General features: G+C 37.9%; 45 protein-coding genes and 3 pseudogenes (1 of these 48 running past the window's edge). 30 read left to right on the top strand and 18 right to left on the bottom strand.

Going from position 1 to position 57,671, the window contains the following annotated elements; genetic code table 11:
- The 5 genes and pseudogenes from FY049_RS20455 to FY049_RS20435 form a co-directional block, all read right to left on the bottom strand.
- On the bottom strand, positions 1–135 hold the beginning of the coding sequence (locus tag FY049_RS20455) for an HlyD family efflux transporter periplasmic adaptor subunit (protein ID WP_335955493.1). 1,053 nt of this gene lie to the left of the window's left edge; 135 of the gene's 1,188 nt are visible here — the first part of the coding sequence; it begins with the start codon at positions 133–135; the stop codon falls past the left edge of the window.
- Positions 132–2,273, bottom strand: a complete 2,142-nt coding sequence (locus tag FY049_RS20450) for a type I secretion system permease/ATPase (RefSeq protein WP_446084237.1) — start codon at positions 2,271–2,273, stop codon at positions 132–134. The genes FY049_RS20455 and FY049_RS20450 overlap by 4 nt, the downstream gene beginning before the upstream one ends.
- Positions 2,270–3,664, bottom strand: a pseudogene (locus tag FY049_RS20445) (TolC family protein); the annotation flags it as partial. The pseudogene FY049_RS20445 and the gene FY049_RS20450, both read right to left, overlap by 4 nt.
- Before the next feature lie 1,172 nt (positions 3,665–4,836).
- Positions 4,837–6,912, bottom strand: a complete 2,076-nt coding sequence (locus FY049_RS20440; protein WP_446084236.1) for a putative bifunctional diguanylate cyclase/phosphodiesterase — start codon at positions 6,910–6,912, stop codon at positions 4,837–4,839.
- A 211-nt stretch (positions 6,913–7,123) separates the two neighbouring features.
- Entirely contained in the window at positions 7,124–9,307 is a 2,184-nt protein-coding gene (locus tag FY049_RS20435) for a carboxy terminal-processing peptidase (protein ID WP_004726561.1), read from the bottom strand.
- A gap of 196 nt (positions 9,308–9,503) precedes the next feature.
- On the opposite strand from FY049_RS20435, the gene nagZ reads away from it, so the two are divergent.
- Together nagZ and FY049_RS20425 are read left to right on the top strand one after the other, a co-directional pair.
- A complete protein-coding gene (nagZ, locus tag FY049_RS20430) occupies positions 9,504–10,523 on the top strand; it encodes a beta-N-acetylhexosaminidase (RefSeq protein ID WP_419262905.1) in 1,020 nt (339 codons plus the stop codon).
- 242 nt (positions 10,524–10,765) lie between these two features.
- Positions 10,766–11,611, top strand: coding sequence for a class I SAM-dependent methyltransferase (locus FY049_RS20425; protein ID WP_004726557.1), 846 nt, complete (start codon positions 10,766–10,768; stop codon positions 11,609–11,611).
- Positions 11,612–11,706: 95 nt separating this feature from the next.
- On the opposite strand, the pseudogene FY049_RS20420 reads toward FY049_RS20425, so the two are convergent.
- Both FY049_RS20420 and FY049_RS20415 read right to left on the bottom strand, forming a co-directional pair.
- Positions 11,707–11,928, bottom strand: a pseudogene (locus tag FY049_RS20420) (alpha/beta fold hydrolase); the annotation flags it as partial.
- A gap of 77 nt (positions 11,929–12,005) precedes the next feature.
- Positions 12,006–13,053, bottom strand: a pseudogene (locus FY049_RS20415) (alpha/beta fold hydrolase); the annotation flags it as partial.
- Between the two features lie 303 nt (positions 13,054–13,356).
- On the opposite strand from FY049_RS20415, the gene FY049_RS20410 reads away from it, so the two are divergent.
- From FY049_RS20410 to pta, 3 genes are all read left to right on the top strand, one after another.
- A complete protein-coding gene (locus FY049_RS20410) occupies positions 13,357–14,622 on the top strand; it encodes a glutamate-5-semialdehyde dehydrogenase (protein WP_056514119.1) in 1,266 nt (421 codons plus the stop codon).
- Positions 14,623–15,038: 416 nt separating this feature from the next.
- On the top strand, positions 15,039–16,256 hold the full coding sequence (locus FY049_RS20405) for an acetate/propionate family kinase (protein WP_446084235.1): 1,218 nt from the start codon (positions 15,039–15,041) through the stop codon (positions 16,254–16,256).
- Positions 16,257–16,532: 276 nt separating this feature from the next.
- Positions 16,533–18,674 carry a phosphate acetyltransferase gene (gene pta, locus FY049_RS20400; RefSeq protein WP_446084234.1) on the top strand — a complete coding sequence of 714 codons (2,142 nt, stop codon included), beginning with the start codon at positions 16,533–16,535 and terminating at the stop codon, positions 18,672–18,674.
- A gap of 143 nt (positions 18,675–18,817) precedes the next feature.
- Here the strand turns inward: pta and FY049_RS20395 are convergent, their stop codons facing one another.
- Positions 18,818–21,004: a TonB-dependent receptor gene (locus FY049_RS20395; RefSeq protein WP_446084233.1), complete on the bottom strand. Its 2,187-nt coding sequence runs from the start codon at positions 21,002–21,004 to the stop codon at positions 18,818–18,820.
- Between the two features lie 279 nt (positions 21,005–21,283).
- The gene (locus FY049_RS20390; protein WP_446084232.1) at positions 21,284–21,895 is read right to left on the bottom strand and encodes a class I SAM-dependent methyltransferase; all 612 of its coding nucleotides are present in this window, start codon (positions 21,893–21,895) and stop codon (positions 21,284–21,286) included.
- 264 nt (positions 21,896–22,159) lie between these two features.
- On the opposite strand from FY049_RS20390, the gene FY049_RS20385 reads away from it, so the two are divergent.
- The 3 genes from FY049_RS20385 (at position 22,160) to FY049_RS20375 (ending at position 24,906) form a co-directional block, all read left to right on the top strand.
- Positions 22,160–23,686 carry a fumarate hydratase gene (locus FY049_RS20385; RefSeq protein ID WP_004726542.1) on the top strand — a complete coding sequence of 509 codons (1,527 nt, stop codon included), beginning with the start codon at positions 22,160–22,162 and terminating at the stop codon, positions 23,684–23,686.
- 83 nt (positions 23,687–23,769) lie between these two features.
- A complete protein-coding gene (locus tag FY049_RS20380; protein WP_096732972.1) occupies positions 23,770–24,315 on the top strand; it encodes a DUF2059 domain-containing protein in 546 nt (181 codons plus the stop codon).
- 57 nt (positions 24,316–24,372) lie between these two features.
- A complete protein-coding gene (locus FY049_RS20375) occupies positions 24,373–24,906 on the top strand; it encodes a DUF2059 domain-containing protein (RefSeq protein ID WP_446084231.1) in 534 nt (177 codons plus the stop codon).
- Between the two features lie 60 nt (positions 24,907–24,966).
- Here the strand turns inward: FY049_RS20375 and FY049_RS20370 are convergent, their stop codons facing one another.
- The 4 genes from FY049_RS20370 to tig form a co-directional block, all read right to left on the bottom strand.
- Positions 24,967–25,716: a DUF2846 domain-containing protein gene (locus tag FY049_RS20370; RefSeq protein ID WP_224964713.1), complete on the bottom strand. Its 750-nt coding sequence runs from the start codon at positions 25,714–25,716 to the stop codon at positions 24,967–24,969.
- A gap of 164 nt (positions 25,717–25,880) precedes the next feature.
- Complete coding sequence (gene clpX / locus FY049_RS20365; RefSeq protein WP_004726534.1) at positions 25,881–27,191, bottom strand: ATP-dependent Clp protease ATP-binding subunit ClpX; 1,311 nt, start codon at positions 27,189–27,191, stop codon at positions 25,881–25,883.
- A 36-nt stretch (positions 27,192–27,227) separates the two neighbouring features.
- Positions 27,228–27,839 carry an ATP-dependent Clp endopeptidase proteolytic subunit ClpP gene (clpP, locus tag FY049_RS20360; RefSeq protein WP_004726532.1) on the bottom strand — a complete coding sequence of 204 codons (612 nt, stop codon included), beginning with the start codon at positions 27,837–27,839 and terminating at the stop codon, positions 27,228–27,230.
- Positions 27,840–28,028: 189 nt separating this feature from the next.
- Positions 28,029–29,360 (bottom strand): trigger factor, encoded by a 1,332-nt coding sequence (gene tig / locus FY049_RS20355; RefSeq protein ID WP_004726530.1) that lies wholly within the window; start codon positions 29,358–29,360, stop codon positions 28,029–28,031.
- 553 nt (positions 29,361–29,913) lie between these two features.
- On the opposite strand from tig, the gene FY049_RS20350 reads away from it, so the two are divergent.
- The 10 genes from FY049_RS20350 (at position 29,914) to rdgB (ending at position 40,654) form a co-directional block, all read left to right on the top strand.
- Positions 29,914–32,253, top strand: coding sequence for a TonB-dependent receptor (locus tag FY049_RS20350; RefSeq protein WP_446084230.1), 2,340 nt, complete (start codon positions 29,914–29,916; stop codon positions 32,251–32,253).
- Between the two features lie 72 nt (positions 32,254–32,325).
- Positions 32,326–33,009, top strand: coding sequence for a Fe2+-dependent dioxygenase (locus tag FY049_RS20345; protein ID WP_446084229.1), 684 nt, complete (start codon positions 32,326–32,328; stop codon positions 33,007–33,009).
- Between the two features lie 62 nt (positions 33,010–33,071).
- Positions 33,072–34,172 carry an alpha-hydroxy acid oxidase gene (locus FY049_RS20340; RefSeq protein WP_004726523.1) on the top strand — a complete coding sequence of 367 codons (1,101 nt, stop codon included), beginning with the start codon at positions 33,072–33,074 and terminating at the stop codon, positions 34,170–34,172.
- A 278-nt stretch (positions 34,173–34,450) separates the two neighbouring features.
- A complete protein-coding gene (gene leuA / locus FY049_RS20335; protein WP_262780873.1) occupies positions 34,451–36,148 on the top strand; it encodes a 2-isopropylmalate synthase in 1,698 nt (565 codons plus the stop codon).
- A gap of 464 nt (positions 36,149–36,612) precedes the next feature.
- Complete coding sequence (metX, locus tag FY049_RS20330) at positions 36,613–37,773, top strand: homoserine O-succinyltransferase MetX (protein ID WP_004726519.1); 1,161 nt, start codon at positions 36,613–36,615, stop codon at positions 37,771–37,773.
- Complete coding sequence (gene metW / locus FY049_RS20325) at positions 37,773–38,366, top strand: methionine biosynthesis protein MetW (protein ID WP_004726517.1); 594 nt, start codon at positions 37,773–37,775, stop codon at positions 38,364–38,366. Before metX ends, metW begins: the two co-directional genes overlap by 1 nt.
- Positions 38,363–38,959 (top strand): tetratricopeptide repeat protein, encoded by a 597-nt coding sequence (locus FY049_RS20320; protein WP_004726515.1) that lies wholly within the window; start codon positions 38,363–38,365, stop codon positions 38,957–38,959. The genes metW and FY049_RS20320 overlap by 4 nt, the downstream gene beginning before the upstream one ends.
- An 84-nt stretch (positions 38,960–39,043) precedes the next feature.
- Positions 39,044–39,421 carry a nuclear transport factor 2 family protein gene (locus FY049_RS20315; RefSeq protein WP_315077898.1) on the top strand — a complete coding sequence of 126 codons (378 nt, stop codon included), beginning with the start codon at positions 39,044–39,046 and terminating at the stop codon, positions 39,419–39,421.
- Between the two features lie 27 nt (positions 39,422–39,448).
- The gene (locus FY049_RS20310; protein WP_353162636.1) at positions 39,449–39,946 is read left to right on the top strand and encodes a hypothetical protein; all 498 of its coding nucleotides are present in this window, start codon (positions 39,449–39,451) and stop codon (positions 39,944–39,946) included.
- 84 nt (positions 39,947–40,030) lie between these two features.
- Entirely contained in the window at positions 40,031–40,654 is a 624-nt protein-coding gene (gene rdgB / locus FY049_RS20305; RefSeq protein ID WP_004726509.1) for an RdgB/HAM1 family non-canonical purine NTP pyrophosphatase, read from the top strand.
- A gap of 125 nt (positions 40,655–40,779) precedes the next feature.
- Here rdgB and FY049_RS20300 read toward each other — a convergent pair whose 3' ends face one another.
- The gene (locus FY049_RS20300) at positions 40,780–41,655 is read right to left on the bottom strand and encodes a permease (RefSeq protein ID WP_446084228.1); all 876 of its coding nucleotides are present in this window, start codon (positions 41,653–41,655) and stop codon (positions 40,780–40,782) included.
- A 174-nt stretch (positions 41,656–41,829) separates the two neighbouring features.
- Between FY049_RS20300 and tatA the strand changes: the two genes are divergently transcribed.
- From tatA to FY049_RS20280, 4 genes are all read left to right on the top strand, one after another.
- Positions 41,830–42,054, top strand: coding sequence for a Sec-independent protein translocase subunit TatA (gene tatA / locus FY049_RS20295; RefSeq protein ID WP_004726505.1), 225 nt, complete (start codon positions 41,830–41,832; stop codon positions 42,052–42,054).
- 17 nt (positions 42,055–42,071) lie between these two features.
- Positions 42,072–42,527 carry a Sec-independent protein translocase protein TatB gene (gene tatB, locus FY049_RS20290; protein WP_004818879.1) on the top strand — a complete coding sequence of 152 codons (456 nt, stop codon included), beginning with the start codon at positions 42,072–42,074 and terminating at the stop codon, positions 42,525–42,527.
- Positions 42,524–43,306 (top strand): twin-arginine translocase subunit TatC, encoded by a 783-nt coding sequence (gene tatC, locus FY049_RS20285; protein ID WP_004726501.1) that lies wholly within the window; start codon positions 42,524–42,526, stop codon positions 43,304–43,306. Before tatB ends, tatC begins: the two co-directional genes overlap by 4 nt.
- Positions 43,307–43,855: 549 nt before the next feature.
- Positions 43,856–46,021, top strand: a complete 2,166-nt coding sequence (locus FY049_RS20280) for a PhoX family protein (RefSeq protein ID WP_446084227.1) — start codon at positions 43,856–43,858, stop codon at positions 46,019–46,021.
- A gap of 52 nt (positions 46,022–46,073) precedes the next feature.
- Here FY049_RS20280 and FY049_RS20275 read toward each other — a convergent pair whose 3' ends face one another.
- On the bottom strand, positions 46,074–46,856 hold the full coding sequence (locus tag FY049_RS20275; protein ID WP_446084226.1) for an NRDE family protein: 783 nt from the start codon (positions 46,854–46,856) through the stop codon (positions 46,074–46,076).
- Between the two features lie 94 nt (positions 46,857–46,950).
- Between FY049_RS20275 and lgt the strand changes: the two genes are divergently transcribed.
- From lgt to FY049_RS20260, 3 genes are all read left to right on the top strand, one after another.
- On the top strand, positions 46,951–47,769 hold the full coding sequence (lgt, locus tag FY049_RS20270; protein ID WP_004726496.1) for a prolipoprotein diacylglyceryl transferase: 819 nt from the start codon (positions 46,951–46,953) through the stop codon (positions 47,767–47,769).
- 86 nt (positions 47,770–47,855) lie between these two features.
- On the top strand, positions 47,856–48,242 hold the full coding sequence (locus tag FY049_RS20265; RefSeq protein ID WP_004726494.1) for a hypothetical protein: 387 nt from the start codon (positions 47,856–47,858) through the stop codon (positions 48,240–48,242).
- Positions 48,242–48,613 (top strand): hypothetical protein, encoded by a 372-nt coding sequence (locus FY049_RS20260; RefSeq protein ID WP_004726492.1) that lies wholly within the window; start codon positions 48,242–48,244, stop codon positions 48,611–48,613. Before FY049_RS20265 ends, FY049_RS20260 begins: the two co-directional genes overlap by 1 nt.
- Before the next feature lie 108 nt (positions 48,614–48,721).
- Here the strand turns inward: FY049_RS20260 and FY049_RS20255 are convergent, their stop codons facing one another.
- Together FY049_RS20255 and FY049_RS20250 are read right to left on the bottom strand one after the other, a co-directional pair.
- A complete protein-coding gene (locus FY049_RS20255) occupies positions 48,722–49,249 on the bottom strand; it encodes a hypothetical protein (protein ID WP_004726489.1) in 528 nt (175 codons plus the stop codon).
- Between the two features lie 407 nt (positions 49,250–49,656).
- The gene (locus FY049_RS20250) at positions 49,657–50,454 is read right to left on the bottom strand and encodes a YwqG family protein (protein ID WP_446084225.1); all 798 of its coding nucleotides are present in this window, start codon (positions 50,452–50,454) and stop codon (positions 49,657–49,659) included.
- 174 nt (positions 50,455–50,628) lie between these two features.
- Between FY049_RS20250 and thyA the strand changes: the two genes are divergently transcribed.
- The 4 genes from thyA to FY049_RS20230 all read left to right on the top strand — a co-directional run bounded on the left by thyA (position 50,629) and on the right by FY049_RS20230 (position 53,673).
- Positions 50,629–51,471, top strand: a complete 843-nt coding sequence (gene thyA / locus FY049_RS20245; RefSeq protein ID WP_004726485.1) for a thymidylate synthase — start codon at positions 50,629–50,631, stop codon at positions 51,469–51,471.
- 79 nt (positions 51,472–51,550) lie between these two features.
- Complete coding sequence (locus FY049_RS20240) at positions 51,551–52,063, top strand: dihydrofolate reductase (RefSeq protein ID WP_004726482.1); 513 nt, start codon at positions 51,551–51,553, stop codon at positions 52,061–52,063.
- 31 nt (positions 52,064–52,094) lie between these two features.
- Complete coding sequence (locus tag FY049_RS20235; protein ID WP_446084224.1) at positions 52,095–53,156, top strand: Lnb N-terminal periplasmic domain-containing protein; 1,062 nt, start codon at positions 52,095–52,097, stop codon at positions 53,154–53,156.
- A 76-nt stretch (positions 53,157–53,232) separates the two neighbouring features.
- Complete coding sequence (locus FY049_RS20230) at positions 53,233–53,673, top strand: META domain-containing protein (protein ID WP_004726478.1); 441 nt, start codon at positions 53,233–53,235, stop codon at positions 53,671–53,673.
- A gap of 347 nt (positions 53,674–54,020) precedes the next feature.
- Here FY049_RS20230 and FY049_RS20225 read toward each other — a convergent pair whose 3' ends face one another.
- Positions 54,021–56,063: an Ig-like domain-containing protein gene (locus FY049_RS20225; RefSeq protein ID WP_446084223.1), complete on the bottom strand. Its 2,043-nt coding sequence runs from the start codon at positions 56,061–56,063 to the stop codon at positions 54,021–54,023.
- A gap of 141 nt (positions 56,064–56,204) precedes the next feature.
- Between FY049_RS20225 and FY049_RS20220 the strand changes: the two genes are divergently transcribed.
- Positions 56,205–57,578 carry a dihydrolipoyl dehydrogenase gene (locus FY049_RS20220; protein WP_446084222.1) on the top strand — a complete coding sequence of 458 codons (1,374 nt, stop codon included), beginning with the start codon at positions 56,205–56,207 and terminating at the stop codon, positions 57,576–57,578.
- Positions 57,579–57,671 lie beyond the last annotated feature (93 nt).

Below are 57,671 nucleotides of genomic sequence, written 5' to 3'. Positions count from 1 at the left end.
TTTAAATACCCATGCCCAAGTACAGAAAACTAGAAAACCAATACCTACAATCCAAATAACTAAGCTGACACTAGGTAAAGGTGGCTCGGTATATGAAACATTCATTGAACGATCTTTTTCTTGTTGCTCGCTCATGAATTATCCCCTTGTTTAATATTGTTTTGTTGAGCAATAGATTGACTTAATATCTGATCTCTTGGCCCATCCATTACAATTTTTCCATCATTAACGACAATAATACGATCAACCAGTTCTAATACAGCTCGGCGATGTGTTGCAACAATGAGCGTCCTATGAGCTAGCCAACCTTTCAAATGATCAATCAGTTGTTTTTCTGCAACATCATCAATGGATGCTGTAGGTTCATCCAGCAATAATATATTAGGTTGACGAATCAATAATCGAGCCAATAAAAATGCTTGTCGTTGACCTCCAGAAAAACCAATCCCTCCTTCCAAAATCAGGTGATCTAATCCTTCCTTCTTTTCTTGAACAAAAGCGAGGGCCCCTGTAACAGTCAAGACATTTAATATGTCCGCATCCGTTGCTAAAGGTGAACCTAATGTCAAATTTTCACGAATTGTGCCATAGAACAAATACGCATTTTGATTGAGTAAACCCATATCACGTCGTACATCAGATGGATCTATTAAAGATAAGTCCAGGCCGTCAAGATGAACTGCACCTTGAGTTGGTTCCTGCATACCTGATAGTAATTGCAGCAAAGTTGACTTCCCCGCACCATTACGACCTAATATTGCGATTTTTTCGCCTGTACGAATTTTCAAATGACGAATCATAAGGCTCGGTTTAGGATCGTCATCTCCATATTGAAACAAAACATTCTTTAATTCATAGTCTCCATTTAAAACAGGTTTGTGAACTAAATGAGAATGCTCTGCTTGATCAATAGGTCGCTTCATCAACTCATCTAAACTTTGTTTCGCTATTTTAGCTTGCTGTAAACGCCCTAGTATTCCTGTAATTTGGGCAATTGGAGCCAGCATTCGTGATGATAAAATTGAACAGGCAACCAGAGCACCAGTTGTCATTTCACCATCGATCACAGCAAAACAGCCAACTAAAACAACCATAGCGTATGTCAGACCCTGAAGTTTTTGTGTCCAGGCCATCAAAGTACCCACAATTTTACGTTGTTTCATCCCAATATCAGCTGAAATTTCATTCATATGGTTCCACTGATTTTGGAAACGAGACTCCGCCCTCAATAACTTGATATCTTCTATCCCTTGGACAACTTCTACTAATATTGCATTACGAATAGCAGATTCACGCATCCCCTCTTGTGCCAGATGTGCCAATTTTTTCTGTACCAAAATAGCAGGTAAAATCATGAGTGGAATAACCAATAACATCACCCAAAATAAATTCCCCCCAATGAAGGCAAAAATGATCAAAAAAAGAAAAAAGAATGGGAAGTCAGCAATCGCGCCAATTGTGGTAGAAGTAATAAGCTCTCTAACACCTTCAAGTTCGCGAATTTGAGATATAAAACTACCTGTCGATTTTGAACGATCTTTATTTTTAATTCTTAGAGCGTGTCCCAGAACGCGATCTGAAATACGCAAATCTGCTCGTTTTCCAATAATATCGGATAAATAAACACGAGATACACGTAATACGAATTCAAAGATCGCAGCAATTAATACCCCACCAGCTAACACCCATAATGTTGAAATAGATTGTGAAGGTACGACACGGTCATAAACCTGCATAGAAAAGACAATGGTTGCCAATGCCAATATGTTTGCAATCAAAGAGGCAAACATTATATCGATATATCGCTTCCAATCTTGTAAAGCAATCGACCAGAACCAATTTTCTTGATATGGCTTAATGTATTCATCAACACGGGCATCCGGAATTGAAGTCTCTGGCCGCAAAATATATGCATGCTTGATTTCATCTTTTAATAAATCTATATGAAAACTTTGTGATAAACCTTGATCACCACTGAATTGAATATTAACATTTCCCAACTTATCTGCTTTATCAACCACCCCCACTTGCCCACCATCAAATGCAACAATAACAGGTAAAAGCCATGGGTTTAAAAGCTCTACTGAAAAATCGGTTTTACGTAAATTTAACCCAACCTGACGGGCAATCAATTGTAAAATATCGTCAAGATTTTGGTTTTGATTCCAATCCAATTGTAAGCGGATTCTTTCTTCTGATGGCTCAATTCGATAATACTTAGCAACACTCAGTATTGCCTTTAACCAAGGTTGATAATTAATTTTTGTTGTCATGGCTGGACTTCGAACCCCTGAATTGAAATATTGTTTAAGCCATAAACCTGTCTCGAACGGCCTGTCGCTGCAATGTACTGAACGATACTGTTATAGATGTCATAACGTGCTGTTTCGAGTTCTGCATTTGCACTATGGATTGCTTGCTCGGCATTAAGTAAATCAACCAATGAACGTGTTCCAAGCTTATATTGTTCTTGGTATAGCTCTCTGGTCCGAACTGTAGTTTCTTGCCTATTTGCTAAAACTTGTATCTGGCGCTGTTTATTTTCAATTTGTTCACGGTTCGTCCTAATCTGATTTAGAACATCTCGGTATACCGAGCTCACTTCTGATTTTGCAGCCTCTTCTGCATAACTCGCCATTTTTACTTGAGAAGAATTAGCCCCACCTTGGTAAAACTGACTAGTCGCTTCAAGCATAATTGAACTATAAAATCCATCATCTCTACCATTATTCGGATTACGACCATTTAAAGCTTGATTTAAAGAGCCTTTAACTGCAAAAGTTGGATAACGACTTAATCGAGTCTGATCTTTTTGAGCTTTTGCAACTTCCACTTTAGCGAGAGCTACAATCATTTTAGGAATGATATTAAATTGAGGTTCGCCATATAGATCCGATTGCATGACTAAATCATCTGGAATGATCCAAAGCTTATTAAAAATATCCACGCCTAAAAGTATTCGTAAATGTTGTTGATACTGGCGTAACAAAGACTGTTGAGCAATTAAACCTGATTGTGCTGACTCTAAATAAGATTGAGCTTGAATTGGATCAGCTTGACTACTGATTCCAGCATTGGTACGTAAATTTGCGATATCTTTAATTCGTTGAATACCAGCTATTTGTTGTTCTGCAATTTTATTCAACCGAAGATAACGCTGAATATTAATAATAGTTAGGGACGTATCTAAAGCGATATCATCTATACTGACTAAAACATTTGCTTGTTCAAGTTGTACCTTGGCTTGTGCTACTGAAACCCCAGACTTTATTTTTCCAAAATCATAAACCATCTGGGTTGCATTTAAACTGAGTAACTGGCGACCTCGCTCTCCAGTTGTTAAATCTCCTGTACTCACTCCTCCCGATAATTGTGGATAATAACCAGCTTTTGCAAAATCAACCCCTGAATTTTGTGCTGATAAGCTAGCAATCGCTTGAGAAATATCGGGATTTTGTTGAATTGAATAATAGATCGCATCAATTAAACCAATAGAATCATTTGATAAGGCATTAGGTATAGTTGAAAAAAAACCGTCATTCCCAATTTTTTGGAATTGACTTTGTTCTAATTGCAAATTTTTTAATTTTTGTAAATTAAAAAATTTATAATCCTGATTAGACTCAGGAGCCAAGAATTGAGAAAGTTTATTCTTTAAATTATTCTCTGGTTTTGTTAATACTATTTCTGCCTTTGTCATCGATACAGTAAAAATGATACAGAGAAATATAAAAAAATTAGTCGTTGATCTGATTATAAATAGAAACTGCTTTTGGTAAAAAAAAACATTACTCATCGAAGCTCTCATCTCTTAAAATAATAAAAAATAAGAAAACAGCCAGTTTATATTCATGAATTTTAAAATCTTAATTCTATTATGAAATTTTTTAGAGAATAATTTAATCTAAGAGCAAAAAAACATACACTTCAAAAAAAAGGAATCAATAATCACCCAAAATATTGTTTTATATAGAATTTTAATTATTAAAAGATGTTTAATACACCAGAATCTTTAATGCACATTTAAAATTTCAAAAACTTATTTATTAAAATATAAAACAATATGGATGTTTTTCAACATACTCTACACTAATAAAATTGGAGCATTTTATTGAAAAAATTAATGATATACGAACACATTTCAAGTCAAAATACATTACAATATAAATTAAGATTTAACTTAAAATAAACCACATCAACAAGTTAAAAATTGCAAAGTCTTTGGGATTATTATTATATTAAAAAGAGACCATATCACTTATTTCCAGATCGATATATTTACTAAACTCCACACACCCTTAACTTACAACATATTTACTAAAAATATAAACTTTAATTTAATCAAACATCAAAAAAAAACACCAACCACAATTATAAAATATAGAAAAATCCCACTAAAGCAGTTCAAACCGAATTAAATAATTATATTTTTCTATACATATTTATAATTAAAAATCACCTAAGTTGATAAAAAACAAAAAAACGATGAATTCAAATAATTGATTTACAAATTAATTTTCAATAAATATATAAACTAATCTAACCTTGATGTAAATTATTAAAAAAGATTAACACTTCTTAGCTAAATCCATATTCTAAATATAAACCAAATATCCAGTTTACATTTTTAAATACCTCTATTATATAAAAATATTTAACAATTATATTTAAATTCGTATAATGATTTAGAAATACTGTAAATAGCTAACTGCTCTGAGCGGAAAGTATCATCTAATTTATTTTAAAACTCATTCAAAAAAATACATGCTACATGCCCATCTTAAACCTCGTTTGAATGACAGTAGCAAGTCTTTAGCTTGCTGAATATTTTTATATTTAAGGTACAGCTTTAACCATACTATAATTGGTTTCCAAACGGTCTACAGGTAGCGGCATTCCTAACAAATAACCTTGTAATTGCTGACAACCTAAGCGTTTAAGAATCTGCGCCTGTTGTTCAGTTTCAACACCTTCTGCCGTCACCACCAAACCCAAACGAATCGCCAAATGAATAATACTTTCTAAAATGATTTGTTCTTTTGAACCTTCACACAAATTACGGATAAATTCTCGATCTATTTTTAATTCATCTACTGGTAAATCTTTTAAATACAAGAAACTCGAATGCCCCGTTCCAAAATCATCAATTGCCAGTCGGATACCTAAATTTCTTAATTTCTCAAAGGTTTGAATGCTGTCATCAATATGATGCATCGCTGTAGATTCAGTAATTTCAATAATTAAATTACCATTCTTGACATGGTATTTTTGAATCAATTTTTCTAAAGTTTCAATCAAATGCTTATGTTCAAATTGCACAGCTGAAAGATTTACTGCGATGGGACCAAAAGCATATTTTTTATCTTCCCATTCTTGAATTTGCTTACATGCTTTTTCTAAAGCCCAATAGCCCATACGAATAATCAGACCGGTTTGCTCAGCGCCATCAATAAACATACTCGGAGCCAATAAGCCTAGGGTTGGATGCTTCCAACGAATTAAAGCTTCTACGCCACAAATTTGGTAGTCGGCTGTGAATTTAGGTTGATAAAATAGAATAAATTGTTGTTCTTCTACTGCTTTATATAAATCGTTAATGAGTTTAGATTGACTTCGGCTTTGGTGTTGTTGGTCTAATGAACTGCTATAAACGCTAAAAGTATTACGCCCCTGCTCTTTAGATTGCATCATAGCGGAGTCAGCGTTAATCAATAAGTCTTGTAAGTTCTGCCCATGGTCTGGAAAAAATACGATACCAATGCTGGCAGAAATATTGATTTCTTTACCTGAAATTTGAAAACCATCTTGTATTTTTTGTAAGAATAATTCGGCAATCTCTTCAGCTTCATTACGATTAGAATCTTCCAGAATCAGAATAAACTCATCTCCACCAATACGGGTGAGTCTTTGCCCATCATTAAGTAAAGGATATAAACGCTGGGCTAGTTTAACCAGAAGCTCATCACCGATATGATGACCAAATGCATCGTTGACTGATTTAAAGCGGTCTAAATCAATATAAATAAAAGCAATTTTAGACTGTATATCCTTATAATCTAGAAATAAAGCATCAGTATATTCGACTAGAAATAATCGGTTTGGAAGTTTAGTCAAATTGTCTTGAAGTGCTAAGTCTTCAAGCTCTTTATTGGCTTGTAATAACTGTAAACTACGTTCTTCTAATCTTCGTTCTAAAATCGCCACACAAAAAGCAGAAACAAGTATTAAACTCGCTACAAAAATAATGGTAAACAATAAAATACCTTGCCCTTCGTGTAATTGACTTCCAAAATGATGGTCATGCACCGATGAGATCGTTGCTGCTGCCATACCGATATAATGCATTCCCACAATACTGAGAGCGATCATGATCGATACAGCAATTTTATAAAGCATCTTATGGTTAAAAGAATTCTTATATTTAAATGCGAGCCAGAAAGACAAGCCAGAACCACTAATTGCAATGATGACAGAGAGCATCACCAAAATAGCATCATAATCAACTTGTTGGTTTGGAATAGTTAACCCCAGCATGCCAATATAATGCATCCCTGAGATTCCCAGTCCCATCAACACGCCACCTAAAATCAACCGTACAATCGGCAAGGTCTCTTGAGTGGTCAACCATATCGCAAAAGTCGAAGCCAATGCGGCAATAATATAGGAAATCACGGTTAATGTTAGATCAAAGGAATAACCTTGTGGTAGATCACAAGCCAACATTCCGACAAAGTGCATTGCCCAAATGGCGAAGCCAAAAACCATGCCACTTAAGCACAAGATAATTTTCTGTAGGCGAGGGGTATGTTGGGTAAATATGAGTTGTTCTAATGAAATAGCTACGTAACAGATGATAACTGCAATACATGCAGAACCTATTACGAGATTACTATCATAACTCATATAACTCATAAAAATTTACTTCCAGTAATGAACCTATTTTTGTTATAAGCAACCTCTATATATACAACGCAAAATTGCGAGAAGGTTCACCTTTTTTTAAAGAACGTTCGTTTTACTTAAAATATCACTATCCTATTGAACGTCAAGTTATTTTTTGAATCGAAATAAAAAAAGCATATCCGAGATATGCTTTTTTATTTTACCTAAATAGAATTTTTAGTTATTTACTTGTTAGATGTGCCAAATCTAACAGAACATTGGCAGCCTCATTCACAAAGGTCTCTTCCTCAGGCAATGACGGACGTTGGTTTACCTTCATTTTTGCTCTCGATTCAGCCAAGGCATCCAAACTTGCTTGGTAACTTTCCCAATTTGAATATGGCTTTAATCCTGTTTCAGTACGACGCTTGTTCTCCGCAGCCAATGTTCTTGCTTCTAGCGCCACCAAATCTGCTTTACGTTTATCAATATCTAAAGAGATTCGTTTCTGATCTTTAGTTTCTTGAGCAATCGCTTTACGCGTCTCTAAATATTGGAACTGTGGATCACCTGCCGCACGAACTTTTGATTTTTCACCAAGCTGTGCTACATACGGTTGAATTGACCCTTCACGTTTAAACGGTGCAGTCGGAATCGTATCCCATTTCAAAGCATTTTTAGCTTTACGCTCACCAAACTCTTCATCATAAATGTCCACCAGTTTGATATCTGGAATCACACCTTTGTTTTGGGTACTGCCACCAGTAACACGGTAGAATTTACGTTGCGTTAAGGTTGCTTGACCATAGGCAAGACTATCCAATTGAACTTGCGCAGTCCCTTTACCCGTGGTCGTACTTCCTAAAATTACAGCACGATCGTAATCTTGTAAGGCAGCAGAGTAAATTTCACTGGCAGAAGCCGATGCTAAGTTAACCAAAACAGCCAAAGGACCTGAATAGGTTTGCGCACCACCATCGGTGTCTTCAAAAACACTCACATTGCCGTTACCATCACGGATTTGAACCACAGGGCCTTCTTTAATCACTTGCCCAATCATTTTGGCAACTTCTTCTAAAGAACCACCTGGGTTATTACGCAAATCAATAATAATCCCTTCTACATTTTGTGCTGCAAGTGACTTCAATGCTTTATTGGTATCTTCTGAAACAGAACGGTATTCAGTCCCTGCACGACGTGCGCGATAGTTCAGATAGAAAGATGGGATTTCTAAAACACCAAACTTATGTTTTTTACCATCACGTGTTAGCTCTACAGTCCGTGAACGCACACCGGCATCTTCTTCTTGAATCACATCACGAGTAATGGTCACAACTCGTGCTTGGCTCATAGAAGCGCCCGCAGCCAACAATTTCACTGACACCTTGGTGCCACGTTTACCACGAATCAATCCAACAATTTCAGAACTTGGCCAACCAATCACGTCGACCATTTTATTGCCATCTTGTGCAACGCCAATAATGCGATCACCAGATTTGACCTGCCCTGTCTTACTTGCAGGCCCACCATCTACAATGGTTTCAATCTTGGTATAGTCTTCATTACCACGCTCAGGACGAATCGAAACACCGATACCTTCAAGTTGTAAAGTGGTTTGACGATTCAATTCCATAGCATCGACTGGTGGGAAATAATTGCTGTGCGGATCGTAGGTCAAGGTCATTGCATTGAGGATACGTTCCAGTACGTCATCACTCTTGGTTCGTCCAATACGCTCTAGTTGGCGGGTATAACGCTTGGTGAGTGTTTGAACAGGTGTAAGATCTTCTGACGCTGCCAAATCTTGACCATTAGCCAATGTTGGATCATCTTTTAATGCTTTTTGTTTGGCTTGATCTTCTTGCTTAGCAATAGTGAGATTGATTAATTGCGACACCAGCATCTTACGCCAATAGTTTTGCAACTCGGCTTTGCTGGCAAAGAACTCAGCTTTCTCACGATCTGCATCAATAAATTCATTTGGCTGATTTAAGTTCTGGGTCTTTTTAAGTTCAGCCAATTCAAATTCATAAAATTCTTTTAAACGTGCACGATAATGCGCATGAATCGCAAATGGTCCAGACAAATCGCCTGCTTTTAATTTTGCGCCGAGTGTTGCACCATATTGTTTTTTATATTGTTCAATTTCTGAAGCTAAAAATAAGGTGTGCTCTGGATCAAGGCTATCAATATACATATCTAAAATACGATTTGATGTATTTGCATCTAAACGCATATTCAAATAATGCTGACGGTCAATCAATGTTGCAAGTTGACGTGTCACTAAGGCTTGATCTTGTGAAGGATGAATCGATTGAGACACGTTTGTAGCATTGGTTTCCGCCATTGCCTGATTGATGGTATGAGTAAAGAATAAACCACCTGTTGCAAGTGCTATAGCGCAAGCGAGAGTTTGAATTTTCATAAATTCTTAATACTTCCTTGGGTTTTCCAATTTCTATATCGTTTTTCAATCTGAACTCAACAGTTTCAATATCTTAAACGACTTTATCTGTTTATGTTGTGTAGTTTTAGCATAATCTGTACTGAGTAAGTGTAGCAAATCATTGCAGAAATCGGGTATTGTTTCCCAGTTTATATAAATACAACCGTGGATTCCTATGATCGGCGCATTGATGCTTGATATTGCAGGCACAGAACTTACTCAAGAAGATATTGAACTATTACAAACTCCGCAAGTCGGTGGCATGATTTTATTTTCAAGAAATATAGAATCACCCGCTCAAGTTCGCGCTTTAACTGATCATATGCGCCAAATTCGTCCCGACATTCTTATTGCCGTTGATCAAGAAGGTGGACGAGTACAACGCCTAAAACAAGGTTTTACTCTACTACCAGCCATGGGGCATTTTGGTGAGCTTTACTTAACTCAACCTGAAAAAGCCTTAACCCTGGCTGAACAATGTGGTTGGCTCATGGCAATTGAAGTGCTTGCAGTGGGGATTGATTTTAGTTTTGCACCTGTTTTAGATCTGAATGACATTAGTGATGTGATTGGCGATCGTGCCTTTGCAAAAAATGTACAAGATATTGTGCCACTTGCCAGCGCATTTATGAAAGGAATGCAACGTGCGGGTATGGCAACCACAGGAAAACACTTTCCTGGACATGGTTCTGTGAAAGCAGATTCTCATGTTGCTGCAGCAATTGATCCACGTGAATACCAAGACATTTATAACAATGATATGCAAAGCTTTATTCAGCTACAAACTCAGCTGGATGCACTGATGCCTGCACATGTGATTTATGAAAAAGTAGATCCAAATCCTGCTGGTTTTTCACCTTACTGGATTCAAACGATTTTACGCCAAGAACTTCAATTTGATGGTGTGCTATTCTCAGATGATTTAAGCATGCAAGCAGCTTGTGTTGCAGGCGGAGCAGATGCACGTATCCGTGCTGCCCTCGAAGCAGGTTGTGATATGGGCTTGGTGTGTAATAACCGTGAATCGGCATGTATCGCATTGGCTGGGATAGAAAACCTGCCTTTGCCAAATCAAGCACGTTTAGAACGTATGCGTGGCAAAATTCCTCAGATCAGTATTGATGAAACATTTGATCTTGGAAATGAATGGCAAGCTGTCAAAAAAGTCATTGAAGAATTTAAAAATTCACTTTAAAACCAATAGAGAGCTATCCATAGGATATTGCGCTAGATGACTCAATTTCCCTGCCCATCTTGATGACAAGCGGGGGCAAATTTTAAGCCTTTAATGATCAAAGAGATTTAAGCTATCCTTCTTTCAACTGGAGGATAGCAAAGGATCAAAAAAAGACGATGAAACAAAATTAAATTTTTAGTCTTGTTTTTAATTGCTTTTCATCATGACCCCATTAGAAAAAATAAAAGTTAAGGATAACTATGTCAGACCAGCAACTTTCCAAGCACCGCCATATTTCATTTACAGCCCATTACACAGGCTATATTTGGTATCAAATGGGCATTTCTCATCCCTTGTTTGCCACATCCAAAGGTAAAACTTTGGCTATGATTGCCCATCCAATAGAAAGTTGGGGAGAAAAATATGTAGGTGGCAGTATGCGTACCACACTCAAGCAACGTCATACCATGTTGGATGAGCGTTTAGCTGAACTGATTGAACAGTCTCCTGACTTACAAGTATTGGAAATAGCCGCTGGACTGTCACCAAGAGGCTGGTGGTTTAGGCAACATTATCCCTTGATTGATTATCGTGAATTAGATTTACCCGATATGGCAAAAACCAAGCAAACGGCGCTTAAGCAAATTGATCACAATAGCCCAGATGTGTTGTCTGTTGACTTATTTACAGAGGATTTTAAAAAAGCCTTTGAAGTATTTGATCCACAACGACCACTTGTCGTGATCAGTGAAGGTTTAATTAACTACTTCACTAAAGAACTGTTACAACAATTGATTCAATCGATTGCCCATTATGGGCAAGACTTTAACAGTCTGCATTATCTCACCGACCTTTACCCTGAACCGGTAAAAAATAAATTGGCAAAAGTGATTTGGAACAGCAGCAAGCTGTTAAAAGTCATGTCACGAAGTGCTTTTACTTTTCACTTTGTCACACCAGAACAAGTCAGAAATTTTATCTACCAAGCTGGTTTTCAAAAAGTTGAAGTGATTCAGCCCCGTGTCTATTTCAATACAGATTCAACTGAATACAATACTGAAGAACATCTAGGTGATTTGGTGTGGATGATTGATGCACAACGCTAAAGCAATCATTTATTGAGATTTAAATACTTCAATTCTAAGAAATAAAAAAAACCAGTCAAAAAAACTGGTTTTTAACAGATCAATATATCAAAAGCTTAAGCCACCGCGCCTTCTTGCGCTATACATAACTGCACTGCTTGAGTCTGGCGTGCAATAAACCGTAATAAGCGATCTGCATTTTCAAAGCTACCATGCTTAAATAGTGCGCGAACACCAGATGCAGAGGTTTCAAAAATCAAACATTCAATCGCAAACTCACCTTCATCATCACTTAAATTTAAAGCCAAATCACGGGTATGTTGATTTACAAAAGCTAAATCTTGTTGATGATCAAAACGCATCAATAAACCAAAGTAATTTAAATCAACCACGTCAACCTGAATCACTTTATTTGAATGGCGATGTGTCAACTGACGATGTGGATCAAGCACTTGAATACGATTTTCCCCACGACGCTCTATATGCTGCATTTGTTCCCGTGTGAAATTGACAATACCATCCAGTCCTTGGATCGACCCACCTTTTAAGTAAGTGGTGAATAAAGTCATGGTTTCTTTACGACGTTGTAATTGTGGAACATGATCGGCATTGGCAATCATTGCAAACTGCATATCTGGGCATTGCAAAGCAAAGTTTGCATTTTCATGAGGTAAGGTAAAACTGTCGTATTGACCACATGCCACCAGTGTATTCACTTGAGGAACCGGTACATGGCTTAACCGCAATAGACGATTACAATTGATTTCATAACGTTCTTGTTCAGTATTTGAAAACTCAGCCATTTGCTTAAAGAACAATCTTTTGGCTGTGGGCGACATGCGTGTTTTATCAAGCTTGGCATGATTGACTAAATACAAAATCACGGCCTGACCAAACTCGCCCATACGTTGCTCTTTCATCAACATCAATGATTCTTCTAACAGCATGCGCCAGCTTTTACGGGTTTCTTGCATCACCCCCATCAAGATCATTTTTTCGACCAGTTCAGGGCGTTGATCAACAAAAAATGAAGCAATCACAGAACCTAAAGAAATCCCCACCACAGCAACCTTTTCAATCGCCACAATATCAAGCCACTGCCCCAACATATGAGAAAGATCAGGTAATTCTAATGTCCCCGCAGATAAACCAGAGTCGATATTGGTGATTTGTTGATTGGCGCCCATAGAGGGCAAATCAATCAAAATGACTGGGCCACTTTCAAAGAACTGCTCAACACAATACTTATATGAGTTAAAGTTTTGGAACGCTCCGCCCACAATCACAATCGGTGTATTGTGAATTGTTCGTGGATCTGCGATCGCCATATACTCAATTTTCCAGCCATCAATCCAAGTTGTTCTTGGCTCCTGCTTAAAACTGTTTTTGTGGTATATGTCGAAAAAACCAAAGCTTGATAAAGATTGGTGTGATTCTGTGTCCATTTGGATAATGGAATTCATATCCTTCCTCCATCCTTGCTTTATTCTTTTAATATGCAAGATTTTGACCCGCATTATTCTTTCAAATTCGTGATACGCATGAATTCTGTATCACATCAATGTCCTTATTGTTTCATTCTTACAGATGTGTGATTTATACGCAATCGCTAAATTGACCGTTTATCCAGTTTAAATGGCAAAAGATTTTGCAAGATATTTAACGCTTCAATGCTGCAAAATAAGTTTATTTCAGTGAAATACTTCCTTGGCTTTACTTAGACTGCTACTATCAAAGGGAAATTTTTAATGATCAAATAAACTGCTATGCAAGACTCAATTGAACAGTATATGCAAACTGTAGGGAAGCAAGCACGCCAAGCCGCTAGTGTTTTGGCAGGCGCAACTACACTTGCAAAAAATAATGCCTTATCTGCGATTTATACTGCTTTGGAAAATAGTCAACCGCAAATCTTGGCCGCCAACCAAATTGACATGAGCAAAGGTCGTGACAATCAATTGGATAGTGCTTTACTTGATCGTTTAGAACTCAACCCCACACGCTTTAAAGGGATGTTACAAGGCTTAAAAGATGTCATCAGCCTTGTCGATCCAATTGGTGAAATCACAGATCTTGCTTACCGTCCAACGGGTATTCAGATTGGTAAAATGCGCGTGCCTTTAGGTGTGGTCGGCATGATTTATGAATCACGCCCAAACGTTACCCTTGAAGCGGCCTCACTTGCGTTAAAATCTGGCAATGCCATCATTTTACGTGGTGGCTCTGAAGCATTGAATTCAAATCAAGCAATTGCTGAAGCCATTCAACATGGTTTAAAAGCAGCGGGCTTACCTGAAACTTGTGTACAAGTGATTAACACCACTGACCGTGCTGCCGTGGGTCAATTGATTACCATGTCTGAATATGTTGATGTCATCGTACCTCGTGGTGGTAAAGGCTTGATTGAACGCATTACCAATGAAGCAACCATTCCTGTGATTAAGCATCTCGATGGAAACTGCCATGTTTTTGTTGAGGCGCAGGCAGATCTACATAAAGCACTTCCTATCGCATTAAACTCAAAAACACATCGTTATGGTGTGTGTAATGCAATGGAAACATTGTTGGTTGATGAAAAAATTGCGGAAGAGTTTTTACCCCGTATCGCTGAGCTTTATGCAGAAAAAAACGTTGAATTACGTGGCTGTATCAATGTTCAAAAAATCTTAGGCAATGCTGTAAAACCAGCCAGTGAAGAAGATTGGTATGAAGAATATCTAGGTCCAATCTTGGCAGTGAAAATTGTGACGGGGATTGAAGAAGCCATTCAACATATTAACAAATATGGCTCACATCATACCGATGCAATCATCACTGAAAACTTTAGCTTAGCGCGTCAATTCTTAACCCGTGTAGATTCAAGTTCAGTCATGGTCAATGCTTCAACGCGTTTTGCTGATGGTTTCGAATATGGTTTAGGTGCTGAAATTGGTATTTCTACGGATAAAATTCATGCCCGTGGTCCAGTCGGTCTTGAAGGTTTAACCTCGCAAAAATGGATTGTTTTAGGTGATGGTCAAATTCGTCATTGATTCCAAGCTTGAATAACTCGACTCAGCATTTATCTCAAACATAAGTGCTGAGTTTTTTATTTTTAATACACAGTAAAAACATCAGTCAATTTAAAATTTTGATAAAAAATATGTGCTTGTCTTTTAAAAAGACGTAAAGATTGCCTTTGGATAGGACAAGATTATTTACAAGAAACTATAGAATGCTGATAGATTAAAACAACAATGAGTGATAATTTTTAACAATCAATTGATAAATATTAATTATTAATCAATATCAGGTCGATAGTCCAAAAGTCTAATCACCTAAAGTCTATCTAGGACAAAAAAACTACACATGGTACAACATGACTGCTGATCTAATTTGCCCTTTATAAACAAGCATAATCAGATCAATCAGGATGACTTTTTTAAATTATAATTTCGGGTATTCAAACGTGTCTACATCAGTATTAGTAATTAACTGCGGATCTTCATCAATCAAATATGCGCTTGTTTCTGAACGTCGTGAAGATCGAATCTTTGGTTTAGCAGAAAACCTAGGCTCTGCTGATGCACGTATTAAAGGAATCACGGCAGGCAATCAACCGCTTGAGCTTTTAATTCCCTATGCAGACCATGAAAAAGCTTTAGAAACCATCTTAGGTCGTTTATCACAGTATAAACCTCAAGCCATTGGACACCGTGTTGTTCATGGCGGTACCTTAACCAAAGCTGAGTTATTGACGCCTGAAATTGTAGAAAAAATTCGTGAAGCAACACCACTTGCACCGCTGCATAACCCAGCTCATTTAGTCGGTATCGATGCGACAATGCGTCTATTCCCTGAATTACCGCAAGTTGCAGTATTTGATACAGCATTCCATCAAACCATGCCTGCACATGCATATCGTTATGCTTTACCAAAGTTCCTGTATACACAACATAATGTTCGTCGTTATGGTTTCCATGGCACCAGTCATGCCTATGTTTCTGAACGTGGTTCTGAACTTGCGGGTAGCTACAAACATGGCGGTTGGTTAACAGCACACTTAGGCAATGGTAGCTCAACTTGTGCCATCTGGAATGGTCAAAGTGTCGATACATCCATGGGACTCACTCCGCTTGAAGGCGTGGTCATGGGTACCCGTAGTGGTGATGTTGATCCAAGTATTCATAGCTTCCTTGCTTCAAATCTAGGCTGGGACATCTATAAAATTGATAAAATGCTGAACAGTGAATCAGGCTTACTGGGCTTATCAGATCTTTCAAATGATATGCGTACCTTGATTGAAGCTTCAGAACAAGGTAATGAAGATGCGACTTTGGCGATTGAAGTATTCTGTTATCGTCTAGCCAAATCACTTGCGGCATTAAGCTGCGGTTTACCGCGTATCGATGGTTTATTCTTTACAGGCGGTATTGGTGAAAATTCTGCCTATATTCGTGAAAAAACGATTGCTTACTTACCACACTTCGGTTTTAACCTCAGCAAAGAACAGAATGATGGTTTAAAACGTGGTACAGAAGGTCGAATTGATGCTGGAACAGGTCCTCAAATTTGGGTCATACCAACCGATGAAGAAGGTCGTATTGCTAAAGAAACTGTTCATGTTGTAGAACACGAGGTACAACAGGCCGTAAAAAAGCCTGAATCTGATATTGCGACAGCTTAAGCTGTCGTAAGTCTTGTACGAGCTTTGGGTATACATGTTGAAATAGCAGTATACTCAAGCTCGTTATCAAAAATGATCTTGAGCAGATTTTTGATATAAAGCTGTTTTGTAATCGTTTAAGCTGGCATAAATATATAAACCAGTCTTGTAGATGAATATCGTTTTGCGATCACTGTATACACCACTAAAAAGATGTTGAGTGAAACAGATGATTGGAGATATTCATCTTCAATTTACCCATGAATTCACATATTTTTACTGATTAAAGAATCGTCTATGAAAACAATTTTATTGGTTCCAACTGGGGAAGGCGTAGGCTTAACGTCTGCGTGTTTAGGTTTAGTCTATGCATTGGAATGCCAAGGCGTTAAAGCAGGCTTTGTAAAACCATTTTCACAAGAATTAATCGCTGAACCAGACCGCACCACTGCGCTTTACCGTCATATCTCAAAATTAGATACGGTTGAACCGATAGCTTATGCAAAAATCACACAACAGCTCAATGATGGTGAAAAAGATGAACTCCTTGAAGAAGCAGTCAGCTTACAACGCCAAATTGCAAAGTCCCATGACATTGTGATTGTAGAGGGCTTAGTCCCTACTGCACGTGATGCTTTTGCCAGTGATTTAAATGCTTCTTTGGCGCAAGCTTTGGATGCAAAAGTTGTCTTTGTCAGCAATGCCAATATCGAAAAACCAGAACAAACTGCTGAAAAAGTTGAAGCACAAGTACGCAATTTTGGTGGTGCATCATCATCGCGTAACGCAGGCGTATTGTTTATGCGTACCCGTGGTCTACCTGCTGAATCTGCACAAATTCCGGTGACCATTGATCCAAGCTTACGTTTAGTTGCAGATACTGAAAAATTTAAAACCGAAATTCAAAAAACTCATGCACACATTGGTTCAGCAGCGTTTCCAATTATTGGCTTAGTTCCATTCAGTGACACCTTGAGTGTGCCACGCATCTCAGACTTAGCAAAACAAATTCAAGCCACGTGGATTAATCAGGGCAAAGCCAACACACGCCGTGTATTGCACAGCAGCTTAATTGCGTCAAATATTGAACATGAACTACAAAAATTCGTTGCAGGCGAACTGATTATCAGTGCTTCTGATCGTATTGATGTGTTATTGGCGAGTAGTTTAGCCACCAGCAATGGCATTCCACTCGCAGGTTTAGTTTTAACTGAACATCACGAGCCAAATCCATTGGTTTTAGAGTTCTGCCAGTCTGCAATTAAAAATGGTCTACCGATTTTACATACACCACTCAGTACCTTTGAAACAGCACAGCAACTTGCCAATTTAAGCAATGAAATTCCTGTGGATGATACTGAACGTGCCGATCAAGTAACCCGCTTCGTTTCAAGCCATATTGATCCAGAATGGTTGACTCAGATGTTAAATGGTGACTATAAACCCCGTTTATCCCCTTCTGCATTCCGTCATGAATTGGTGCAAAAATCAATTGCTGCAAAAAAACGTATTGTACTGCCTGAAGGCGATGAGCCGCGTACCATTCAAGCCGCAGCAATTTGTCAATCCCGTGGTATTGCACAATGTGTATTGTTAGCAAAACCTGAAGCGGTACTTGAAGTCGCTAAAGCGCGTAATATTGAACTTCCTGTGGATTTAGAGATTATTGATCCAGATCTGATCCGTGAAAACTACGTGACGCATATGGTTGAATTACGCAAAGGTAAACTCAACGAATTACAAGCACGTGAGCAACTGCAAGATACTGTGGTACTCGGTTCGATGATGCTGGCACTTGATCAAGTCGATGGACTGGTTTCTGGTGCTGTGCACACCACCGCCAATACGGTGCGTCCTGCATTCCAGCTGATCAAAACTTCACCAGAATACTCTTTAGTCTCTTCAATCTTCTTTATGCTGTTGCCAGACGAAGTTTATGTATACGGTGATTGTGCAATCAACCCAGATCCAGATGCTGAGCAATTGGCTGAGATTGCAATTCAATCTGCTGATTCGGCAAAAGCATTTGGTATTGACCCACGTATTGCCATGATTTCCTATTCAACAGGTACTTCAGGGGCAGGTGCGGAAGTTGAAAAAGTTGCAAAAGCCACAGAAATTGCAAAACAACGTCGTCCAGATTTACTGATTGATGGTCCTTTACAATATGATGCTGCATCTGTTGAAAGTGTTGGCCGCTCTAAAGCACCAGACTCTCAAGTGGCTGGGCGTGCCAATGTATTTATTTTCCCAGATCTCAATACAGGCAATACCACCTATAAAGCAGTTCAGCGCTCTGCCAATGTCGTCAGTGTTGGTCCAATGCTGCAAGGGTTAAATAAACCTGTAAATGACTTGTCTCGTGGTGCATTGGTAGATGATATTGTCTTTACCATTGCATTAACGGCGATTCAGTCAGAACAACAAGCTACGCATTAAATCTGATCTACTAGACATAAAAAACCACCCAAATCAATTGGGTGGTTTTTTATAATATGCTGACTAAAAGTTATACTGATATCCCCATCGATTTAATTGCTATCATGGCAATCAGACAGCTTTATTTTCAATGAAATTAAAGCTTAGAAGAAATAGTTCACGCGGAATAAATAATTACGCGGAGTACCAGGCATAGCGTTTGAACGCCAATATTCTTTATCTGTTAAATTATTCACAGCAATCGTCGCGCCCCATTTATCGTCTTTATAACCAATTGCAGCATCTACACGAGTCCAATCTGGCATTTTGGTGGTATTTTCATCAGAAGTATAATAATCCCCCATATAGGTTGCACCGACCTCGCCATAAATTTTTTCGGTAGGAAGATAACGTACAAACAAATTGCCTGTATGCTTGGAAACATTGCGTAAATTATTATCAACTAATTCAGGTCTTACATCATGTTTAGTAATTTTGGCATCAGTATAACCATAGCCACCTCGAACATAAATATTATTCAGTGCCTGACCAATAAAACTAAACTCTAATCCTTTAGATTCATTTTCCCCAACAACAACATAAGGCGAGTTATTATCATCTGGATCTTTACGCGCGCGGATATTATGTTTTTTAATATTGAATACAGATAATTGTGTGTTTAGCTTAGAATCCAGCCAATCACTTTTTATACCCACTTCATATTGATCAAGATATTGCGGCTCATAATTAAATGCACTTAGATCATCGGTTGCATTTATAACATTGACGCCCATATTGCCGCCAAAGGGTGAAAAACTTCGACTATAAGATGCATATAGACTTTGTTCAGGGACGGGTTGCCATACAAAACCTACATTTGGGCTAAATGTCTCATCTTTAACTTCGCGTGATTGTCGGTATGAGGTTGAACTCTCTAACTTATTTGTAGTTTTTGACTCATAGTAATCATATCGCCCACCTAACATCATTTTAAACTGATCATTAAAGCTAATGAGATCCTGAAGGAAAAGCGCATAATTTGTTCCTTCATTATAATTATGCGAGGTAGTAATATGCCCTGTACCACGGTTACTAAAACGATCACCTGTTAATGGATTAATAAATCCATAAATCAATGAGCCATCCTTGTTTTTATTTGATAGTAAGGGTTCTCTCTGCTCATAAGACCAGTCTGTACCAACTAGAACATTATGTTTAATCGCCCCAGTATTAAATTCACCGGTTATATCCCAAGTATTGGTTGTGGTTTTATTGGTTGTCTGTTGCCAATAATAAATTTGATTGATATAACCTTTATAACATCCTTTATTTGTATTCGTTGGCTTCACGTCAGCAGTACACATAGAGCCTAAATAAAAATGATCAAAATTTTGTTCCGACTCACGATGACTTAAACCCCAGTGAAATTTCCAATTTGGTGCAAATTCATATTTAACATCTGTACGCATTGTTTGAAGAATATCTTCTACATAATCACCTGGTTGAGCAAACCCCATCTTAATTGAAGTTCCAGCAGGCAAATTATCATAAGAAGGACCACGATCAGGAACCCGATTTATATTGTCGTAAGTAAATTCCGTTGTCCAAAGTAGCTTTTCATCATCACTACGATAAGTCACACTTGGAGAAATCATTTCCTCATTGGCGCCGATTTCAGAACGGAAACTATTGGTATCGGACTTTTCACCAACCAAACGGACAGCCCAGTTATCATTGAGTACTTTATTAATATCAAGTGTTCCCCCAATATTGCTATAAGAACCCGCGTATGCTCCAACTGAACTTCCCGAATCAAAATTTGCATATTTGGTGACCATGTTGATCACACCACCACCGCCACTACGGCCATATAATACAGATGCTGGGCCTTTTAAAATTTCAATCCGTTCAACATTGGCGGTACTGCGACGTATCTGTCCACTTTCACGCACACCATCACGATAGATATCACCAGAATCCGCACTAAAACCACGCAGCATAATGCCATCACCACGCATATCGTAGCTGGTTGAAACGCCTGGTGTGCCTTGTAACATGACACTTAGATCATTTGCGCCATAAAGCTTATATTTAGCAACATCAATTGTATCAATCGTTTGTGGTATATCTTTTTTATCTAAACCATTTCTCGTAACATTGGCTTGTTTATAGTCCACATATGTTTTTATTGGATCACCATCATTCATTGCTTCAATTACAATCGTGGGAAGCGTTGCCGTATTTTTTTTCTGTTCTTCACTACTATCTGTATTTGCAAGTGTTAGAGAGGAAACGAAAAGTCCTCCCGTCGACAGCATCATTAAAGTTAAGCTTTTTTTAACAAAAGGCATGATTGCACCGAAAACATAATGAGAATAGTTATCATTATAATACAATTTCTCACCAAAAATTACAATAACATGCTAATTTAACTACAAAATGATAATTGTTTAAAAAATAACCGTGAAAAGTACATTAAAATGGATAGGGTTATTTTTTCTTATTTAGAAATCAAATTAAAAAATAACTTTAATACTCATAATTTAAATATATGAGTCTCTCATTTTGAGAATCTTAAATTTTTTAGATATCGTTTTATTTGTTGCTTAATTTACATTCATCTAGATATTTTATATTCGCTTGGCTAACCAAACAGTATGCCCTGTACAATCACGATCTTCAGCAATCATCTCTATCACTTCAAAATTATACTTTTTCAATAATTCATGATATTCAGCGGATGATAAGCTGGCATGATACAGCGCATCGCCAAACATCTCTCCAACCACTTCACCCTGTGATGGTCCACTGGTAAACATTAAAGCAGCGCCAGCTTTTGTATATTGATTAAAAATTTCAAACATATCTCGCTGATCTTGTTGCGTAAGATGAAAAAAGCTATCCCAAGCGAGTATTGCATCAAACTTGCGATCTAAATTTACTGTTCGCATATCAGCTAAAATCCAAGTGTGCTCAGGAAAATTCTGTTTTGCCATTTCAATCATCACATCAGAACTATCAACACCTGTCACAGTATTCGCTTGCTCAATCAAATAAGCAGCAATTGGTTTTGCAGAGCCACAGCCCAAATCCAGAATATGGGAGTGAGCTGGAATTAAAGTTAAAAAGCGATCCAACCACGCTTTTTCATAAAGAAACTTCCCGCGTAATTCAGTCCATGCACGAGCATGCTTTTTATAAATTTCAATAATATTTTCCGCAAGATGCGTATAGTTTTCCATGTTGTTATTATTCAGCCCAAACTTTTGACTCAACAGAGTATAGCGCTTTTCACGCTGTAAAATCTGAAAATTTATTTCAATACTGCTTTATCATCATTTATATAAAAAGTAGAAAAGTTGACTTGATCAACCAAAATATAAGCTGAGTTTCTCAAATAAAATCATAAAACTTTAGGCTGAAATTAGATCTAAGCCACCACAAAACAAGCAATATCACGTATAATTTAGCCCGCTAGCTAACAGCCCGCTCAAGAGATTTTTGATATGACAACTATTATCAAACAAGATGACTTGATCACATCGGTCAAGGACGCGCTTCAGTTCATTTCGTACTATCATCCACAAGACTTTATCCAAGCGATGAGCCGTGCTTATGATCGTGAAGAGAACCAAGCTGCAAAGGATGCAATTGCACAAATCTTAATTAACTCACGTATGTGTGCAGAAGGTCATCGTCCAATCTGTCAAGATACTGGTATTGTTAACGTATTTGTTGACGTGGGCTTAGATGTTAAATTTGATTTAACCATGAGCTTAGATGATGCGATCAATGAAGGTGTACGCCAAGGTTATTTAGAAAACAGCAACGTACTCCGCGCTTCAGTTTTAGCAGATCCTGCTTTTGGTCGTAAAAATACCAAAGACAATACACCTGCTGTAATTCACTACAAACTCGTTCCAGGCAATAAAGTCGATATTACTGTTGCAGCGAAAGGTGGTGGTTCAGAGAATAAATCTAAACTGGCTATGCTTAACCCTTCTGACTCGATCGTAGATTGGGTACTTAAAACTGTACCAACGATGGGTGCCGGTTGGTGCCCTCCTGGTATGCTCGGTATTGGTATTGGTGGTACTGCTGAAAAAGCCATGATGCTTGCAAAAGAATCACTCATGGAAGAAATCAATATGGACGAATTACTTCGCCGTGGTCCACAGAACCAAATCGAAGAATTGCGTATTGAAATCTTTGAAAAAGTGAATGCATTGGGTATCGGTGCACAAGGTCTTGGTGGTTTAACCACAGTGCTTGATATTAAGATCAAAGACTACCCTTGTCATGCTGCTGGTAAACCAGTCGGTATGATTCCAAACTGTGCTGCAACTCGTCACGCTCACTTCCAGTTAGACGGTTCAGGGATTGCACATATTCAAGCGCCTTTACTTTCAGATTACCCTGAAGTGACTTGGGATACGTCAACGTCTAAACGTGTTGACTTAGACAATATCACACAGGAAGAAATGAACTCATGGCAACCAGGTGATACATTATTATTGAACGGTACCATTTATACAGGTCGTGATGCTGCGCATAAACGCATGGTTGACATGTTAAATAAAGGCGAACAGTTACCTGTAGATCTCAAAGGTAAATTCATTTACTACGTGGGACCTGTAGATCCTGTAGGCGATGAAGTTGTAGGCCCTGCTGGTCCAACAACAGCAACGCGTATGGATAAGTTCACACGTCAAGTCCTTGAAGCAACTGGCTTGTTCGGTATGATCGGTAAGGCGGATCGTGGACCTGCTGCTGTTGAAGCGATCAAAGACAATAAAGCGACTTATTTGATGGCTGTTGGTGGTGCTGCTTATTTAGTATCTAAAGCTATTCGTGAAGCAGAAGTTGTTGCATTTGCTGACTTAGGTATGGAAGCTATTTATAAATTTAAAGTACAAGATATGCCTGTATCAGTTGCAGTTGATGTCAATGGTACTTCTATTCATGCGACTGCACCTAAAATCTGGCAAGCCAAAATTGGTAAAATCCCAGTGGTTGATGCTGTTGCACAATAATCTGATCTCAAGCTTAGATTAAGCTTGAAGATTAAATAGAAAGCACTCTATGATTAGAGTGCTTTTTTACTTTGAGTAAGATAATGAAAATAAAACAGGTGTTCTCACCAATACTTATCGCATGTTTATTTTTTGGGGTTCAGAGCTCTGTTTTTGCTAGCCCTGCGACAGATAAAAGCGTCGACAAATTGATGCAACTCTCCAATATCTCAGAGATTTTCAAACAAAGTACCCGTGATATGCAGCCCTACTTTGATGATCAAGCGGAAGCACTTGTTCGTCAAGTGACGGGGGCTCAAACATTGAATATCGATCAGCAAAATGCAGCACTACAAATTAGTGCGCTGTATAGTGATATTCAACAGCAGCTGGTGACTGACCCAGAATATCTCAACATGTTTAAATCATTATTTAAAAAGACCTTTACTGAAGAAGAAGTTCAAGCCAATATCGCTTTTTTAAGTACACCGATTGGACAATCCATCAATCAAAAGATGAACACGCTTATGACAGAAGTCATGCAAGAAACCGCAAAGTTTTCTCAAGAAAAAATGCTAAAAGTAGAAAATCAAAAAGCCCTGAAAGAAAAAATGGAAACGATTTTAAAGCCAATTCTTCAAGTTGAATAAGCTTTTACTCAACCATTTTATGATGTGAATTACAACCAGAACTTATATAGGTATTTTATGAAATTACTCCAACACTTACTATTTGCAAGCGCATGTATCAGCACAAATTTTGCTTTTGCAGCGCCCGCTTCAGATCAACAAGTTCAACAATTATTGAAAGTCATGAATATTGATGAACTGCTACAAGAAACCATACAACAGATTCGTCCTCAGCTGGATCAACAAGCTTACCAGATCATTCAAATGACAGTAAAAAAAGATCAGCTCAACCCACAAGAACAAATTGTCGCCAATGAGCTTGCTGACAAAATGTATGAGCAAAGTAAAAAAACTGTTGCGTGGGATCAAATCAAACCAATTTATCTTAAGATTTATAAAGACATATACAGTGCTGAAGAAGTTCAAGCTCAAATTAATTTTTATTCAAGTGCAATTGGACAGTCGATTTTGAAAAAAACACCTCAAGTTGCCCAAGAAACCATGAAAGTCATGAATAGCCAACTGATAAAAAGTGTACAAACTGCATCTGAAGACTTTAAAGAAGTGACTAAAAAATTAGATGCTTTAAAAAAGGCTGCAAATACTCAATAAAACAAATAAGAAAAGAGAGCCTCGCTCTCTTTTCTATATCAAACATCATCTAGCGATAGATTACCAAGTCATTGGGTTCCAAAATTTAAACTGCTGCCCCAAGTGCACATCATCACTCACTTTGTACGGTTCACCTTTGATTTTTTCTTTAGGTTTGATCACTCGTCCATCCGCAGTCACTTCTGCCACGAAATTAAGGCCAGGAGTCTTTAGCTGAGTCATTGCAATTTCTTTTAAGCCTTGTCGCGTAGGCATTTGCATTAAAGGCCCTACACGTAATAACCCTGCTTCACCATTGGGTCCACCGCGAAATTTTTCTTCTTCATATTTGACAAAATATTGCCCGCCAGCTTCTACTGAGAAGTAAGCAACTTTGGGTTTCTGGAAATGAAAAACCGTTAATGGCCGACTGAGACTCAATTTATAGTCACCCTCAGCCAGTTCAATCCAGTAATAATGATTACTGATCAAGCTTGGAATTTTCTTACCATTCAGAAAAAAATTGTTTGGAATAATTTCTTGTCTATTCCAACGACTGTCTGGTCGATAAAAATAGACGATCGCAGCTTGAGGATTCTGAGGCTTAACCAGCTTAAAGTATTGCCCCGGCTTTTGATTGACCCAAGACCCGGTAGAGAATGATGTAACCTTATATTGTTCAAGCTTTTCATGAACCAACGAATCTTCTTTTTTGAAATCGATTGGATCTAAAGTTGAAACAACTTTTGCAGGTTGCTGTTCAACAGATTGATGACTTTGACAAGCTGCCAACCCACAACTGATCAAAACGACTAGACCGATGTAACGCATGATTTTCCCTCACCGCGTATTTTTTATTTTCGTTTTTAATAAACCCTATTGTCTACAGCCAGCTTAACATTTCAATGACCATTTAAAAATAAAAAACGTGCAAATAGTCAAGCTAGTTGCACGTTTCAGATGAATTGCACTGAGGATGAATCAGAATCAGACTTTTAAGCTGATTTTGAATCTAATACCTTCAAATCTACTTTTTCAACTTCAGTATTTTCATGCTTTGGCTGACGTTCAGACTTGAACTCTGGTGCAGCTTTATCATTAATCACCGCTTCATTGATAATCACAGTACCAATGTCGGAACGACTTGGTAAGTCATACATGGTTTCAAGCAATACATTTTCTAAAATAGAACGCAGACCACGCGCACCTGTATTACGCTCTAACGCTTTTTTCGCGATCGCACGTAAAGCAGAGTCTTCAAAAAGAAGGTCTACATTTTCCATCTCAAAGAGATATTGATACTGACGAGTTAATGCATTTTTTGGTTCAGTTAAAATCTGCATCAAGGCTTCTTGATCAAGCTCTTCAAGGGTTGCAATCACAGGTAAACGACCAATGAACTCTGGAATTAAACCAAATTTTACCAAATCTGCGGCTTCAACTTGACGGAATAATTCAGATACTTTTTTGCTATCGTCTTTATTCTTTACGTCTGCGGTGAAACCAATGCCACCTTTTTCTTGACGTTGTTGAACAACTTTTTCAAGACCAGAGAACGCACCACCACAGATAAACAAGATATTTGCAGTATCAACTTGAATAAACTCTTGCTGTGGATGTTTACGTCCACCTTGAGGCGGAATTGACGCAACAGTACCTTCAATCATTTTCAACAATGCTTGTTGCACGCCCTCACCAGACACATCACGTGTAATCGAAGGGTTTTCAGATTTACGGGTAATCTTGTCAATTTCATCAATATAGATAATACCCTTTTGTGCTTTTTCTACATCGTAATCTGCTTTTTGCAAAAGTTTCTGAATAATGTTTTCAACATCTTCACCAACATAACCAGCTTCGGTCAATGTAGTTGCATCAGCCATTGCAAAAGGTACATCAAGCAAACGCGCAAGTGTCTGTGCAAGCAATGTTTTACCTGAACCTGTCGGTCCAATCAGCAAAATATTACTTTTAGCAATTTCAACCGCATCTTTAGGCTTGTGACCTGTTTGAGATACTTTTAAACGTTTGTAATGGTTATACACTGCTACTGAAAGTGTTTTCTTTGCAGTGTCTTGACCAATTACATATTGGTCCAAAGCCGCACGAATTTCATGTGGTTTTGGCAATGGACGTGTTGCCCAATCGCCTGTTTCCACCTGTTGACTCGTTTGCACTAAGTCTAAGCACACATCCACGCATTCATTACAAATATATGCGTCCTCGCCTGCAATCAGCTTACCGACTTCAGACTGCGTTTTACCGCAAAATGAACAATGCTTTTGTCCTTGAGGAAGATCGGACATTTTCACTCCAAATTCTTAAATCTTATCTATAAATGTTTAGTCTTGAGGTCGTTTACTTAATACCTGATCCACTAAACCATATTCTTTTGCTTGCTGTGCAGTCATAAAATTATCACGATCTGTATCTTTAGCGACAGTTTCGTAATCTTGACCACTATGTTCAGCCATTAAACGATTTAAACGTTCTTTGATGAATAAAATTTCACGTGCGTGAATTTCAATATCCGATGCTTGACCACGGAAACCACCCAATGGTTGGTGAATCATTACACGTGCATTTTCCAAGCAATAACGCTTACCTTTTGCACCAGCATTTAATAAGAAAGCCCCCATAGATGCAGCTTGCCCCATACAATAGGTCACTACATCAGGCTTAATAAATTGCATCGTATCGTAAATTGCCATACCCGCAGTCACTGAACCACCAGGTGAATTGATATATAAATGGATATCTTTATCTGGATTTTCAGCTTCTAAAAACAGCATTTGCGCGACAATAAGATTCGCCATGTTGTCTTCAACTTCACCAGTTAAAAAAATCACACGTTCACGTAAAAGACGTGAAAAAATATCGAAAGAACGCTCACCACGTGAAGATTGTTCTACGACTACTGGCACCAAAGCGCTTTCAATTGATGGAACATACATACGTTATTTATTCCTGAATTCTTGTTACTTCACTCATGTTCACAATATGAGGGATAATTGCTGAAAATGCAAAATATTCCCAACTTAATATCAGATATTTTTTGCATAAGTATTGTGAATGGAATGATTAAATCCATGTTTAAGCTCATAAAAAAAGGCGCCAAAGCGCCTTTTTTTAGATCAAACAACTTAGCCTTGTTGGCGCGCTTGTTGCTCTTTTAACAAATCTTGATAGCTAACAACTTCATCAGTTACTTTAGCAGCAGCTAAGATATGATCAACAACTTGATCTTCTAACACTACGCCTTCGATTTGAGCACGTTGTTGCTTATCAGTTTTGAAATATTCAATCACTTCAGTAGGATCTTCATAAGAAGAAGCCATATCTTCGATATAAGCATCAACACGTGATTGGTCTACCTCAAGTTTAGCATCAGCCAATACTTTGCTTACCAATACACCAAGTTTAACTGCTTTTTCAGCTTGTTCTTTGAACAATTCATCTGGAAGCATGCTGCTATCAAATGCTTTAGCACCTTGAGCACCAAACTGTTGAGTAAATTGTTGAATCATTTGTTGACGTTGACGGTCAATTTCTTGAGCCAACATAGATTCAGGAACTTCTACGTCATTTGCAGCAACAAGTGCATCAAAAGTTGCACCTTTCACTTGGTTACGTAGACCATTTTTTACTTCACGTTCCATGTTTTTGCGAACGTCAGCTTTTAATTTCTCAACGCCTTCTTCTTCAGTTAAACCGAAGATTTTAAGGAATTCAGCATCAATTTCAGGAAGTTTTTGTTTTTCAACAAGTTTAACTGTGATTTTGAATTGAGCCGCTTTACCTGCTAAGTTTTCAGCTTGGTAGTCTTCAGGGAAAGTTACATCAATCACTTTCTCTTCGCCTTTCTTCATACCAACGATACCGTCTTCGAAGCCAGGGATCATACGACCAGAACCTAAAACAAGTTTAAAGTCTTCAGCAGCACCGCCTTCAAACTTCTCACCATCTACAGTACCTTCAAAATCGAAAGTTACTTGCATGTCTTTTTTAGCCATGCCTTTAGTTTCAGTCCATTCAGCGCGTTGCTTTTGAAGGTTTTCAAGCATTGCATCAACGTCTTTATCTGTTACTTCAGATGATTTACGTGATACTTCAAGACCTTCAAATTTAGCTTCAACTTCAGGATAAACTTCAACTGTAGCTTGATAAACTAAAGCATCATCTTTGTTTTCAACTTTGTCGATGTTTGGCATACCAACAGCGTTGATTTTTTCTTGTTGAATTGCTTCAAATACTGTGTCACGAATGATGTCGTTTACAACTTCTTGGTAAATACCAGCGCCGTATTCACGACGTACAACGTTTACTGGCACTTTACCTTGACGGAAGCCGTTGATCTTCACAGTTTTGGCAGTGCGTTTCAAGCGAGCTTCAAACTGCTCGTTAATACGGCTCGTCGGTACAGATACATTTAAACGACGGGCAACGCCCGAAACCGCTTCAGAAGTTACTTGCATGGCTTCCTCGATAGAATTTAATAATTACAGTTTTTCAAAAAGTGCCACATTATATGACAACATTTGAATATATACAAAACACCTGTGTAAATCATTTTATTTCGGTCACGGATTTCCCCATTATGTCGCTTTTTTAAACAAATCCCCTTCTTTGTAGTCAAAAGCCAGAAATCCGCATATTTTGAGAAATTTACCAAATTCAAATGCTTTTTTGATCTGACTCATTATCTTGCTTTGATTTAATTTAGAAATATCTATATGCAAATCTAAAGGATACAAATATAAGATTTTACCAACAATTAAAAAACTTTAAATTTCAGCAATATAAACAAGATCGTTTAATCATCTTTCTCATAGTTTTCTTTAATTATATTTAATAAATTAAACAGTTTTTCCGTATGAATAATCATTTATAGTCATTGTGAATGAAAATAATTATCATTAGAATTCGCAGCAATGATTACATAGTTTAACACTTTCTCCATTATTGCGTCATGAAGTTTCCTGAGCAGTATTTGGGTAAGTTTAATACAACCTGCGATGGACGCAAAAAATGGCTCAAAAATATTCTGTAAAAAACAAAAAAGTTAAAACAGTTGCACTTGCAATTGCTTTACCCAACCTAGCTTTTGCAGCAACTGAAGATACAACAATACAGCTCCCAACGATTCAAGCTCGAGCAGAACAAAATACTGCATATTTAGCAGCAAAAACATCTTCAACTAAACGTACAGAAACCATTTTAGATACAGCTAAAACCGTTCAGGTCATCACGGAAAAAGCACTCAAAGATCAAGGCTTACTTTCACTACAACAAGCCCTTGCAACAACTCCAGGCATTAGTTTTGGTGCTGGCGAAGGTGGTGGTGGTTATGGCGATAAAATCAACCTACGGGGTTATGATGCAACCTATAACACAACTGTAGATGGCTTACGTGATGCAGCATTAACCAACCGTTCTGATTTATTCAACTATGAAGCTGTTGAAATCATCAAAGGTGCGAATTCTGTTGAAAATGGTGTAGGACAAATCAGTGGTGGTGTCAATTTAGTATCTAAAACGCCTAAGAATCGTGACAGCAATGAAGTTACTTTAGGTTTTGGTTCAGATAGCTATAAACGCTTTACAGGTGATTTTAATAAAGTTGTAGATGAAGATTTAGCATTTCGTTTAAATGTAATGGGGCATCAAAACACCTATGCGGGTCGTGATGAAGAAATGAAACGTTGGGGAATTGCGCCATCGGTTACTTTTGGAATCAGTGATACCACCAAGGCAACTTTATCTTACTTATATCAAAAAGATGAAAATGATCCACAGTACGGCGTTCCTTATTATAATGGCAAACCTGTCAAAGGGATTTCAGATAAAAATAACTATGGCTATAGCAACTTAGATCAACAAGATATTGAAAATCAGGTTGTCACATTTAAAGTAGAAAGCGAGATCAGTCCCAACGCAAAACTGAACTCCATTACTCGTTATAGTGATATTCAACAAAAAGCAACTGTTTCTGCACCACAAGGAACATTTTGTTTAGCAGATGGCACATCACCAACAGCACTGACCAATACCAACCAAACTGGATATAAAAATTGTAATGTAACTTCTGGTACAACCACGCTTACTGTTCCAAAGGGTTCATATTATATTTCTGGTCCACGTGGTTATTATCGTGATACCCATAATAAGCAATTTGCCAATGACACCAACATCAATGTGCAATTCAAAACTGGGGTTATCGATCATGCTCTTGTTGCTGGGGTGGGCTTTAGCCGTGAAGACTATGAGATTACCACAGCTGGCTATTTATATAATTCAAATGGTTCATCAGCAGGCAGTTCTATTACTAACCCGCTTTACATGGATGTGTACAATCCAGATAACTTTTGGCATGGTCCAACAAATTTCCGTAAAACAGGTGTTGCTGAAGGCTACTTAAATGTTTATTCAGCGTATTTGTTTGATACTTTAAAGTTTGGTGAACAATGGTTACTTAACCTTGGTGTGCGTAATGATTATACTGACGGTCAATATCGTTCAGATACTATTTCAACAACTAATGCAGCGGTAACTCGTGGTCAAAACTATAAACAGTCTGATAATTTAATTTCCTATAATGCTGGTTTGACATTTAAACCAACACCAGCAACCAGTCTTTATTTGTCTTATGCTAATGCTCAAAAGCCGGTACAAAATACTGCAAGTGGTGGCTGTTCTCAAACTATTACCAACAATGCAATCACAGCAAATTCTTGCAGTACAGATCCTGAAAATGCAGTTGCCTATGAAGTGGGGGCAAAGTGGCAAGCAAATCCTAACTTCTTGGTTTCTGCTGCAGTATTCCGCAATGAACAAGATAAAGTCCGTGTAACCAATGATATACCTGGACAACCAGATGCCAAATTAGATGGTAAAAACTATGTACAAGGTGTTGAACTTGGTTTAGCGGGTGAAATTACGCCAAAATGGAACATCACCGCTAGTGCTGCTTATATGGAAGGAGAATACGACCAAACTAAAGTCAATGGTTCACCGAATATTGACTTCCAAAAAGGTGACAAGTTGGTCAATGTGCCTAAAGTTTCAGGCAGCTTATGGACAACGTATCAATTCAATGATCAGTGGCAAGCTGGCTATGGCTTAACCTATCAAGGTGAAATGTATTTAAGCACACGTTCAGCGACGAATAATCTTGTGCCGCAGGTCAAGTCTGAAGATTATGTGATTCACAATGCTTCTGTAACCTACAGCTACAACAAAGATTTAAGTTTCCAATTATTAGGGCAAAACTTAAGTGATGAGAAGTACTATACCCATATCCGTAACAATGGTTGGGCAATGCCTGGTGAGGGTCGCAAAGGCGTATTCAACATCAACTATAAGTTCTAAGATTTAATCAATCTATGTTAAAATTCAGCGTCTGATTCATCAGGCGCTGTTTCTTTTTTGGGGAAGAAAATCATGATTTTACATATTCCAAATTTACTTAGTCTGGATGAACTAAATCATTGTCGTCAGACACTTTCTCAAGCAGAGTGGACAGATGGAAAAGTAACAACAGGCTATCAATCTGCACATTTAAAAAATAATTTACAACTAGCTCAAGATTCTCAACAAGCATTAGAACTTGGACAAATCATTCAACACGCTGCCAACGCAAATCCGTTGTTCTTTAGTTCGGCTCTTCCAAAAACATTTTTACCTCCGCTGTTTAATTGTTATCAACACGGCGGAAATTTTGGGATGCATGTTGATAATGCTATCCGTCGCCATCCTCAACTCAATCAGTATTTAAGAACTGATGTGTCTTGTACTGTTTTTCTCACCAATCCCGATGAATACGATGGCGGCGAACTGGTGATCGAAGATACTTTTGGCACACAAGAAGTAAAACTTCCAGCTGGTGATGCAATTGTCTATCCATCAACCAGCTTGCATCAGGTCAACCCAGTCACTGAAGGTGCACGTATTGCCTCGTTCTTTTGGGTACAAAGCTTTGTTTCATCCGATGCGCAACGACGAATTCTATTTGACTTAGATCAAAATATTCAAAAGCTGACCATCGAGCTGTCTGCTACACATGAGCAAGTGATTAGTCTTACAGGGATCTATCACAACCTTCTACGTGAATGGAGTGATTTATAAGTTTTAGTTCGCAAGTCATTATTGTAATGAAAGTGTTTTGTATAAATTTGGACAATCAATAAATGAGTAAAAAAATCCAAGCACCACTCACTCAAATTCCAGCATATTTACAGACAATTGCGGATTACGAGAAACAAGCAGAACAGCATCTGCCTGAAAACACTTGGCACTACTTGCAAGGTGGGGCGATGGATGAGCAAAGTGTTCAAGAAAACTTACAACAATTTAAAAATATTCAACTGATTCCAAGACTGCTCAATGACTTAACTCAAGGCTCGACAGAATGTGAAATTTTAGGGCAAAAATTTCCTCATCCAATTTTTCTTGCACCGATTGGACATCAACAATTGTTCCACCCAGAGGGCGAAGCTGCGGCTGCACTGGCAGCCGAAGTTTTAGGAAGTAATATTGTACTGAGCACTTTCACCAATACCGATATGCGAAGTTTAAAACAAGAAAACCCGCTGAAATGGTTCCAACTGTATTGGCAAGGTGATCGTGAAAAATCATTGGCCTTAGTTCGACTCGCAGAACAACAAAATTTTAAAGCACTTGTGATTACAGTAGATTCACCGCATACAGGGATTCGTGATCGTGAACGTCGGGTGAATTTTCAATTGCCAGAAGGCATGCAACACCCCCATACACCTACCCACATTCCCCTGCCCGAAATTTCTGAGCATCAACATCCTGTATTCAACGGTTTAATGCAAATTGCACCCAAATGGGCAGATATCGAATTTATAATTGCCCATAGCCATTTGCCTGTAATTTTAAAGGGTGTGCTACATCCACTCGATGCAAAAAAAGCAGTCGAAATCGGAGTAAAAGGCTTAATCGTTTCTAATCATGGTGGGCGAGTACTCAATAGCAGTATTTCCCCACTGACCGCCTTAGCAAAAATTAAGGCCGTTGTTCCTCATGATTTTCCTTTACTTTTGGATGGTGGAATCCGCCGTGGTACAGATATATTTAAAGCATTGGCTTTAGGCGCATCTGCGGTGCTGATTGGTCGTCCTGCGATCTACGGACTCTCGGTTGCTGGTGCTTTAGGTGTCGCCCATGTGATTAAAATTTTAAAGGAAGAATTTGAAATTACCATGGCATTAATGGGAACTGCTACCGTAAAAGAAATCAATCAAGAATATATTTTTCAAGATTAAGTCATTCAAAGGAAATTTTTCTCTCAACTGATATTTTTTATGCAAATTAAGGAAATTATTTCCAAGATAATTGTTTTAGAATTAATCTCAAGTTAAACCATTTGTAAGTTATCAGTGTTTAGATTTATCTCGTGCTACCCACGTATAAGTTTATGAAAATTTACTGTGTTTTCATCTTAAAAACACTTGTAAATTGAACAGATAGACACAATCTATATTTGTAGTAAGTTGCCTTTACCCAAGAGACGAGCAACAACAACTACACAAGGAGTTCCCTCATGATGTTGGCTGATCCAAGTAAAAAATATCGTCGCATGTACCAACGTGTAGACTTGCCTGACCGTCAATGGCCAAATAACGAAATCAATAAAGCGCCAATTTGGATGAGTACCGACCTTCGTGATGGTAACCAAGCGATTTTCGAGCCAATGAATATTGAACAAAAATTCAAAATGTTCGAAATGTTGGTCAAAATTGGCTTTAAACATATTGAAATTGGCTTTCCTTCAGCATCACAAATTGATTTTGATTTCACCCGTAAGTTGATTGAAGAAGGTCATATTCCAGATGACGTTTATATCGAAGTCTTGGTGCAAGCGCGTGATCATTTAATTGCACGTACTTTTGAGGCTTTACAAGGTGCGAAACGTGCCATTGTGCATATCTATAACTCGAACTCACCCACTTTCCGTAAAAAAGTATTGAATGTTGATGTCAATGGTGCAAAACAATTGGCCATCAATGCAGCGAGCAAAGTAAAAGAATATGCAGCGAAACAGCCTGAAACTGAATTTATTTTTCAGTACAGCCCAGAATGTTTTACAGCAACAGAATTAGAGGTTGCTAAAGATGTCTGTGATGCAGTGACTGAAATTTGGGAAGCATCGCCTGACAATAAAGTCATTTTAAACTTACCTGCAACTGTTGAGGTTTCAGGTCCGCATGTCTATGCCGACCAAATCGAATGGATGCATCGTAATTTGCAACGTCGTGATGGTGTGATTATTTCAGTACATTGTCACAATGACCGTGGTTGTGGTATTGCAGCATCTGAGTTAGCGATCATGGCTGGTGCTGATCGTGTTGAAGGTTGTGTATTTGGGAATGGTGAACGTACTGGTAACGTGGACGTTGCTGCAATTGCATTAAACATGTACACACAAGGTGTGGCATGTGAGTTAGATTTCTCAAACATTAATGAGATTATTGCCACAATAGAAGAATGTACTGGCTTGCCTGTACACCCACGCCACCCATATGCCGGTGATTTGGTCTTTACTGCTTTCTCTGGTTCTCACCAAGATGCAATTAAAAAAGGCTTTGAGTTCCAAAAAGACGAAGAAATTTGGGATATGCCTTATTTACCAATCGACCCTAAAGACTTAGGTCGTGATTATGATGCAGTGATCCGTGTCAACTCACAGTCGGGTAAAGGCGGTATTGCCTACTTATTAGAGTCAAACTATAACGTGGTTTTACCTCGTCGCTTACAGATTGAATTCTCACAAATTGTTCAGCAAGTTGCAGATGAAGAAGGCGTTGAAGTCTCAGCTCAACAAATTTGGACCTTGTTTAAAGACACCTATGTTGCTGCAAAAGATGCACATTATTCAGCGAAAAACTATAGATTGTCAGATGAAAATGGTAGCCAAGTAATTGAACTTGATGTGGTCATCAATGGTGAAACTCAGCGCTTACGTGGTGAAGGGAATGGTCCAATTTCTGCGATTTTAAATGCGCTTCAATTACCAATTGATGTCTTAAACTACGAAGAACGCAGTATCAGTTCAGGCGCACATGCAAAAGCGTTGGCATTGATCGAACTTCAAGTTCAAGGTACTGGTAAATCTGCATTCGGTGCTGGTGTGCATGACAATATCGTCACCTCTTCAATTGAAGCAATCATTGCGGCAACCAATCGTTTAATTGACCAAGGTGTTTTAAGTACTGAACAAGTGATCGCTGCTGCTGTATAAGCGATATCAATTAAAAGACTTTAGAAAGGATGCCCCCTAGTGGTATCCTTTCTTTTATTTATTGATGTTATCAAGCAATCTCTTCAAACAGCTTTATATCTTTTAAAAATAATTTAAAGATAAAAAGAGACGTGGAAATTTCATCCATGATTGTTTGAGATCAGACTGGTGTTGGTGAGTAGTGAACATGCTTGGTGATGAGAAGCAAAGTTTGACAAGATCGCTCTCTTATAAAGCTTAAGCTTTTCATTTTTTCGAAAGAAGAATACGTTGCGCCTCAGCAAAGTCAAAACATTCATTGTGACTCTACTAAACATCATCACTCATCCTGAAGTGAACTTTAATGATAAAAGCTATTGTGAAAACCATGGAATATCATTAATTTATTAGCCATACAGATGACTTAGATATCTCTAATATCCGTAATTTATCGACCTTCTAAAATTTTAAGGTGAACATTTCCAGTGTCTTTTCCAGCTGATTCAGTGGGGCTCGTTACTCCACAAAAGTTTGAATTTGAAGAACCGTTAGAGCTTGAGTGTGGTCGAGTATTGCCACGCTATGAAATCATGGTGGAAACCTATGGTGAGCTCAATGCAGATAAATCAAATGGAATTTTGATTTGCCATGCACTTTCAGGACATCATCATGCGGCTGGCTATCACCATGAAGACGATAAAAAAACCGGCTGGTGGGATGCATGTATTGGGCCAGGTAAAGCCATTGATACCTCGAAGTTTTTTGTGGTCGCACTCAACAATATCGGGGGGTGTAGTGGCTCAACAGGACCCACTTCACCTAACCCTGAAAATGAAAATCGCCCATACGGTCCCGACTTTCCATTAGTGACTGTACGTGATTGGGTTAAAACTCAAGCCCTCCTCTCTGACCGCTTAGGGATAGATGTTTGGTATTCAATCATTGGTGGTTCTTTAGGTGGCATGCAGGCTTTACAATGGTCTGTGGACTATCCTGACCGTTTACAAAAATGTGTCATCATCGCCAGCGCACCAAAGCTTTCCGCACAAAATATTGCATTTAACGAAGTGGCACGTCAGTCTATTTTATCTGATCCAGATTTTCACAATGGTCGCTATTTAGAACTCGATAGTTATCCAAAACGTGGCTTAATTTTGGCACGTATGGTGGGTCATATTACCTACCTTTCTGAAGAAGCCATGAAACAAAAATTTGGCCGTGATTTAAAATCAGGCAAGTTTATGTATGGTTTCGATGTTGAGTTCCAAGTTGAAAGCTATCTGCGTTATCAAGGCGAACAATTCAGTCGTAACTTTGATGCCAATACTTATCTGATCATGACCAAAGCCTTGGATTATTTCGATCCATCACGTGAATATGAACAGTCACTGACGAAAGCATTATCTAATACCAAATGCCGCTTTTTAGTGGTGTCATTTACAACAGACTGGCGTTTTAGCCCAGAACGTTCGCAAGAGATTGTCAACGCCTTGATTACCAATCAAAAGCCTGTGAGTTATTTGGATATTGATGCTGAACAGGGTCATGACTCATTCCTATTCCCTATCCCCTTGTACGTCAAATCCTTACGTGCATTTTTAGGTGGTATTGAACACCTTAATTCAACACCTAAGGAGGCTTTGTAATGCGTATTGACCAACAGCTTGCAGAAAAATGGATCAATGCTGGTGCAAGTGTGCTCGATTTAGGTTGTGGTGATGGCGAATTATTGTCACAAATGAGCAAAAAACAGCAAATTCATGCTTACGGGCTAGAAATCGATCAAGAAAAGATTGCAATTGCCGTCAGCAAAGGGTTAAATATTATACAACAAGACTTAAACCTCGGTTTGGGACGCTTTGCCGACCAGTCTTTTGACTATGTGGTTATGGCACAAGCTTTGCAAGCTGTAGATGCACCTGATGTGCTTCTGCGCGATATGGTGCGTGTGGGGAAACAAGCAATTATTACGTTTCCTAACTTTGCGTATTGGAAAACACGGTCTTTCCTTGCACTGAAAGGCAAGATGCCTGTTTCTGATGCCTTACCGTATATGTGGTACAATACACCTAATATCCACTTATGCACCTTTCGTGATTTTGAAGCATTATGTGCTGAAAATCAGATTCAAATTATTGATCGACTCGCTGTAAATGGGAACCAACAAGGTAGCTTTTTAAGTAAAGCCATACCGAATTTGTTCGGCGAAGTCGCTATTTATCGAGTGAGCGCTCTATGAAGAAATTATTATTAGGCAGTACGTTATTTTTTGGGCTAGTGAGTATTCAAGCCCATGCGGACTATGTACCGCAGCAACAACAATCTGTATCAGCAATGGCAGCACAATATGCACATATGAATGTGACAGATTTGCAAAAAGCAGCCAAAGCTGGCCAACCTGCTGCACAATTTTATTTAGCAACACATTTCCAGGCTGGTACTGGCGGTGTATCTAAAGACCTTAAACAAGCATTTACATGGTTTAAAGCTGCGGCTGACCAAGGTATTTCTGCGGCTCAGTTGAATGTTGGTCGTATGTATGCTGATGGTTTAGGCGTTTCTAAAAGCGAAACATCTGCGCGTCAATACTTTGAAAAAGCAGCAAGCCACGGCGATAACCGTGCAAGCTTTAATCTTGCGGTGATGGAAGAGCAAAAGAAAAACTACATGGGCGCTTATCAGTGGTATGAGCTTTCTACACGTGATGGTATGTTAGACAATAAAGTGATTAACATGTCGCAAACCAAAAAAACTGCTTTGGCTGCTAACTTAACTCAAGACCAAATTCGTACTGCAACACAACGTGCAGATCAATGGATTCAAGCTCAATAATTTGATTTTCATCGATCATAAAAGCACCTTCGGGTGCTTTTTTTACTGCTATCCATTTAAGTATTTCAACTGGGATTGTTGACAATGCAAGACCTATTCAAACAATTAATTCAATATGAATGCGGGTTGCATCATCGTGATCGTCAAAACTTTCAAATACTTGATCAACGGTTACATCCAGATTTTAAAGAAATTACCAAATCAGGGTGGGTTGTGCATAAAGCCCAAATGATTGAAGCACTTTTAAACGATACAGATACCGACATCATTCAAGCACAGGATTTTCAAGTTCAGTCGTTATCTGATCATAGCGTTTTACTGACCTATCAAAGCCATCAAATCAATGTGGCAACTCAAGCTCAATACAATGTGGCTTTACGCAGTTCAATTTGGGTTATGAATGATCACAGTATATGGCAAATGATTTTCCATCAAGGCACCACTTGTGCATTTGAGAAGTAAATCGAGTTCTTCTATGTATGGAAAAATATGCAAAAGAAAAAATATTATGCTTCACGCAAACAAATGATTCCTTTGGCGATTTTTGCTGGAATTTTGGCCTGCCCCTTTTGGGCTGCGACCGTGCTTTTAATCTTGGAAATGTTTGAATGGAAGAATGGCTTAAAAAGTCTCTTTTCGCTATTTCTTGTTACGCCATTGGGTCTCATTGCTTATTTTTTCAGTAATAAAGCTATTCAGATGTTTAGCAATCAACGTCCTATTTTGACCCTCTCCCAAGACATGATTAGAAGCATTGATTTTAAAGGTCGAGTGATAATTAAAAAACACATTAAAATACCAGAGATCTATGAAGTTGAGCTCAAAAAAACCTTACTTGATCGACAATACTATTTACTTTTTATCATGAAAGATAACAGCAAACAGAAACTCAATGTTGGACTAGGTTTTATGAAAAATGAGGATGTTCTCGATTTAAAACAACAGTTAGACAAACGCATTAGCGCAAAAGCAAAACATATCCAGTAAAGCGTAAAGGACGAGAGAATTTAGCCGCATTTTATGACACAGATTAAGTTAAAATAACTCAATTTTAAATTTTGAGTCTGCATCATGTCATCAAAAGATTGGTTATCACAAGGAACACTGGTACTCGCAAGCAATAACAAAGGCAAAATTGCTGAATTTGAAAAATTGTTTGCTGAATTGGCTTTACCCGTTGAAGTGATTCCTCAAGGTCGACTGAATATCGAAGACGCGATTGAAGATGGCTTAAGCTTTATTGAAAATGCAATTATCAAAGCACGTCATGCGAGCCGTATTTCAGGTAAACCTGCGATTGCAGATGATTCTGGGATTTGCGTTCCCGTATTAGGTGGAGCACCTGGAATTTACTCTGCACGTTATGCAGGTGAACATGGCGATGATGCAGCCAATAATACAAAATTGCTGGAAAACCTTAAGCCTTTACGCCAAGACGATCAAGCGATTGAAGCAATGTTCGTATGTGTATTGGCATTGGTTGAACATGCAGATGACCCTTTACCACAAATCTACCAAGGGATCTGGCAAGGTGAAGTACTAGAGCAAGCTCGAGGTGAAAATGGCTTCGGTTATGACCCACTGTTCTGGTTACCTGAGCTAAATATTTCAAGCGCAGAAATGAGTAAAGCAGAAAAGAACAAAATTAGCCATCGTGGTCAGGCGATGCAATTGTTTAAAGCAAGCTTGAAATAAGCAGTTAAAACCAGCTGTTTAAAATCATACGATTTTGTTAGATTCCTCCTCGCCTTTGAGCAAAGGAGGAATATGATGAATATCGCTAAAGCTTATCTAAAACGAAGCAAAATAAACCGATAAAACTATAAAAAATGAATCAACACACCATATAGGACGCATACCACACAACTGACTATCGTTCCCGAAGCAATATATTTTGCTGAAACCCCAGTACCTTGATAGTGGGTTTCCAATGCGACAATATTGGCAGCTGGCGGTAAACAAAACAGTAAAAACATCACCCCAATATATTGATGGATCTGTGGAACAGGCAAAAAGAAATAAGCCAGACTGCACAATACAACACCACAAACTAACTTTAATATTGCAAGCTTACTACTGGACAGTAAATCCTCGATATGGACTTTGGTTTTTCTTAACCACATCCCCAATACACACATACCGGTAAAACTCATACTCCATTTAGCCAGAGTATAAATCCAATTAATCCAATCATTTGTCTGAAACTGTTGCACATCAAAACAATGTAAAAGCCCTGCAATGATCAAGGCAATCACAGGTGGCGATTGCAGTACTTTTTTGATAAGCAAATGTTTGGATTGCGGGGCTGAACTTACCGAAGTCACAGCCCAAGAGTTTCCAAAAATTGAAACCCCGATATAGAGCGGTATCATCACCATACTATTGTCTGGACCAAATATAGCCAAGGCAATCGGAAAGCCGAGCCATGCCATATTGGTATAGCTAAAACACAATGAAGCTAAACGATCTTTAAACAGCGTGAGATAAATAAAGAAAAGCGTACAACATGAGAAAAAAGCAAATAAAATTAAAGCAATACTGCCCGATTTATAAAATACCATATTGTAAATAATCACAATCGGGATAAATAAGCGAGCCAACAGCAAAGACATGAGTGATTTTAAGTTTACTGAAAATTTGCTATTCGCCAGTATCAGCCCACAGATAAATGATAAAACTGGAAATAACAAAGCCACAATACTACACCTTATTCTCAAATCATGAACATACTAGCATTTTCCAAATATAGATGACGTTTAACATATCAAAATAATTTATAAATATTGTCTGTCTTTAAATTGAAATATTAGTGTCACTTTTTTGTCATGGATAACTGTTGTTATAGCTGTTAATAAATAGGAGTTAAAACTATGGCTGGATTATCGATTTGGCATGTACTTATTTTTGCAATCGTTGTGATTCTACTATTTGGTACATCAAAGCTAAAAAACTTAGGTAAAGATGTTGGTGGTGCCGTAAAAGATTTTAAGAAATCGATTAAAGAAGAAGAGGCAACAACTGCTTCACTGACTGAAACGCGTACACTAGAACATCAAACTAGCAATACTGATGTGAACTCTACAGTAAAACACTAATCGGTGAGGCGTAGATCATGTTAGATGTTGGATTTTCAGAACTGTTAGTGTTTGGGATCATTGCTCTCTTGGTATTGGGACCAGATAAACTTCCTGAAGCTGCGCGTTTTGCTGCCAAATGGTATAGCAAATTTAAACGTGCAATTAGTAGTGTCCAAAATGACATCGACCGTGAATTACGTCTTTCTGAATTTAGAGAACAAATGCAACAAGAGATGCAAAAAATTCAAGAACTTGAACAAAAAATGCAGGCTCAAATGCAAGAGTTACAACAACAAAAAATTGCTGTAGAACAAGAAAGTCATCTCGCAATAACAGACAATAAAAAAATTCACACGACTTATCATAAACTTGATATTACGGTCCCCGCTATTTATATGTCAAAGACTTGGTTAGATAAACAAAACTGTACTGTAACTCGACCACAAATTGTTCTTGTTAAAGAAGTACCGCAATTGAAGGTGGCTGTATGAGCGACTCATTAGCACCACAAGTACATGATGCCTCGTCTACCGAGACGCCGGCTTTAGATGCAATGCCGATTACTCAACACCTGATGGTATTACGTAAGCATTTATTTAAAATTGTTGGCGCACTCATCGCTATATTTTTTTGTTTATTGCCATTTGCCAATAAGACCTATATTGCATTATCAGAACCACTCAGAAAACAATTACCTGCAACCTCAACCATGATTGCAACTGATGTTACAGCAACATTCATGGCGCCGTTTAAGTTAAACTTCTTTATTGCGCTTATGTTGGCGATGCCCTTTATCATCTATCAACTTTGGGCTTTTATTAAACCTGCATTATACGAAAAAGAAAAAAATCTAGCATTTCCGTTGTTGTTTGGGAGTATTGTGCTGTTTTATTCAGGGATCGCTTTTGCTTATTTTATTGCATTGCCATCCATCCTGCATTTCTTTATCAGTGTTTCACCAGAAACCGTCGCGCCAATGACGGACATCAATAGTTATTTAAGCTTCTGCCTAAAATTATTCTTGGTCTTTGGCGTAACCTTTGAAATCCCGATCATTACTTTAGTGTTAATTTTAGTTGGTTTCGTCACCACTAAAACATTGGCTGAAAAGCGCCGCTTTATCGTGGTGGGATGTTTCTTCGTATCTATGTTTATTACCCCACCAGATGCAATTTCAATGATCATGCTCGCAATTCCAATGTGGATGCTATTTGAGCTGGGTTTATTGCTGGGTAAAGTAATTGAAAAACGTAAAACTGTAGATGCTTAAGTATCAAAAATAAAAAGCTTTTTAATATTTAAATGACTTCTTTTGAGGTCATTTTTATTTTTAAGCGTGTTAAATTCTTTTTAGAAACAACTATAAAAAATAAGTCTATCGCTTAATCTTCAGCCCTTTTATTCGAGTACATTAGATCTATTTCATAAGTCAAAAATGATCATGTTGAGTGAGCTCCATCTCTTAGGATGAGGGGGATTTTATGTCGATCTATGCTTTTAATAAGCGTTTATAAAAGAAGTCTATTATTAAAATCTCTTTATGAAACATCTCTATTTTAAAACAACTACAAGTTAATCCTATTGATTCAATTCACCAAGCACATATCATGCTCAATCAGTCATATCTCAATGTTTATAGAAATTGAACAGCACAGTAATTATCTAAATACAAATATGACAATCCTATTACTTTCTTAAAATAAGATTAAATTTAACCAATATTAAATATAAGAGTAAGAGATCTTACACATTTGTTCTGTATGTTTTTAAGCTGAATCAAAATCACATTTAATCAAGACTTAAAGCCAAAGGGAATCGTATGACAGACCTCACGCCATATCATGAAAATCAAGAGTTAGATAACAATACTTCGAATAACACACATTTCCGTGACATTTTAGAACAACGGATTTCTCGTCGTAGTTTAATTACAAAAACAGCAAGTGGTGCAGCTGCTCTCGCTTTAGCATCGAGCCTAGTCGGCTGTAATGATGACGATGACAATAACTCAACCCCAACAACGATCGTCAAAAAACCAGAAAAATTCACCTTTAACCCTGTTGCAAAAAACCTCAATGACATCGTCACTGTTCCTGCTGGTTATGAAGCAAATGTGCTTTATGCTTTAGGTGACCCATTAACGCAAACGATCCCTGACTGGGATGATAACAATGTTCCTTCAGGGGTCAGCTTTACAGCGCGTTCAGGCGACTGTCATGATGGTATGAGCTATTTCGGCTTAAATTCCAATAGCTCTAAATATGATGCGAAAGCCTCAAACCGTGGCTTATTGGTCATGAACCATGAATACATTAATCAAACCTTCTTACACCCTAAAGGTGCAACAAAAGTAAATGGTCGTCGTCCAGAAGATGAAGTGATTCGTGAAGTCAATGCACACGGTGTTTCCGTCATTGAATTAAAAAAAGATGCAACCACACAAAAAGTAGAGATTGTTAAAAGCTCTCCATTTAATCGCCGTATTACAGCGTCAACGGTCATGGACTTTGCAGGTACAGTTGCGGGTTCAGACTTGGTGAAAACCAAATACTCAAGCTCAGCAAAGCAAACACGTGGCACACATAATAACTGTGGTAATGGTTATACGCCTTGGGGGACTTACCTCACCACAGAAGAAAACTTTATTGGATACTTTGTGCGTAATAAAGGTGACGATGCAAAACGTAGTGCGGCTGAAATCATCGCACTGAATCGCTATGGTTTAAAAGATGGTGCCAGCTCACGTTATGGCTGGGAAACTGCGATTGGGGCAATCGAAAACCAAGATTTATATGACCGCTGGAACTCTTCAATTGTCGCTGACTCCGCGGACAAAGATTATCGCAACGGTGCAAATACCTTTGGCTGGATTGTTGAAATCGATCCATTCGATAGTCGTTCAAACCCAGTTAAACGTACATCTTTAGGTCGCTTTGCACATGAAGACTGTCGTTCAAGCCGTTTAATCGAAGGGGAAAATCTGGCCTTCTATATGGGCGATGACTCACGTGGCGAATATATCTACAAATTTGTATCTGATGCGAAGTGGGATGCAAAAGATGTCAATGGTGGCTATCGCGCTGGTGATAAATATATGAACAGTGGCAAGCTATATGTTGCACAATTCAATAATGATGGTACAGGTAAATGGATTGAATTGGCATACGGTAAAAACGGTTTAAATGATAGCAATACCGTCTATCCTTTTAAATCTCAAGCCGATGTCACTACTTTTGCACGTTTAGCCGGTGATTCGGTCAAAGCCACCAAAATGGATCGTCCAGAATGGGTTGCGGTGAACCCTGAGAATGGTGAAGTCTATGTCACCTTAACCAATAACTCGAACCGTGGTACAGCACATGCATTAGATGCCGCAAATCCACGAAACTATAGCGACCCAGAAGGCGGTAAAGGCAATGTAAATGGTCACATTATCCGCTTCCATGAAAAAGATAATAAAACCACAGCTGAAAGCTTTACTTGGGATATCTACCTCTTTGGTGCCGAAGCAAAAATGGCCAGTAACATCAACTTATCTGGGTTAAATGATAACAATGATTTATCTTCGCCAGATGGTATGTGGTTCGATCCACGTGGTGTACTTTGGATTCAAACGGATGATGGTGCTTATACAGATACCACCAACTGTATGATGCTTGCTGCACTGCCTGGTAAAGTCGGTGATGGCGCAAAAGCAATATCATCTGCTGGGCAAGAAACGATCGTGGGTAAACAAGTCACTGATGAAAACCTGCGTCGCTTCCTAACAGGCCCAAAACAATGTGAAATCACGGGTGTCACCATGACACCCGACTACAAAGCCATTTTTATCAATGTTCAGCATCCTGGTGAAGACTCACCTAGCTTTGATAAGCCATCAAGTAACTGGCCTGCCTCACAAAAAGATCCAAGCAATAAGACCGCTCGCCCGCGCTCTGCAACTGTCGTCATTACTCGTAAAGATGGCGGTGTAATTGCTGGCTAATCAACTAAATTTATTCTTTTAAAGCCATAGTGATGAAAGTTGCTATGGCTTTTTATTTTTCAATAGCGCGCTTAATCTCGACTAACTCACCCATATGTTCACCTTGTTGTGTTTTTTCGATCCAATCAATCTGCGTACTGCTTATTCTTAAAAAGTTGGAACAGCGTGTCCCATAAATTGGACTTTGAATAAATGTTGAAGACAACAACGCTTCCATCTCAGGATTAATTCCAGTATTGGGCAGTAAATCAGGAATAATTTTTCGTTCATCTTCTAAAATATCCCAAACAGCGAATTGTAGATCTTGTTCAGGGATAGCAGGAACTTGCAGCATGGGTAAAAATTCTTGGGTAAAGCGTTTACGTAAATGCTTAGTTTTTTCCCAATCGTCTGACATCAAGCCGTTTGAAACGACAAATACACCTTGGGATAATACTTGTGGGGCTTCACCACGATTACTCATATAAACAGCTTGCTGTCGATCACCCACAAATAAGTTAAAACCCGCATAATCTCTTTGCTGCTTTTCCAGTGCTTGTGCAAAACGAATCGGTGTTTGATCTGACTCTAAAAAGGCTTGAATCAAATAGCCTCGTGTCGTCGGATAAGTTTGTTTATCAGCACCATCACGATAATTGGTAATCACTGCCCAATGTCCCTGTGGTGTGACCCCCATCCATGTCCCGCCGGATTGCAAATCTTGCCCTGCAATAATCGGACTGTTGGACCATGACTGTAATTGAGTGCTTGGACGATGGTAGAATTCGTCACGATTTGAAATTAAACAAACAGGTAAATCATCCAAAACTTGCCAAGCCAATGCCACAATACACATAAAATACATTCCATGAAGTTTACACATTGAATGTACAACATTTTTAATATGTTTCAGCTAAAATCTGTGCAAAATAGAAAATCAAGGATTAGGAATGCTCACCTACCCGAATATTGACCCAATTGCGATATCACTGGGTCCACTCAACGTCCATTGGTATGGACTGATGTATCTCTTGGCATTTTTATGTGCTTGGGGACTTGCTACTTATCGCGCGAAACAACGTGCTGACTGGAACTCTGAAATGGTTTCAGATCTGGTGTTCTTTGGCGCACTTGGAGTTGTGCTCGGTGGTCGTGTAGGCTATGTTTTATTTTACGAGTTTGGCAAATTTTTAGCAGATCCTATCTGGCTATTTAAAGTCTGGACTGGTGGTATGAGTTTCCATGGGGGCTTCCTTGGTGTAATGATCGCCATGCTTTTGTGGTGTCATAAATATAAGAAAACTTGGTTTGAAACCCTGGACTTCATTGCGCCCTGTGTACCGACGGGCTTGATGTTTGGTCGAATTGGTAACTTCATCGGTGGTGAATTATATGGTCGTCAAGTTTCTGACCCTAACTTTGCGCTAGGTATGATCTTCCCGACTGATCCACTACATTTGGTTCGTCATCCATCTCAGCTCTATCAAGCGCTGTGTGAAGGACTGCTGCTGTTCCTTATTCTATGGTTCTATAGTGCTAAACCACGCCCACGTTATGCCGTATCTGCAATCTTTCTAATGGGTTATGGCTGTGCTCGATTCTTTATGGAATTCTTCCGTGAACCTGATGCTGATCAAGGTTATATCCTGTTTGGCTGGATGACCAAAGGTCAAATCCTTTCATTCCCAATGATTCTGATTGGATTGTGGTTGATTTGGTACGCTTACCAAAAGAAAATTTTTGACTGGGGTCCACAAAAAAATACTTAAGCCTTATGGGCTAAGTTTAAAAAGGTGAAGCTAAGCTTCACCTTTTTTATGCTAAATTATCATTATCCAATTTAAACGAAATCACTATGCTTGAATTTTGGTTTGATCCTAAAGTCGCGGTTGCAAAGAAGCTCATTTTTCTTATTTTATTGGCACTAGTCAGTATTGGACTATATTGGTACCAGCCTTTAACCCTTGATAATATTTTACTTTTTGCAGGTACAGGTATTATTTTTCTGATTTGTCGTTACTGTAAGGTTCATTTTGCAGCCCAACGCCCAACAGGATTTCTTTATCGTTTATTGACCTGGATTCCACTGGCTTTAGTTTTGGCATTGGTTTTTAAAAACATGAACAATGGTGAAATTTTAATCCCAGGCGCTCAAGGTATTGGCTTTATGGCCCTAGCGGTTTGTATTTTTTCACCACTCTCCCTACTCAATAAAAACTCATCTGAACAAGCGTCTAAATAATGTTAGATTTTTGGTATTCAGCGCGCTGTAGCCGTGAAATGAAAGTGATCATCTCAATCTTAACCTGTGTGATAATTTATTATTGCGCCACGATTGAGAAGTTAAGTCCAACGTTTACCGTGATATGTTTAGCAATTGGAATCTCTACGCATTTATTAAGAATGCTGGGGCTAAAAATTGCTCAACATAATGTCTATGCTCAAGGTTTTAAAATTTTATTTTCAATCTACCCATTGCTTGCACTTATGCTTTTAATGGCTTTTTTACCCGCACAACATAAAATATTGACCTCGATTCAAGCGGTTGGCTTTGCTGCATTGGGTCTATTTATCATGTCAATTTATCAAAATCGCGCAAAACGTTTTGACTAAAAGTGGTGTAGTAAAAAAGCATAGTAATAAAAAAGGAAGCCTTTCATTCCAAAAGCTTCCTTTTTTATCTTTTAATCCGTAATGGATTAAATGATTTTGACTGTATAACTAAGCAGCTAAACGATAATATTCATAGGTTACATTTGGGTCTTTATACACATCGTAACTACGTTGTCTAAAATCAGAAACCCATTGAGAACCTGTAAATCCGGCAATATGGCCATAACGATGGCGACTGGTACTGTTGATGATATAAATATCACCTTCTTGAGGATTATCAAAGTCAGGACGGATTTGCTTATAACCAATCTCAGTTAAAGTCGAACCCCAATCTGAAGCCGCAACAGGATGATCAGAAAAACGTGCACCAGCTGATTCAAGCGCTATACGCACATATCTTGCACAACGATGTGCAGTAGTACTACGTGACATACTGACAAGTTTTTCAGTAAATTTACTAATATCGATTAAGCTTTCTTTCTTAAATGCTTCAGTTTGATTTTTAAAAGTTTCAAATGCTTTATTTTTTAAGTATTCATCTGGTCGAAAATTATTATTTTGATTTTCCGATCGAATCTGAATATGAACCGTGGGATTCACGTATTCATTCATATTAACATTGTGGTCGTAAATCATGCATTGTCCTCAAACTGCCCTTTTGAATTGATTCAAACCACCTTGTTTAAACCAATAACAACTTTTCACAAGCCATGAATAGTAATCAGCAATTCTTAAAATGTAGACTTAAAACATGTAAAAAAATATGTAAGTGTTAATAAATCTCATTTGTAACGCCTCAAGCTACTGAAACTGCTGACATTACACAATTCATCATTTAGGTTTGTTTGTTTAAAATTTAATCAATAAAAGTTTACTCGGCCGTATCATTAATATATTTTCTTAATTTAATCAACACATTAAACTGTCAATTCAGTCACACTTTTGTTTTATAAATGCAGCAAAATCGTATGCTAAAGAAAGATTTTTTTAATAAAAAGCTGACGTTATCAACATCAGCTTTTTAGAAATTATGCTGTCGGTGCTTAATAACAATCCCAGTTATACACCACTTTAGAGAAATCTCTTTTTTCAAGATCATCAGGATGAATAAAGAAGTTCCCTACACCTGAGTCGCCCCACATGATCTCAATACCTTCAGCTTCACCTGTATCAATCTGCAGCAGCAAAATATAATCTTGAATAGATTCATTGTATTCACGTGGATCAGATTGAGTAAAAAATGGATATCCGCCTAAACGATGTCCGCTTGCTGAAAAAACTTCACTGTATTCATCACAAAACTCTTCTTCATCGTCTCTTTCATAAGGGTCTGTGACTTTTTGGGCAAAATCAAAATTGTTCATATCAATATAGCTTTCAGCCTTCTCAAACTGAATTGCAGATTGCCCTGCGATAGGACTATAAATATCGTCATCATCAAAACTTGGAAAATCGCTTTGTAAAAGTGCAAGATCTTGCTCAATCTTGTCATAAAAAACCACGCGAAAACCATCTTGCTTTTTTTGATCATCAAAATTGAGACCATATAAATCATCATGCGGATTGATAAAAAACTGTAAAATTCCAGACTTTGGATAATGTTGATTTTCTGGCAATTCTGCAAAATTGATCTGCGCCAATAATTGTAAGTCATCCCCCTCCGCGCTCTGCGGATATTGCTTTCCTACAGGTAAATAAGGATTTCCACCCACGTTGCTTTGCCAAATCTGTAAATCTTCAGCAGGCAGTAATGTTATTTCTATACTGTCTTTTTTTGTCGCAATAATTTGCGTTTTATAAGGCTGTAAACATGCTGGGAGCTCATTCAAATTTATACTCATTTTCAAATACTCTTAGTTTTAGATGTTAGATGGATGCAAAACAGAAAATAATCTAGCTTAAAAAGAAAGTGAGATTAGTATAAACTCTGAAGCTATTCAGAAACATTACGAATGGGTAATCATGCGACATAATCTGTCATTTGTGTCGTATAAACTCCCCAAATTGGAAACTATATGAAAGCGTATTTAGACCTTCTACAACATATCCTAGACGATGGCGGTGACAAAGGTGATCGTACTGGTACAGGTACTCGTTCTGTATTTGGTCATCAAATGCGTTTTGACTTGTCAAAAGGGTTTCCGCTACTGACCACTAAAAAAGTTCATTTCCGCTCCATTGTGATTGAACTGCTGTGGTTCCTAAAAGGCGACACCAACGTTCAATATTTAAAAGACAATAAAGTTTCGATCTGGGATGAATGGTCTACCGCTGAACAAACTGCCCGTTTTGGACGTCCTGAGGGTGAATTGGGCCCAGTCTATGGTCATCAATGGCGTAACTTTGGCGCAACGCAAAAAGACAATGGTTTGTTTGAAAATGATGGTTTTGACCAAATCAGTTGGTTGGTCAATGAAATCAAGACCAATCCAAACTCACGTCGTTTGATTGTGTCTGGCTGGAATCCAAATGAAGCAGGTAAAGTTGCCTTACCGCCATGCCACACTTTATTCCAATTTTTTGTGCAGGATGGAAAGTTGTCTTGCCAACTTTATCAACGTAGTGCAGATGTTTTCTTAGGGGTGCCATTTAATATTGCCAGCTATGCTCTACTGACTCATATGGTTGCTCAAGTTTGTGGTTTAGGCGTAGGTGATTTTGTCTGGACTGGCGGTGATACACATTTATATGTTAACCATTTTGAACAAGCAAAACTTCAGTTAACACGTGACCCCTTACCATTGTGTCAACTCAAGTTAAATCCTGAAATTAAGGATATTTTTGACTTTAAATTTGAAGATATTGAAATTACAGGTTATGAGTCACATCCTGCAATTAAAGCACCTGTAGCTGTTTAAATATTTTAATTCAGTCTTTCCTTATTCCCTCCTTGCAATAGGAGGGAAAATTTTCCAATGGATAATAAGCGAATTCATTATGACATTTAAAAACTTTGAAATTGTGCATGTCGTTGCAATGGATCAACAACGCTGCATTGGTAAAGCGAATGATCTTCCATGGCATATTTCAGCAGATCTTAAACACTTCAAAGAAATCACCCAAGGTGGTGTTGTCGTGATGGGACGTAAAACGCTTGAATCGATGGGACGTGCATTACCTAAACGTGTTAATTGGGTGATTACCCGTGATCAAGACTGGAACTTTGCTGGTGTTAAAACGGCCCATAGTATAGATGCTGCTTTGGAGCAAGCCATTCCTGATGTATTGGCATCAGAAAAACCTGCCAGTATCTTTATCATTGGTGGTGGTGAAATTTTTAAACAAACTATGCACATTGCCGATCGTTTAGAGCTCACCCACATTGAGCTCGATGTACAAGGTGATGCGTATTATCCAGAAATTCCAGCGGAATTTAAAAAAGTTGCGAGTGAGTCACATGTTGATGACAAAACAGCTATTGCTTTTGAGTTTGCAACATACCGAAAATAGCACTGAACTTTATGAACAAAAATAGTGGCTTATGGATAGTTTAAAAACAAGATCAATACTGCATACACTTGGAATGGGAATAATCCATTCCTTGTTTAGCTTATTTGTGGTATTGAGCAGCCTGTGGTTTTGTTTCGCGATTTGGATTCAACACCCCTTAGGAAAAGTTTTCAGCTATATCATCATCCCTATTTGGATTATTTTTGCACTGAGTATTCTTGGAATCTATTTTACTAAAAATATATTTAGCCGAAAAACTGACAGTCTGATCTATATCATCGCCTTTATTGTCAGCTTAATCTGGTACTTTAATATTCCTGCACAGCAAAATCGTCAATGGAGTCCAGAAGTTTCCAGAATTTTTACTTATGAGCAGCAAGGTAATCTTGTCACGATTCATAATGTCCGCAACTTTAATTGGCACTCCCCTGATCAATATGACGAACGCTGGGAAACCAGAAGCTACAACTTAGATGAGATTACAGGCGTCAATATCATCACCTCTTATTGGATGGGACCACAGATTGCCCATACCTTGGTCAGCTTTGATTTTTTAAATCAACGTCCACTCGTTTTTTCCATTGAAATTCGGAAAGAAAAAAATGAAAACTTTTCTGCAATTGGTGGTTTTTTTAGACAGTTCGAGCTAAGCCTAATCGCTGCAGATGAAAAAGATATTGTTTATACTCGAAGTAATATTCGAGGTGAACAGGTTTATTTTTTCCCGATTCAATTACCAAAAGCAGAGACCAAAGCATTATTTGAAGAATATCTTTTGAAATCTTCCGCTTTAGCAGAACATCCAAAATGGTACAACACCCTAACCAGTAACTGTACAACTTTGGTTTTTGATATGGTTCAGGCGATTTCCCCTGAAAAATTACCAACAGATTATCGTTTATTGGCTTCAGGTTATTTACCCAATTATCTTTATGATTTGGGTGCATTAAATCATCAATGGTCAATCAAAGAATGGTATAAAAAAACACATATCAATCCAAGAACGGCTGAATATGCTCAGTTTAAATATCAAAATAGCGATAACTTTTCTAAAGTGATTCGTTTTGGTTTACCTGAAGGCCACGCTCAATAATGTATAGCTTTAGTCAGCTCGTCTTTATGGTTTAACTCAATTTTGTTTATATAATGATAAAATTAGGAGAATACGCATGTTTAAATCCATAATCGCAACCACATTCATCACAGCAACGCTCTTGTTTTCTGGATGTGCATCTACACCAAGTGCCGACCAACAAAGCCAAAATCTAAGTTCGTTGCAAAACAAAAATTGGACACTCACGCATATTGGTGCAACAGAATATAAAGCAACGTCAAATGCTCACAACGTACCAAGTATTCAATTTGGTTCAGATTTACGGGTAAGTGGCGCAGATGGCTGTAATCGCATTATGGGTGCCTATGCGATCAAAGGGCAACACTTGACCTTAGGGCAACTCGGCTCAACTCGTATGTATTGTCAAGACACTATGAAACTCGCGGCTGACTATACTGAAGCACTCAATAAGGTGAAAGGTTATCAAGTGTATGACAAAACGTTAAAGTTAGTCGATCAATATGGCAATCGTGTTTTGCAATTTACAACGCCATAACATCACCGAATCACTTATTTGTATACTCCTGTTTAAAAGCTTAAAATTTTAGGCTTTTAAACACCTCCAATTATAAAATCCAATACCAACAATGAAATTGAATAAAAATTTTTAACTCAATCAATGAAAGACAATAATTTTACTACACACGCCGTCTTATCATTAGGATTAGAATAACAACAACTTAAAATTTGGATATTTCTATGAAAGTTATTGGCCTTATATTGATCTCATGTCTACTTCTATCTGCATGTAGTTCAATGAATGTAAGACCTACGGTTGGGGTAAGTATGGGAACATCTGTTAAATAAAAAACAGCGCCGAAGCGCTGTTTTTTATTGGTAAAATTATTTGTAATTCGAACAAGTAGAAATATCTGTTCCATATGGGCTAATACGGTCTGGTCGCCATTTACCGTTCACATTATCAACATCATCTTCTGCAACTGCTGGCATAAATGACAATGCAGTTTTATTATCTTTTGTTGACACAACTGTGGAAGCCGTTAAATTAACTCGCAACCAATTTGAATAATTACGATTATATCGAACTTTAAATGCAAATTTACCTTGTGAATCAGTTACAAAACTACCTTTTGTATTCAATATAGAGCCATCAGCAGCTAGAATAGAAATAGGATTTGGGAATTCTGTACTTGGGCACTGAACATAAGTCACTACACGTCTAGGAACCTTGTTTTCATAAATAGTATAATCACGCGACCAATCTAGATAACTATACCAATCCCAAATTCCAGTGCCATCTTGACCATAAGTATAGTCACGTACCCACTTGAACTCACCTTTATAGAAACTCTCTAAATCTAAAGAAATGCTAATTTTTTGATTTGGAATTGGATTTCCAGCGGTATCAACAACTGTCGCAGAAAACTCTTTGTAATAATTTGTCTCATCGCCAGCAATTTTTAAAATTTGCTGATTATGAGCAACTGTAATAAATGCTGATTGCATAGAAACAGTTAACAATAAATTCTCAGAATAAACAGGTGCTGGAGCAGTAGCTGTATCAGTAAATGCTTGTATCTCAACACCACCACCTAATGTTTGAGCCGATCCTGCCGTATAAATTACTGTTGCACGACCAGCAGAATCCGTCACAGCTGAAGGTTGAGAAATTTTTCCACTAAGTGATGTATCTTTTAACGTTTTAAAGTTAACTTTTACATTTGGGATAGGCGTACCATTTTGATCCTTCACCAGTGCAATAACTTTCGTATTAGCTCCAGGCGCTAAAACACTTACTTCAGATTGAATTGAAATTGTTTTAGGAACACCAGCACTCACTTGCTGAGAAATATAAATTACATTATTTCCAAATTGTGCGGAAATAGTTGCGATTGCAGCAATAGCTCCATTTAAAACAGTTGTCGCATTACCAACCCATTGCCCATTTTCTTGACGAATATTAGTAATCGTAGCCGTTGAAGTCACAGCACCATTTGTCGTTTCAAAATTAACGATCTTACCAACTAGCTCAGCCTGAGTAGGTGCTGAAACTTTAACCGTAATATTTTTATTAACACCCACCCCAACAGGATTACTATCTGAAACTATTTGAATTACATTATTTGCTACATTCGCGATTAAAGTAATACCACCAGAAGATAATAAATTTGAAACTGCTTGATTGTTTCCTTCTACAGCAATTTTACCAATTAATTCCAACTTTTGATTAGGTGAGTTTTTAACAGTAGCATATGGAATTTTAAAAACTGCATTACCCGTATTATCTGTAGAGACCGCAGAAAACACCTCTTCACCAGAGGAGTTTACAAGTGAAGCTTTTGCTCCTACTAATGCTTTTCCTGCAGCATCAACAGCAGATACAGTAACTGTTCCCGTTTGCCCCTCTTCAAGTAAATTAACATCAGAAGATATTGCAACAACAGTACCATTTACAGGTATTGTAAGCTCTTGCTTAACTTTTCCAGAAGTGATGATAAGTGTGATTGTACGGTTCATTTTGAAGTTTAAATTTGAACTTGCTGACAAGGCTACACTTGTAGTAGCAATACCCTTATCATCACTTACCATATTTGCTGTTGTGCCTAAACTTGCTCCAGAATTTACTGCATCAACTATTTCAATTTTGACATTAGCTTTTGGAATAATGCCGCCATTTTTATCAAGTGTTCTAATTGTTAGTGTTAAGCTATCATCGGTTCCAGCATTTAAACTTGCTTTACTTTGCCCAACCGATAAAACTTCAGCAGAAACTTGGGGTGTCTCAGTACCAGTTCCATTATTGCCATTATTGCCCTGATTATTTCCATTATTGAAATAACCATCACTACCGCCCCCTCCGCAGCTCGCTAACAAAATCGAAATTGCAATAGCACTTAGCTTTCCAGTAAATTTTCTAGTGTCCATAATTTTACTCAACGTAAGAATCCCCAAAATTGTTGTAGATTATTTTGAGTGCTATGTAACCATAGATATTTATATGTGTAAATATGCTATTTCAAAATGTTTTTTAATGTAATTACTATTATTTAAAATCAGGTTTATATCATGTACGACATCATCATCATCGGCGCAGGAACAGCGGGTATTAGCGCATATAAAGAAGCAATCAAATATACCTCTAACTTACTGATTATCAATAAAGGTCCATGGGATACAACCTGTGTCCGTGTTGGCTGTATGCCAAGTAAAGTTCTCATTTCAACTGCAAATCGAATGTATGACATTCAAAATGCCAATGAAGTCGCTTTAGAGGTAAAAGCAGAGATTGATACACTTCAAGTTATGCAACATGTCAGAGATTTACGTGATCGCTTTGCTCGGGCGATGCTTAAAGATGTAGAAAGTTGGGAGGCTGCACATAAACTTGATGGCGAAGCTAAATTTGTAAATGCAAATACGGTTGAAGTCGATGGAAAACATTATCAATCTAAATCATTTATTCTTGCTGTAGGCTCAACACCGACCTATAACCAGGATTGGAAAAATAAAATAAGCAATAAATTGATCACTTCGGATGAAGTATTTGAACTTGAGACTTTGCCTAAGTCAATTGCCGTGATCGGTAGTGGTGTGATTGCAATTGAATTAGCTCAAGCAATGCATCGCTTAGGCGTGAATACGACTGTTTTTGCAAGAAGCAAAAAAGTAGGAGTGCTTAGTAGCCCTAATTTACAAGAAATCGCTCAAGCAGAATTATCCAAAGAGCTTAATATTAAATTTGAAGTTTTACCTGATTCAATTCAAAATCTTGAAAATGGGGTTGAAATATCATTTATCGAAAATAATGAATCTAAATCCATACAGGTTGACTATATTTTAAATGCGACTGGTCGTGCTACAAACTTATCAACTTTGTCCCTCGAAAACATTGATCAGGCATTCTCAGATTTAAAACAATTACCGGTTCATCACACCACTAAACAATTGGCTGATTTCCCAATATTTATTATTGGTGATGCTTTTACTCAAACACCTTTACAACATGAGGCTGCAAATGAAGGAAGAAATGTCATTTCAAGTTGTTTAAATTTTCCCAATATTCAGCATTTAAATAACTTATCCCCCTTAGGTATTGTGTTCTGTAGTCCAGAAATGGGGATTGCTGGGCAAAACTTTGCCACGCTGTCAAAATCAGACACAGCATTTGTTATAGGTTTTGCGTCTTATGAAAAACAAGGTCGTGCATTGGTTTTAGGTAAAAATAAAGGTGCTGTTGAAGTTTATGTAGATCAGCAAAACAGAAAACTCTTAGGGGCTGAACTTTTTATTGAATCTGCTGAACATATGACCCACTTACTCTCTTGGATCATTGCAGAACAGCTAACAATTGATGAGATATTAGCAAAACCTTTTTATCATCCAACCTTGGAAGAAGGCTTAAGAACTGCATTAAAACATGCCCGAAGACAACTTAAATAACGTTTTTACCTATCAAATTAAGCTCTATTATAAAGAATAGAGCTTTTTAATAATCCATTTTATACTTCGTTCTTCCAGATATCCAAATACCGC

The organism is Acinetobacter sp. 1125_18A, from assembly GCF_052824985.1.
This window is presented reverse-complemented; position numbering and strand designations above follow the sequence as displayed.

Excerpts from the sequence above, each read along its gene's own strand:
- FY049_RS20425 (WP_004726557.1), top strand. The coding sequence starts at position 10,766 with ATGTCAGACCAGCAACTTTCCAAGCACCGCCATATTTCATTTACAGCC.
- FY049_RS20220 (WP_446084222.1), top strand. The coding sequence starts at position 56,205 with ATGTACGACATCATCATCATCGGCGCAGGAACAGCGGGTATTAGCGCA.
- pta (WP_446084234.1), top strand. The coding sequence starts at position 16,533 with ATGAAAACAATTTTATTGGTTCCAACTGGGGAAGGCGTAGGCTTAACG.
- FY049_RS20350 (WP_446084230.1), top strand. The coding sequence starts at position 29,914 with ATGGCTCAAAAATATTCTGTAAAAAACAAAAAAGTTAAAACAGTTGCA.
- FY049_RS20250 (WP_446084225.1), bottom strand. The coding sequence starts at position 50,454 with ATGAGTATAAATTTGAATGAGCTCCCAGCATGTTTACAGCCTTATAAA.
- lgt (WP_004726496.1), top strand. The coding sequence starts at position 46,951 with ATGCTCACCTACCCGAATATTGACCCAATTGCGATATCACTGGGTCCA.
- rdgB (WP_004726509.1), top strand. The coding sequence starts at position 40,031 with ATGTCATCAAAAGATTGGTTATCACAAGGAACACTGGTACTCGCAAGC.
- FY049_RS20230 (WP_004726478.1), top strand. The coding sequence starts at position 53,233 with ATGTTTAAATCCATAATCGCAACCACATTCATCACAGCAACGCTCTTG.
- tatB (WP_004818879.1), top strand. The coding sequence starts at position 42,072 with ATGTTAGATGTTGGATTTTCAGAACTGTTAGTGTTTGGGATCATTGCT.
- metW (WP_004726517.1), top strand. The coding sequence starts at position 37,773 with ATGCGTATTGACCAACAGCTTGCAGAAAAATGGATCAATGCTGGTGCA.
- FY049_RS20450 (WP_446084237.1), bottom strand. The coding sequence starts at position 2,273 with ATGACAACAAAAATTAATTATCAACCTTGGTTAAAGGCAATACTGAGT.
- FY049_RS20225 (WP_446084223.1), bottom strand. The coding sequence starts at position 56,063 with ATGGACACTAGAAAATTTACTGGAAAGCTAAGTGCTATTGCAATTTCG.
- clpP (WP_004726532.1), bottom strand. The coding sequence starts at position 27,839 with ATGTATGTTCCATCAATTGAAAGCGCTTTGGTGCCAGTAGTCGTAGAA.
- FY049_RS20320 (WP_004726515.1), top strand. The coding sequence starts at position 38,363 with ATGAAGAAATTATTATTAGGCAGTACGTTATTTTTTGGGCTAGTGAGT.
- FY049_RS20390 (WP_446084232.1), bottom strand. The coding sequence starts at position 21,895 with ATGGAAAACTATACGCATCTTGCGGAAAATATTATTGAAATTTATAAA.
- FY049_RS20375 (WP_446084231.1), top strand. The coding sequence starts at position 24,373 with ATGAAATTACTCCAACACTTACTATTTGCAAGCGCATGTATCAGCACA.
- FY049_RS20235 (WP_446084224.1), top strand. The coding sequence starts at position 52,095 with ATGGATAGTTTAAAAACAAGATCAATACTGCATACACTTGGAATGGGA.
- FY049_RS20440 (WP_446084236.1), bottom strand. The coding sequence starts at position 6,912 with ATGAGTTATATGAGTTATGATAGTAATCTCGTAATAGGTTCTGCATGT.
- FY049_RS20255 (WP_004726489.1), bottom strand. The coding sequence starts at position 49,249 with ATGATTTACGACCACAATGTTAATATGAATGAATACGTGAATCCCACG.
- leuA (WP_262780873.1), top strand. The coding sequence starts at position 34,451 with ATGATGTTGGCTGATCCAAGTAAAAAATATCGTCGCATGTACCAACGT.
- tig (WP_004726530.1), bottom strand. The coding sequence starts at position 29,360 with ATGCAAGTAACTTCTGAAGCGGTTTCGGGCGTTGCCCGTCGTTTAAAT.
- FY049_RS20340 (WP_004726523.1), top strand. The coding sequence starts at position 33,072 with ATGAGTAAAAAAATCCAAGCACCACTCACTCAAATTCCAGCATATTTA.
- FY049_RS20265 (WP_004726494.1), top strand. The coding sequence starts at position 47,856 with ATGCTTGAATTTTGGTTTGATCCTAAAGTCGCGGTTGCAAAGAAGCTC.
- FY049_RS20240 (WP_004726482.1), top strand. The coding sequence starts at position 51,551 with ATGACATTTAAAAACTTTGAAATTGTGCATGTCGTTGCAATGGATCAA.
- nagZ (WP_419262905.1), top strand. The coding sequence starts at position 9,504 with ATGATCGGCGCATTGATGCTTGATATTGCAGGCACAGAACTTACTCAA.
- FY049_RS20395 (WP_446084233.1), bottom strand. The coding sequence starts at position 21,004 with ATGCCTTTTGTTAAAAAAAGCTTAACTTTAATGATGCTGTCGACGGGA.
- tatC (WP_004726501.1), top strand. The coding sequence starts at position 42,524 with ATGAGCGACTCATTAGCACCACAAGTACATGATGCCTCGTCTACCGAG.
- FY049_RS20385 (WP_004726542.1), top strand. The coding sequence starts at position 22,160 with ATGACAACTATTATCAAACAAGATGACTTGATCACATCGGTCAAGGAC.
- FY049_RS20260 (WP_004726492.1), top strand. The coding sequence starts at position 48,242 with ATGTTAGATTTTTGGTATTCAGCGCGCTGTAGCCGTGAAATGAAAGTG.
- FY049_RS20380 (WP_096732972.1), top strand. The coding sequence starts at position 23,770 with ATGAAAATAAAACAGGTGTTCTCACCAATACTTATCGCATGTTTATTT.
- thyA (WP_004726485.1), top strand. The coding sequence starts at position 50,629 with ATGAAAGCGTATTTAGACCTTCTACAACATATCCTAGACGATGGCGGT.
- FY049_RS20435 (WP_004726561.1), bottom strand. The coding sequence starts at position 9,307 with ATGAAAATTCAAACTCTCGCTTGCGCTATAGCACTTGCAACAGGTGGT.
- FY049_RS20410 (WP_056514119.1), top strand. The coding sequence starts at position 13,357 with ATGCAAGACTCAATTGAACAGTATATGCAAACTGTAGGGAAGCAAGCA.
- FY049_RS20310 (WP_353162636.1), top strand. The coding sequence starts at position 39,449 with ATGCAAAAGAAAAAATATTATGCTTCACGCAAACAAATGATTCCTTTG.
- FY049_RS20315 (WP_315077898.1), top strand. The coding sequence starts at position 39,044 with ATGCAAGACCTATTCAAACAATTAATTCAATATGAATGCGGGTTGCAT.
- FY049_RS20275 (WP_446084226.1), bottom strand. The coding sequence starts at position 46,856 with ATGTGTATTGTGGCATTGGCTTGGCAAGTTTTGGATGATTTACCTGTT.
- FY049_RS20280 (WP_446084227.1), top strand. The coding sequence starts at position 43,856 with ATGACAGACCTCACGCCATATCATGAAAATCAAGAGTTAGATAACAAT.
- FY049_RS20370 (WP_224964713.1), bottom strand. The coding sequence starts at position 25,716 with ATGCGTTACATCGGTCTAGTCGTTTTGATCAGTTGTGGGTTGGCAGCT.
- tatA (WP_004726505.1), top strand. The coding sequence starts at position 41,830 with ATGGCTGGATTATCGATTTGGCATGTACTTATTTTTGCAATCGTTGTG.
- clpX (WP_004726534.1), bottom strand. The coding sequence starts at position 27,191 with ATGTCCGATCTTCCTCAAGGACAAAAGCATTGTTCATTTTGCGGTAAA.
- FY049_RS20345 (WP_446084229.1), top strand. The coding sequence starts at position 32,326 with ATGATTTTACATATTCCAAATTTACTTAGTCTGGATGAACTAAATCAT.